Source organism: Undibacterium sp. FW305-107, assembly GCF_058788535.1.
Genome location: NZ_JBYTAV010000004.1, coordinates 375,898 through 433,568 on the forward strand (window position 1 = coordinate 375,898; position 57,671 = coordinate 433,568).

Consider the following 57,671-nt stretch of genomic DNA (forward strand, 5'->3'; position numbering starts at 1 on the left):
GCACCGTAGCGACGAAGACAGTACTTTAGTACACGGCTCCCAGGAGAGGAGCTACAACGCAGCTGGGGCGATTTTGTGGAAGTCCTATAAAAAAAAGCCTGCGCACACCTCGTTGCGCAGGCTGTCAAATTGCTGACCAGAGAACAATGGGTCTTATCAGCAAGAGGGAAACGTCTCTACTACAATTCTTTGCTATCTTGTCTCAGATTTCTCTGAGATATACCTCAGGCATTTTCAGCCTTGACATTCAATGCTGCATTCGATTTACGGTTTCGACCAGTGACGATACCAAAAAGTTTCATCAGCATGCGATAAATAAAACGCACAAACAGCAAGGTGAATAATGCTTCCAGCATGGTCATGCAAAAACCGACCAGGGGATTACGCACTTCCATGCGCATACGCATTTTCGCCATCATGCGGTCACGTGATATTTCTATGCTGTCATAGAAAGTAGGCACGACCAGCAAGGTCAGAATTGTCGAAGTGATGGTGCCACCAATAATCGCAATCGCCAGCGGACGGTAGAACTCGCCGCCTTCACCCAGGCCCAGCGCCACTGGCAACATACCTGCAATCAGCGCAAAGGTCGTCATCAGGATAGGGCGCAAACGCACACGGCCAGCGTGCATCAATGCCTCTTCACGGTCATAACCTTCGGCCTCTTGTTTGCGGGCAGCATCAAGCAAGAGAATCGCATTCTTTGCGACAAGACCCATGAGCATGATGATGCCGATAAAGCTCATCAGATTCAGGGTGCTTCCTGTTACCAGCAAGGACAGAACTACGCCTATCAGTGACAGCGGCAAGGACAGCATGACGCCCAGCGGTGCCGTGAAGGAGCCGAACTGTATCACAAGTATCAAATACATCAAACCTATGCCCGACAACAATGCGATCAGCATGGCACCAAATACTTCTTGCTGATCCTGGCCGGAACCACCAAGTGAAAGGCCGTAGCCAGGCGGATAGTCAAAGGACTTGGCCAGCTTCATGGCGTCATCAATCACTTCACCATTGGAGCGGCCCTGGGCATTGGCAGACACGGTAATGGTACGCTTGCCATTGGCATGCTCAATACCTGATGGCCCCTTGCCCATGGTAATGGTGGCAATCTGATCAAGCGGTACCATCTGGCTGGTGCCGGATACTGCGATAGGCAGACGTTCAATGTTTTCCTTGCTGACGCGGTCATCAGGATGCAGGCGTACTGCCACATCGCGGGTCTCACCTGTCGGATCTACCCAGTCACCCACCTCGATACCAGCAAAGGCAACCCGCAGGGCCTGTGCTGCATCATTGGAAGAAATACCCATGGAATTGGCGAGACCACGGTTCAGTTCTATCTTCAGTTCCTTTTTCGGATCCTGCTCAGACAAGCCGACATCGACTGCACCTGGAACCTGGCGCAATTTATCCATGTAGGCACTGGTAATTTCCAGCAACTTGCGTGAATCGGGGCCGGTAAATTCTATCTGCACCGGTTTTTGTGCGCCATTGTTGAGGTCATCCAGCACCACATATTCAGCGCCAACCAGGACACGTACTTTCTCACGTAATTCAGCAGCGATTTCCTTGGCACCGCGTTTGCGCTCTGTACGTTTGCCGATATCGACATAAATACGGCCACCGGCAGGCGTGATGTTGCTATTGGTGTCTTTGGTTTCTGGCAGGGTACGGGCAATTTCTGCGGCCCTTTCCATTTTCAGGCGTGCATATTCCAGTGAAGACGAAGCAGGAGTACGCACAGTGATCATCAGGTTGCCTGAATCAGAAGCAGGCAAGAAACTGGTACCACCCCATTTGACTTGTACACCCAGCGCAGCCACCAGGCTGAGCAAGGCAATCGCCCCCATGGAACGACGGTGATGCAGGGCCCAGGCAATCACATTACCGTAGCGGTCAGACTGATGATCAAACCAGTCATTGAAACGCGCCAGTACCTTGCTGATACCTTTTTTCGGTGCAGTATGATGATCAGGTGGGTCACCCCAGTATGCCGACAGCATAGGATCAAGCGTGAACGAGATACCCAGGCTGACCAGTACCGAGCAAGCTACTGTCAGCGCAAATGGGCGGAACCATTCACCCGGCATGCCAGGCATGAAGGCCACGGGAATAAATACCGCGATGATGGAAAAGGTAGTCGCTGCCACGGCCAGACCGATTTCTGCCGTACCTTCTAGTGCCGCAGTGCGGCGGTCAGAACCATTTTGCATATGGCGCACGATATTTTCCCGCACCACGATCGCATCATCAATCAGCACGCCAATCGCCAGCGACAGGCCCAGCAGAGTCATGAAGTTCAGTGTGAAACCGCACAGCCAGACGGCGATGAAAGCCGCAATGACCGAGGTTGGCAAGCTCAAGGCCGTGATCAGGGTAGAACGCCAGGAGTTCAGGAAGGCATACACCACGAAGATGGTCAGGCCAGCGCCGAGCACCAGGGATTCAATGACATTATTGAGGCTGCGCTGAGCGTCCTTGCCGCCGTCGCGGGTTATCTCAAGCTTGGTGCCTGGTTGTGTCTTTTCAAAATCCTTGTTGATTTCATCGACCTTGTCGCGCACGGCCTTGGCCACGCTGACAGTACTGGCATCGCGGGCACGGGTGACAAAGATACCGACATTCGGCTTGCCGCTGCGTATGCTGAGTCCATCCTTGTCTGCAAAACTGTCTTCTATGGTCGCTACTTGTGACAGACGTACGATCTGGTCGCCGGTGCGTTTCACGACGATGCCCTGGAATTCTTCTGGCGATTCTATGCGGCCAACCAGGCGTATGCTTTCTTCATCCAGCGTGCCGCGTATCTTGCCTACCGGGGCATTGGTATTCTGGTTGCGCAAGGCACTGACGACTTCGCCGACGGAAACATTAAATTCGCGCAGCTTTTCTGCACGCAGAAGCACAGACAATTCACGCTTCAGTGAGCCGCTGACTTCGACGGTTGCTACACCATTAATGCTGCGCAATTTGTCGGCCAACGTGTCTTCAGCCAGGCGGGAAATCTCGGCATGGGTCTGTTTGTTCGATGACAGGGCCATATTGACAATAGGCTGTGAACCCGGATCCCAGCGGCGTATCATGGGTTCGCGCATTTCTGTCGGCATTTTATAGCGCAGGCCGGAGATGACATTGCGGACTTCATCTGAAGCCTCGATCATGTTTTTCTTGAAACTGAAACGCATGTCGAAGCGACCGCTGTTTTCTGATGCCGTGGCCCAGACTTCTTGTACGCCCGCCACCGCTTGCAGGGATTTTTCCAGGCGGTTGATGATTTCGCGCTCTACCGTGTCTGGCGATGCGCCAGGGTAAGTAATCACTACAGATAAACCCGGCACTTCGACGTCAGGGTTCTGGTTGACCCTCAGTTTGCTGAGAGCCAGCAAACCCAAAGCCATGAGTGCGACGATCAAGACGATGGTCGCAGTCGGCTTTTTGATACTGAAGTCAGATAAGAACATGGTTATTTTCCTTGCGCTGGAGTCGCGTCAGCTACTGCCACCTTGGCGGCAGCCAGTTCTATGTTCTGACCATCCTTGAAGCTGGAGCTCGGGCTGCGCATGACGACATCACCTACCGCCAGACCACTGCGGATTTCATAATTGCCTGTGCGCTGGTCACGTTTGCCGATTTGCAAATCCACCTTGTTCAAGGTTTTGCCTGCAATTTTCCAGGCATAAGACTTGTCACCGGACTTGATGACAGCCGCTTCTGGCAGCATCAGGGCGCTGACAGTCGCCGCTTCAATATTCCCCTCGGCATACAGGCCAGAAACACTGGGTTGCTTGCTGTCAGCAAAGGCTACCAGCACTTCAACCTGGCGAGTAATGTCATTGGCCGCAGGATCAACCCGGGTGACCTTGCCACGGAACTCTTGCCCGGCATAACCATTGATGCGGAAACCTACAGGCTGGCCAACCTTGACCATGGCGATCTTGTCTGTCGATACACGGCCAGCAAAGCGCATACTGGTCGGGTCGATGACTTTAACCAGTTCCTTGCCTATGGCGGCAGTATCACCGGCAGATACCTTGCGTTCGCTGACGACGCCGTCAAACGGCGCACGCACGACCGTGCGTTGCAATTGCTGGCGCGCCACCACGGCGCGCGCTTTGGACGCTGATAATTCGCTTTGGGCAGTGTTACGGCGTACTTCAGCATCATCCAGTGCCTGCAAGGAAGTCATGCCAGAGGCACGCAGTGTTTTCAAGCGCTGCAAGGCACGCTCAGACTGGTCCAGCGCCAATGTGGCACTACGGGCGTTGTCTTCTGCGGAATTGAGGTTGTCGCGAATGGAGGTTTCATCCAGTTTGACCAAAATATCGCCACGTTTGACGACATCACCATTTTCTTTCAGCACTTGCAACACGACTGCGCTCACTTCTGCACGCAGATCAGCCTTGCGCTCTGGTTGTATGGAACCAGTCACAACAGGGCCGGATGCCATGGCATTGCTCTGTACCGTCATCACGTCTTCTGGTGCAATCACCAATTTGACAGGAGCTTTGTCTTTCTTGTCATTTACGCCACTTTTATCGGCAGCTGCACTGGCGCTGGAGCTTGCACTGGTACTTGAGCTTGCATCTGCTTTTTCCGCGGATTTGTCTTTGCTGCATGCTGCCAGAGCCGAGGCAATGGCAAGAACAAGTAGAGTTTTACGTAACATGATGGTCCCTGTCGCTATTAGTGTGGGGAAATTGGATGAGAAAGTATTCCCTGTAGTCTTGTCCAGTTCAATCGCCATGGTTTTAAAGTGCACTTTTTTATGGATGAAATGCTGATTTGGCGGATTGAAATGCAAACAGACTTGCTTGAATTACGGGGAATCAGACCCAAAGAGGAGTAATAAGTTCAGGAGAGTGCCAAAATTCCGGGCTCGGCCATGATGGATACGCGATGGATGCCCGACAGGTGTAATGTCATGCCTGACCCAGCATAAGCTGACGCAGGGTATCGACATAATTCTTGCTGACGGCTACTTCGGTACCGCTACGCAGCCTCAATTGATAACTGCCATTTCCAAGTACCTGCAAATGGGCGGGTTGATCTGCCCTGACGATGGCTCCCCGGTGAACACGGATGAACTGGCGGGGATCGAGGTATTCTTCCAGCTTGCTCAGAGGTACTCTGTGCAAGACCACACGCTTGTCCAGGTGTAGCTCTACATAATTACCTGCCGCACCGACCCAATAAACGTCAGAGAGCAGGATGTTCTCCATTTCACCGACAGACCTGACCGTGACCTGTTGCAGGTAAGCGGGTTTCTGTTCATCCAGGCCACGCTGGCTGGCAGCAAGCCAGGCTGATAGTGCACGGCTGTAAGCAGGTTGCCGGGTCAGGCTCAGCATTTCCCTGGTCCGCTCCAGGGTTTTAGAAAATCGGTCAGGACTGAAAGGCTTGAGCAGATAATCCAGCGCCTGCAATTCAAAAGCGTCAATCGCATGCACATTATAGGCAGTCACGAAGATGATCAAAGGTGGTCCTGGCTGTGCGGCCAGACTGCGCGCCAGTTCCAGGCCTGACTCTTTGGGCATTTGTATATCGAGAAAAACGACATCAACGGCATTTTCCGCCAGAAACTCGCGTGCTGTTGCTGCATTCTTCAATTCGGCCAGCACCTGCCATTCAGGATATTTGCTCAGGGCATAGCGCAGGGTAATACGCGCATGCTCCTCATCATCGACGATGATGCTGCGGATGGTGGCTATGGTGGCTGGATTAGCAGTAATGGCTGTCATTCTGATCTTGTTACCGGCATGCTGATCGTCACTACGAAACGGCCTGCAGCAGTCTCGGTCTGCAAAGACGCGGCATCGCCATAGGCCAGTTGCAGGCGTGCCAGTGTATTGCGCAAACCCAGGCCTACACCGGGATTGGCCGCAGCTTCGGCATGCACGGGGTTGCTGATGCGTATCAGCAGATTACCCTCACTGCAGTCAAAACGGCACAAGATATCGCTGGCTTCTTCATGACAATCCAGATCATGCCGCAAGGCATTTTCTATCAGGGGTTGCAATAACAAGGGTGGACAATCGCAGGCCAGTATCTGCTCATCCACCCCTTCTATGGCGATATGCAGGCGCTCCCCATAGCGCAGACGCTGCAGCGCCAGATAATCCTGCACAAAGGCAAACTCCTCTGCAAACCTGACCCAGTTTTTATCTCCGGCGGCCAGCGCATAGCGCAATAGTTCGCTCAAGCCATGTATGCCATTCAGGGCGACATCCTTATTATCTGAAATGACCAGGGCACTGATGGCATTAAGGGCATTGAACATGAAATGGGGTTCCAGCTGCGCCCGCAAGGCCAGAGATTTTTGCTGCTCCAGCTCCAGCCGCAAAGCCAGGGCATCTGCTCTTTCCAGTGCCCAGGCACGCCCCCTTTCCTGGCTTTGCTGCCAGATCTTGATGGCGACCACGGCAAAATATACGGCACTGATGGACGACAAACGCAGCAAGGCCGCCAGCTTGTCGAAGACCTGCAGCTCTGCCTCTATCTGCCCCCAGTTCATGTCATGCGGGCCATCCAGGGTAAACAGCTTGCCGACATACAGCAATTGCCCCGGCAAAACGACCAGCAATAGCAGTCCATACCCTACCGCAATATGTCGCGCACTGCTATATAACCAGGGCCAGCGTTTGAAACAATAAGCCAGGATATAGCCAAGTATCGCCAGCGCTATCGCACTCCTGCCCCAGCTTTGAAAGATCAGCCAGAAGTCGCCTTGATTGCCTTCGCGCAAATCATCATTGAGAGAAGTCAGCGCACCGATCAGGCTGAGCGTGCTCCAGATGAATACATTCAGCAGCAGTACCCTGGCCGCAGCCTGCCAGGTCTGTGGCGCTGGCTGCGGCACTGGGTTTGAAGAAGTATGAAAGCTGCTGGTATCCATACTTTGCAGTATAGCAGCGCAATCACACTGAAATTTTTGCTTGCCGGGTTTTCGTCACGGCAAGTATCGGTTTCATCACTCAGGACGGAAGTATTCAGGGCTTGTCTTCAGCAGGCTTTGCGTCTTTCTCTTTTTTCTTTTTTTCTGCATAACGCACAGGGATCAGATGCTTTTCCAGATCATGCAGGCTGGTGGACATTTCGCGCACATTGTCCCAGATACTATGGTCCAGGCGCATCTTGTGGTTCATGGCACTGATGATGGGCAACAAGGTTTGCTCATAACTTTCTGCCAGGCGTTTCAGGGTGGTTTGCAAGACTTCCTGATCGGGCATATTGATGTGCACATCACTTCTTGCCTTCTGCCCCAGGGCTGCAATCTGCTGGCTGATATCGGCCAGCAGATTGGCGACCTTGGTGGCACCATCGGCGTCTGCACCGCCCTGCTTGCGCAAACGGCTGAATTCATGCAACAGGTCTTGCCAGCGTGCCTGCTCTTCTGGCTGGGGCTGACCGAGCAGGTGTGCCAGTTTCAAGAGATTTTCTTCTGCGCCCATGGTCAGGGTCTGGGCCTCGCCGCGGTAGTGATCGCGCAATAAAAGATCCAGCTCATCATCATGCATCAATGCTGATATTTTTGGTGTCAGCTTGCTCATATTGCGGTAACTGCCTTGCAGCTTGAATGCAGGCTCGGTACGGAAATGATCGTCTTGTGAGGCAGAGGCGATGTAAGCCTGGTTCACTTTCAGCAAGGCATCACGCACTTTGAACAGGCGTTGCAAAAGCGCGCAGATTTCTGCAATTTCTTGCTGGCTGTAGACATGCTTCAAATCGCTGGCCGGTATGGGTTCACCCTGCGCCATCTGGATCAGTTGGTAGGTATCTTGCGGGTCGCGTGTACTCAACAAATGCAGGGCCGGGTGTGACACCAGGGCATTTTCTATATATGACAGGGCAAAGGCATCTTCCTTGCCACTCAGCACATCACCCAGGTTATAAATATCGGCACGGTTTGCCAACATGTCGGGAATCTTGAACATCTCACCCGATTCAGTATACGGGTTACCAGCCATGACGATGGCAAAGCGCTTGCCGCGCAAGTCATAACTCTGGCTGACACCGCGCCACACACCTTCTATGCGACGCGTACCGTCAGCCAGGGCAATGAATTTTTGCAGGAACTCAGGATGGGTATGCTGGATATCATCCAGATACAGCATCACATTATTGCCCATGGCCAGACCGAGATTGAGCTTTTCCAATTCCATGCGGGCGGCGCTGCTGCTGGCTTGTGCAGGATCAAGTGAAGTGACATTGTGGCCCAGCACCGGGCAGTTGATGCGGACAAAGATCATGCCCAACCTGTCGCCCAGGTATTCCATCAGCGTGGTCTTGCCATAACCCGGCGGTGAAATCAGCAAGAGCATGCCCATGGAGTCAGTACGTCTCTGCGCCCCGGCAGCACCTATCTGCTTGGCCAGGTTATCACCCACCATGGGCAGGTAGACTTCATCAATCAGGCGATTGCGGACAAAGCTGGACAAAGGCTTGGCCTGAAATTGCTCCAGATGCAGGCGGGTTTTTTCTTCCTGTACCAGTTGCAGGCGCAGGGTCTGCAATTCCTGATAGGCAGGAACGATGAGCTTCACATGGTGCGAGAGACGGCGCATGAAATCATTGAGTTGCAGATCGAGGGCCGGGCTCTTGTCTTGTGCATCTGCCGGCGTAGTGATACGTATATGTTCACCCAGCATACCGCTGACCTGAACCTGCAAATCCGCTGAATGTATGCGACGCGGCAAATTACACAGCAAGGCTGCACTGACCTCGGGCAAGAGATTCTGGTCGAGTTGCTGATGTGTGATATAGCCGAGCACCCATTCACTGGCGAGTTGCCAGCGCGCATACAAGGCCAGGGTTTGCTCTTGCCATGGCAGGGGGATGGCATTTCTGGCCAAATGTTGCAAGATGCCCTGCATGATGTCATTGGCAGCTCGGCTGCATATCCATTCATGCGCCGTTGCGCGTTTGACGCCACCGGCATCCTGACTGAGTTCATCGAGCAGGTAGCTGGCTGCTTCTTCCATCAGCAAGGACAGGGATTCCGTACCTGCTTCCATGCAGTGACTGAAATCCAGATGCTGTTGTTGCACGTACTTTTGCAAGGCTTGCTGCTGTTCACTTGCAATCTGGCGTAACAGGCGGCCATTGCCAAATTGCTTGCTCATCAGTTCAGCCTGCTCAGCCTGATGCTGCAAAGTCTGCGCTGCCACTTGCAGACTGGGGGTATTGCTCAGATGTTGCCAGTACAGCACAGCGACTGCCCTTGCCAGCGGGTTGTAACGCAATAGCCCGGCATTCTCCACCATGGGAACCAGATCACGCAGGATGGCGCTGGCATCATGATCATGCACACCTTTTTGATAGCCTTCCTGAAAACGTGCTGCAGCAAAGCGTCGCACCAGAGTATCGAGTGTTGCTGTATCAGTCTGCGCAGCAGCCTCCAGTAACTCTTGCCACTTGCCACTGCCTGCCTCTGCACGGGAACTCTGCACGATTTGATAAGCCAGGTACTCGGCACGATAAACCTGCGCGGATTCTGATAATATTTCCAACCCCCAGTAAGGGCGCAACGCTTCAAGGCGGGCATCTTCAACCGCACAGAAATAATCTGTGCCACTGATATGGTAAGACAGCTTGTCTTGTCTGGCGATAATGGTCAGGTCCAGCAATTGCTGGTTGACGGTAAATGCATGACGACCCAGGCGTATGGTATTGCCAGATACCAGCTCACTGCGGTCACGCAAGGAACGTTGTGCTTGCTCACGTATATTTTTAAGCTGACCAGCCAGGTCATCGGCAGCAACCTGGTTCCCCAGCTTGCGTAATTCTTCTATGCTGGCCCTGAGTTTATTGAGCAGGGAATCAGAGGCAAAATAAGCCTCCATTTGCGCCTGCTCCTGGAACTGTGTCAGGCGCTTGGGGATGCCGGTCAAGATGCGGCGCGCTGCTTCCATGATGGCCTGGGCGCGGCGTGAACGGGCATCGTTCAGGATTTGTTTCTTGCCCTCGAAGGTTTCGTACACCGATTCGCGCTTGTGGGCGATCTCTGTCAGGTATTCATCCTGTTCGGCAAAGCGGCCTTCCAGTTCTTCGAGCTGCGCCAGCAAGCGTGTCAGCAACTCATCACAACGTTCAGGCGTGGCGGCCTGTTCCAGTGCGCTGTCTACCGATTGAGCGAACAGTTTTAATTGCGCCGCAAATTCGGCAGCAGATTCACCTTGCGACAACTGCTTGCGACGCAAGCGTGCCTCTGCCCGCAGTATATTCAGTTCAGCATAAATACCGGATATCGTATCGAGTATCCGGGTGCGCAAGCTGGCATCACCTACCGCCAGTGTCCCCAGCAATTCTGTCAAGCCATCGAGATTGTGCGCGTGCTTGTCCAAAGCTTCGTAGACGGGTGACAGTTCTGCCGTGGTTTGCAGGCTGCCCAGCTGGCTGCTGAATTTGGCAACTTCTTCATGGATTTTTACAAAGGCATCGTCGCGTGACAAGAATTGCACGGTGCGCTCTGCTACTCGCCTTTCTTCAGTTGCCAGTTCATCGTCAAGTGCATGCAGGCGCGCCACATCCATATAACGTTGTTCTTTGAGCCCGGTCAACTGCCCGCGCAGCAAGCGTATCTGGTCCAACGCTGTAATGAAATCACCGGGTGCATGCCATAAGCGGCTGGCGGTTTCTGTCAACAGCTGCTTTTGTGCAAACTCAGTTTGCTGCAAGGTTTTTCTGGCCTGGCTTTGTATGGCGGCGACCTTGTCAAACTCATCCAGGGTGGCGCGTGCCACTTCTATCAGGCTCTGTACATCCTTGCCGATTTCCCTGGCTTGTTCTGCACTCAGCCAATAATAGGCATCGATCAGGTGCCGGGCTTGTTTGGCGATCGCCTCATAGACAAAGCGACTGGGCAATTGCGCATTGCTGCTATCGTCCTGCTCACGCACTGACTTGGCCAGCGAATACAGTTCAGACAAGCCGCGTACCAGCTCGCGGTTACCTATCTTGCCAAAGAAACTTTGACGCGGGGCCTGCCTGGCGGCATGATCATCACTAAGAAAAGGTGTCTGCCATAATTGCATCGCATGGTTGCGGGTAGGCTCGTCGCTCTCGGCAGTAAACAGCATCATGCGCCCGTCGCCATAACGGGCATAACCTTGCGCCAGCAAGGGCTGTTCCAGTGACTTGTTGATGAGGTTGTAAGTCAGCAAGACATAAATGCCCGGCTCTACGCCATAAAACACGTACAAGACATCTTCACCATTGGGTGACAGGACGCGGCGTTTGAATTGCAAGTCTGTCGGCAAGTCACTGAACAGGCGGTGTTCACCGCTTTGCAGTATGTAACCACCAGGAAAAACGATGCCGTGGTCTTCTGGCAACTGCACGCAAGACCTGCCTATCGCATCCACTCTCATCACTTGCTGGGTGCGGCGCACATACACCAGATAACGGCTCTGGGTTTCGCGGTAAGGCTTTACCCGCAGCAGTATCAACTCACCCACAGCAGCGTAGGCAATCTCTGCGTCATTCAGTGACTGGTTGGCATCTTCAACCGGCTCGGCATAAATGCCCAGCCCCGTATCGGTATTGTTTTCTATCTTGACCGTCAGGTCGCCGCCTATGGATTCGACAAACAGGGTATCAAGGATATTGACGTGGGAATGCTTGCCAATGACATGCTGTTCCCGGGTGGCCGACAGCCATTCAAAATCATGGGCAGGTGGCAGGGCGACATCTCTTTCACCCCGGTTATCGATATAGCTGACCGTGCCATCATCTTTTATCTGCCAGCGAAACACGCGAATATCCGACATGCGTTCGCCTATCTTGAAGGCGGCGAGCAATTTACCCTGGTGCACACGCAGTTGCACCAGCTGGGCATTTTTATAGTAACTGTAGAGTTCCCTGAACTCGTTGAGGAAACGGCTATCATTGAGGAAAGTATCCTCCAGCTTTACCGGTTCAAGCTCATGCTGCCCGCTGCTATTATCCAGGCGATACAGAGCAAACACATCTTCAACCCGGGTCTCTTGCCGCAGCCCTATAAAGACGTTGTAACCCAGCACCAGTATGTCGCCAACCAGGACCAGGTCGCGCGATACGCAATTGTTTTCAGTGCGCGCACGGGTACGTGCCAGCAGGCTCATCTCGTCACGGCCAAACTCTTCCAGCCTGGCACTATTGAGCAGGGCCGCCTTGTCGGATATCAGCTTGCCTTGATTATTGAGTCGCTGACGCAGCAGATCAAAACTGCCGGAATGTTCACCGGCAGCAGCTTGTGGATCTGAGTCATCAATTGCAGCATTGCTGCTTGTACTACTTTGTGTATTGCTGGACGCGGCTTGCTCAGGCATTGCATTCATTGCTGGGTTTTCCGTTTGTTTTTTCGTTTGCATATCAGGCAGTCATCAGCCACTGCATTGACGCGGAGAAAAGTGCAAGCCTGCACCTTTCTCCGGGAATCAGGTCATGCAAATCCGCCTTATGGCAAAACTTTCTCTACACCCTCTGCGCCCTTGCCCAGACTGTTGATCAGCGTGTGCAGGGCACTTTTCTGTTGTGCTGTACCCTGGGCATTCACTCTCGCCAAAAACGCAGACAAGGACAGGTTTTGCAATTCAGCAGATGAACCACCAAGTGCCCCCACCAGGTCACGCAAATCATGCACCATGTCGCGCTCACCACTCAGGTGATTTTTCAGACCCACCTGCAAGGTTTTACTCTTCTGTATCGTGCCATCTATACCCTTGCCTATCGCCAGGGCGTTGACAAAGCGGTCAAAGTAATCACCCTCGCCACCAACGATATCGATATTGGCATTTTGCAGTGCCTTGCCGAGTACGTCAGCCTGGTCTTTGGCAATATGTGTCTGCGCGTCCAGGCCTTTCATGATTTGCTGATTCGAGATTTCCAGTTGCATGCGGAACTCTTCATGTGCACGGGTTTCATCACTCATGGCAGCCATGGCTTCAAATTTCTGACGCAGGCCTTTGGACTCTGCTTCAAAGCGGGTTTGTATGACGTGAGCTTCCGCATCACCATGGGTGACTGTTGCACTGGCATCTGCCGTTTTGACATTGGCCGCAGCCAGGCCCATTTGCTCATGGCCCTGAGCCTCAGCCTGCATATGCAAGCGCAAAGATTCAGCATCTGCGGCCCCCTGTTTGGCAGTTGCTTCGGCACCGGCAATGCGGACATTGGCTTCTGCACGGCCCAGTTGTTCTTTACCCTTGGCTTCTGCTTCCATTTGCATGCGGGTTGATTCTGCCTGCGCGGCGCCCTGTTTCAGGATAGCTTCAGAAGCAGCGATCCTGACTTTGGCATCAGCCAGGCCAGGTGCTGCCAGTTCTGCTTCGCGTCCTTCAGCTTCGCGTTTTTTTGATTCAGCTCCTTTCTCGGCGACTTTCAATGCTGCATCTGCCAGTGTCAGATCTTGCGCTGCCCTGTGTTTGGCAGAGCGTTCTTCTGCTTCTGCTGCCTTGACTGTCAGCACCATTTTTTCTTCTGCACTGGCTTCTGCGATGATCACCACGCTCTTTCTCTGACGGTCAGCTTCAGCGACCACGCGTACTTCCTTGATAGCTTCTTCCTGTTCGGCGACTGTGCGTTCCACCACGATGCGTTCACGGATGACGTCTGCAATCGCTTTCTTCTGGATTTCTATGGCTTTTTCTTTTTCTATGGTTTGCAGTGCCACTTCTCTTTCCCTGTCGACGACTTCGAGTTGACGGGCTCTGGTGACGCGCTCTTCTTCAATCGCGACAGCACGTTTGCGATTGTTTTCTGCCACTTCTTTTTCACGCATGGTATTTTCTTGCTGTACCAATACCACCTGTTCAGATTGCAAACGTGCCAATTCAGATTTGGCATGTTCTTCGGCCTGGACTTTCTGGGTCTCGGCCTGTTCACGCGCACGTACCGAACCTATCTCACGCCCCTGACGCGATTCTGCATCGGATTGCTGACGTTCAAGTTCAAGTATGGCTTCACGGGTTTCCACATTCTTTTTCTTGATGCGCATTTCTTCATCGCGCTTCAATTCATTGGTGCGTATGCTTTCTATCGCGGTCAGCTCAGTGATTTTTTTGATACCCTGGGCATCGAGGATATTGTGGGCATCCATTTTATCCAGCGATGTTTGCTCGATATAATCAATCGCCGCATCTTCGAGTACATAACCAGACAGGTCATCACCAATCTGGCGAATGATTTCATCACGGAAGCGGTTGCGCGCCTGATACAGATCGACAAAGTCCATGGACTTGCCGACGGTCTTGAGTGCTTCTGCAAACTTGGCGGCGAACAGGCTTTCCAGCGTGTCCTGGTGCGAGGCGCGCGCGCAGCCTACCGCCTGCGCGACTTTCAGCACGTCTTGTGCAGTTTTGTTGACGCGGATAAAAAAGGTCACCTTGATGTCGGCGCGGATATTATCCATGCAGATCAGGCCATCCTTACCCATCCTGGCGATTTCTATGGTCTTCAGAGAAATCTCCATGAGTTCTTTTTTATGGATGATGGGATAGACAATGCCACCAGTGAAAGTGACATCGGGCTCTGCTCTGAGAGTATTGATAATCATCGCATGGCCCTGTTCCACCTTGTGGTAGAACTTGGCGAACATCGCCAGTGCACCGAGTAACACAATAACGCCGAAGCCAATTGCGAGCAGCATGATGTCCATGAAATTCCTTTGTTTGTCTTTTGGTAAATTTAATATTAAATCTGCTCGGTAAGAGCACTTACTTCGTACTGCTGATTGCTGTCGTTATAGGCAAGCACGACCGCTATTGAATTCTTTTTCAAGGTGTTGGGGCTAGCTGCCCATACCCGGATATTGATGGCGACACCATGATCTTCAATTTCAGCCCGGCCAAATTTCTCATCCACGCTTTCTGTCACGATGCGGCAGCTATGACCAATCAGGCTATGGTTGTCCCTGGCATAATGACGCACAAACAAACTGCGCATGGGTTTGATGAGGCTGGCGGAAATAGGAATCGACAAGGCCATGGCAACCAGCAGGGTGCCACTGCCTGCCATCAGTTGCAGCGTTGCCGTTGGTACAATGACCAGCAGGTATTGATGTGCCAATGCTGTGAATAGCCAGGTAAAGAAAATGATGAGGGTAGCAACGATGGAAAAAGGAACACCGCCCAGCCCCATTGCCACCAGATATCCAGCTACGGTATGCAGGTCGGCACTATCACCATCTGCATGCACATCGTGATGGCCGACATCATGGTGCCCCAGGTGCAGGTCGTGGCCACCGCCGGCATCAAGATGATGACCAAAATCAACCAGACCAAATATGGACAGCAGCCAGTACACTACAAGCACACCCATCAGCACACTGGGTATTGAGGTTGGAAAACTGCTCAGCAACTGCCAGATATTCATGAATTTTCCCTGTCTATTATTTTTGTTGATATAAGCCGCATCGGTCAGTTCTTAAGTAAACACCGGGGTGATCGTAACAGGCTCCATCATGTCAGGATTATTTTTTTGTAAAATTGATCAACTCCTGATTCAAGCGCTCTTTAATCGCACGTTTATCTTCCAGATCTATGCCAAAGCGTTCAGCCAGCATGACGTAATCGGCGTCACTCAAAGTGACCGTCAGGCGCGGCCTGACAGGTTTGCTGTTGTAAGGCAAACCCAGTATCAGGCGTATCTGGTCAGAGGGAGATAACTGATTGTCGAAGGCGGCGCGGCGTACGGCTTCTATCACCTGTTTTTCAACATCAAACGCCACCTGCACCGCACGCAAGGCGGCATCAGAACTTGTCCAGCTTGACGATGTTTTGACCATGTGATTCTCAAGCATCTGTCTCGTTTAATTAGCGCCATCACTGGTCGCTGGCTTCATCATTGCCGCTTGCCGCGCACTGAATTTTGCCTGCAACCTGGCCAGGACCAGTGCCTTCTGGTCAGGTACCTGCCCTATGCCTGCGGCTGCCAGTTTCTGGTCGAGTGCTTTACCACCCAGTTCATTTTCCAGTGTATCTGCTGCATGCATCTGATCTGCCATGTCTTGATGGCGCTGCTTGATACGTTCCAGCGATTCTTTTGCACTCATGAGTTTGGAACCACTGGCACCCATGGTCTGGGAAATGGTAGCAGTCGCCTGATACACGCTCTCCGTGGTCTTCGCCATGGCGAGCTGGCGCTCATGCTCGCGCAAGCTGGTTTCGGCATTGCGTATCATGTCCTTGAGCTTGTTGATGTTTTCTGCGAACTCATTACGCGAGGCATTTTGTTCGCTAATCGCAATTTCCAGGTGGGCGAGCTTGCCTGCGACTTCTTCAGCCAGCACCAGCTCATTTTTTTGCATGGCCTGCAAAGCCAGTTCTTCATAGCGTGCCAACTCTGCTTGCAGGCTTTCAATTTCCCGCACTGCCTGCATTTCTTTTGCCATCACGGCAGTCAGGTTTTGCTTGGCCCTGGCGACATGCGCCTTCGCTTCGACAATCTCTTGCTCATAAATGCTACTGGCATTCTGGTCAACCACACTTTGCCCGATTTCGCGCAAATTGCCCCTGAGCATAGTCAAAATTTTAGAAAAGACAGCCATGGTAGTCCCCTTATTTCAGATATTCAGTGAATACATCTAAAGCTTCAATCGCGTTATCGGCCACCATGGCGACATCGATGGCGATATCTTCCACCGATGCATCATGTGCCAGCGACCCATAAATGACATAGTGCTGTCCTATGCGACCAAAATTGGAAAGCGGGATAGAGATATTCAAATCCATCATGGCTTCCAGCATTTCTGCGCGGCGCTCTGGCTTGATTTCTTCTTCTGTCCACAGATAACAAATGCAGAGTACCTGGCTGGGGGATACTGTGACAAAGACGGGCAACTCGGCCTGGCTTTCTATGCTGATGCGCATGACCGGCACACCTTCGGGCTCGGTGACAGGCAATAAGCTGGCACTGACATCCGCCAGCCCCATGCGCCGGGACAGTATATTTTCTATACCTGCCAAGCGCTTCATCAGCTCTTCCATACAACTCCCTCAGTTCTTTAAGCAATTACAAAAAGGATACATGACATATTATGTCGCATTTTAGGCGTACGACATAAAATGTCAAGAGAGGAAAGTGAAAATATTTTTATGCTTTTTGCACAACCATTTAAGCATGAGTCAATATCAGTGAGATTTGTACCCGCACTCAGCGCAGTGAGATTTCAAGAAGCTGACAGGCAGCGTATAACCGCATCGTCCACTGGCTTGCCGCCTGGCAGGCATTCGCGCAGGGTCTTCCTGGCTTTGGTTTTGCTGGCGCTCACAGTTTGAGTGTCAGGTATCAACCAGCTTTGATAACGCGGCGTGAATACGCCATCGTGAGAATTACGAAAACGGAATGGCAGGGAAATGATGGTGCCGTTCTGGTTCACCTGTACATGAAAATGCAGGTGTGGCGTAGCGGAGTAACCACTGTTACCGGACAAAGCCAGGACATGCCCGGCTTCCACGCGCATACCTGCTTGCACCTGACTGGAGTTTTGCTTGAGATGGAAGTAATCAGCCCAGGTGCCGTCATCATGCAGGATGCGGACATAATTGGCCTTGTCAAAGAATTCGGCCTCAGTCCTGCCGTTGTCGGCAAACTGGCTGACCACTTCCACCACATAACCGGCACGCGCCGCCACTACTGTCGTACCCATCGGCATATCAATATCGACGGCATAACGGGTGGCAACGCTCTGATGGGTAAACTGCGGGCCATCGGCGGCTTGCACAATCTGGAAACCCTGACCAGCAGCAAAAGGAATTTGATAACTGACATTCGCATCATGCCGGGCATTAGGGTCGCCCTGCACGAACTGACTACTGTAATCGATGGTATACCCAAATTGGGTGTTGGCAGCAGATATCTGCACCAATTCCATGCTTTGGCCACCCGTCAGTTGTGCCTGTATGGGCCACCTTTTGTTCGACGTCAGATTACTGAAACTACCAAGCTGCAAGGTCACTGTGACTGGCATACGGCTGTTATTGGTCGCCAGCAAGGCATTTGAATAGGCACCTTTGACAGTCTCGATTTTCACCAGCTCATTGCGGGCATATGCTGACAAGGTAAAGCCGAGGAAAATCCCCAGGCTGAGCATGCTGTGAAAAAATATTCTATGTGACATGGATAAAGTTACGGCAACTGTTGACGCCCGGCACGCCGCCACATTGTGCGACTAGCCGCCTTTATGCTCTCCACTAAACCGGCATCGCGCAAGCTTTCAAGTGCCTGCACCACCATGGATACCGGGAGAGCTTCATCTGGCCAGTCTATCCAAAATGTGGTAATACCTTCTGCAGTATCAGCACTGTCAGGGTGCCTTTGCAGATACTCGCGTATGGAGTTCATGATAAATTCGAGATCTCGTGCCTGCATTATGCTTCCCCCTCTTTTGACATTTTCCTCTTGCTGTATCACGCGAACCAGGCCAGCACTGGCATCTTCAATATAATCCAGCACCAGGTCAAAACCGTCAGCGCCACCATAGTAGGGATCAGGCACAATCTCGCTGTCACTCTGGCCTGCATATTCCATCATCAGTTTCAACTTGTGCTGATGCTTTGCCGGGCAAGCAGACTTCATTCTCGCCAGGTTTTCTTTGTCCATGGCCAGCAATAAATCGAACTTTTCAAAGTCACTGGTGATCAGCTTGCGCGCCCTTTGCTGTGACAAGTCTATGCCACGGCGTGCAGCAAATTCCTGCGAGCGCGGATCAGGCGCCTCGCCTATGTGATAAGCATGGGTACCGGCAGAGTCTATGTGCAAATCCAGTCCGGCTGCTTCAGCATGGCTGCGGAATACCCCTTCTGCACTGGGTGAACGGCAAATATTGCCCATGCAGACAAACAGTATTGCCCTGGTAGCGGAGTTTTTCATTAGGAAAACAAAAATTATTAATATAAAGACAAAACATCTTATCGATCCTGCCATGCTAACACGCAGTTTTCACGCCAGTAAAGCCAGATTCTGGTGTGGATAAGACGCATGTTATTATTTCAGGTCAAAGCAAGCCTGAACCCTCTTTTCACATAAACGCGTATGACAGAAAACATCTCAAGCAATACAACAACCATCAGTTTTCGCCCTGCAGTTGATGCTGATGCTGAAACTATCGCTGCGCTGGTCAATAGCGCCTACCGTGGCGACAGCAGCCGCCAGGGCTGGACTACAGAAGCAGATCTATTGCAGGGTTCACGCATATTTCCGCCTGAAGTGCGCGAACTGATCGCGAATCCCAATTCTGTCATCCTGCTATGCCTGCAGAATGAAGACATCATAGGTTGCGTGAATCTGGAAAAGACCGAAGGCGCGGCCTATCTGGGCATGTTTGTCGTGCGCCCGGTCTTGCAGGGAAATGGCATAGGCAAGCATTTCATGCAAACGGCAGAAAAACATGCGCAAGACTTATGGGGAATAAACAAAATCTGGATGACCGTCATCAGTGTCAGGAAAGAACTGATTGCTTACTATGAGCGCCGTGGCTACGTACGCACAGGCCGCTTCAAGCCCTTCCCTTCGGACAATGGCAAGGAACAGATGCTGGTTGAAAACCTGCAGTTTGAAGAGATGGAAAAAATCCTGGGCTAAGTTGGCCAAGTTGGTTACATCAATTACTTTGGCTCTTGAGGATAATAAATGCTGACGGCGATGGCAATGCAAAAAGCGATGCCTACGCCGTACAGCAAGCGTATGTCACTACCAATGAAGTAGGGATAAAACATCAGCCCCACGGCCAGCCATTTGACACGCTTGTTGCTTTTTTTCCTGCCATAGTAAAACGCCGCCATGCCCAGCAAGCCAAAAGCAAAGGCAGCAATCAGGTAAGCTGGTGTAGGTAACAGACTCCACAGCAGCGCCCACAGTTCCTGTTCATCCATATAGCATGCATCCTTAATAGAATAGTCAAGATAGTACAGGAAATTGAACAGTATCATGAGCGCACAGATCAGCAATATATTGCAACAGGCAATCACACTTCACCAGCAGGGCAAGCTAGCCGCGGCGGAAGCACTCTACCTGCAAGTCTTGCAAACCCAGCCTGAGCATTTTGATGCCATGCAATTACTGGGGGTGATTGCCAAGCAACGCGGCGATGCGGAGCTGGCAGTGACACGCCTGCGCCAGGCAATCGCTATTGATGCACAACAAGCCATTGCACATGTCAATCTGGGCGCAGCCTTGCAAGACCTCGGATTATCGCAAGAAGCACTGGCCAGTTATGACATGGCCCTGCAATTGAAACCTGACTACGCCATGGCCTGGAATAACCGTGGCAACGCCTTGCGCAGCATGGGGAAGTTGCCTGCAGCCCTGCATAACTATGATAAAGCCCTGCGCCTCAATCCCCGCTATACAGAGGCTCTGTTAAACCGCGGTATCGCCCAGCAAGAAATGGATGAGCATCAGCAAGCCTTGCAGGATTTTGATGAAGCCCGGCAATTAAAACCACAAGATGCTGCCATCCATTTTGCCCGCGCCTTCAGTCTGCAATGTTTGCGGCTATATGAAGGTGCTATCGCTGGATATGAAGATGTCTTGCACTTGCAGCCCGGGCACATACAGGCCTGGTGCAATCGCGGTATCTGTCTGCAAAAATTGCAGCAGTTTGCAGCCGCTGTGGAGAGCTTTACACAGGCGATAAAAATCAAGCCGGATTATGTCAAGGCGCATCTGCAATATGGCAATACATTGCGCCAGATGGGGCAGGACGATGTTGCTATTGCGGTTTATCAAGTGGCAGCCAGTCATTGCAAGGATGATGTGGAGCTGGCGCAAATCAATTATGCGCTGGCAGCACTGGGCGTAATCGATACGCCGGCAATGTCTCCCCCCACCTATATTGCTGATTTGTTTGACCAGTACGCTACCCATTTTGACGAGCATTTGCTGAAAGTCTTGCATTATCAAATACCGGCCCTGCTCAGCAAGGCAGTCAGCAAGCATGTCAAAGCTGAGCCCGGCAATTATCTGGATCTGGGTTGCGGTACGGGCTTGTGCGCAGCTTATCTGCGGGCAAAAGCCAGCAAGCTGACGGGCATAGATTTGTCAGAAAAGATGCTGAACCAGGCCAGGAAAACAAGTCTGTATGATGAACTGCATTGCGCAGAAATAAGCGACTGGTTGCAACTGCAAGACCAGGATTTTGACCTCATCATTGCAGCAGACGTGTTTGTATATATCGGCGAGCTGGATCAGGTATTTGCTGCTGCCAGTCGTGTCATGCAAACGAAGTCAGTGCTTGGATTTTCAGTCGAAGTGGCGGATGAAAGCGTAGACTACATTTTGCGCCCGTCCCAGCGCTATGCACACAGCTATGCTTATCTGCAGCGGCTGGCACAATTGCATGGCTTCAAGATCGTTGAAGCCAGCCAGGAAATTGCACGTCAGGACAAGGGCGAGGATGTTCACGCCCACATCCTGGTCATGATAAAAATCTAGGCCATCAGCAAGATGGCGATGCTGGTAGCCACACCACCAGACCAGACCAGGGTACGCAAAGTGCCCTGATTCATCAGATAGGTAATGATGTAGACGATACGGATGGCAATGAACAAGACTGCCAATTGATCTATACGCACTTGGTCGGCCTGGGCTTGCTGGGCAAGAACAACCGCAGCAATAAACAAGGGCAGGGCTTCAAAACCGTTTTGCTGCGCCGCATTGGCACGCTGCTGCCAGCCACTCAGGTCCTTGGCCCATTCCCTGGGATTGTTATTGTCATACCTGCCTGCTTCACGCGGCATTTTGGCTGAGCCACCCTTGGCCAGACCAACTGTCACTATCGGCAACAGGCAAGCCGCCAGTACGCACCAGTTTGCTATCGTCATTTTTATCTCCTGGAATAGTGTGAATTCAGATTTGAGAATTGCACGATACCAGCAGTCACAACAAGCTGCAGTAAATATTTTACGCCACCAGCGTCCATCCTGCCTGTGTCAAAGGGAGGCGCGTAACAGGCTTACCACTCGCTGCCAGCAAGGCATTGGCAATGGCCGGGCCTATCGACGGCGGGCCTTCTTCACCCACGCCTTCCGGCTTGTCACCAGTACTCATGACCATGACGTCCAGTACTGGTGTCTGTGCCAGCGTGACCAGTGGATAACTATCAAAATTACCCTGATCCACCTGGCCATCTTTGAAACTGATTTCGCCAAACAGGGCAGCAGACAGACCAAACAAGGTACCACCCATCATCTGTGCCTCAACTGCTTTGGGGTTGCCGACGACTCCCGGGTTGATGCCAGCAGTAATTTTTACCAGACGGAATTGCCCCGGTTTGCTGACCGCAATTTCGACAATATGAGCACTGAACAGAAAGCTATTGCCATTCATGGCAAAACCACGGTAATGGCCCTTGGGCAAGGGCGTGTTCCAGCCAGCACGATCTGCCAGCGCATTGACGAAAGCAAGGGCTTTAGGATTATGCTGCAACAGGCGGCGACGGTATTCCAGGCTATCCATGCCCGCCTTGCGTGCGGCCTGCTCCAGCGTGTGTTCAAGAAAAAAACAGTTTTGCGAATTGCCTACCGAGCGCCAGTAAGAGCAGGGAACGCCAAAGTCAACGCATGTCCAGCGTGTATCGAATAAAGGGAATTTATAACTGTTACCGAACCAGCCCATGATATAGGTCCAGTCAAGACCATCCCTGGCCGGGCTATTCGTGACCCGCGTATATTCCAGTAGTGAGGGACCCGCAGTATCGAGCCGTAAAACCATGGGCAGATGATCTTTATCCAGCGCCAGTTGCACACGGGCAGCGGTGATGGGGCGGTAATAGCCAGCCCGCATATCGTTCTCACGCGACCAGATGGTTTTTACGGTGGCACCGGCCGCCCTGGCGATCAGGGCAGCCTCGATGGCAAAATCATGTTCCAGCCTGCGGCCAAAACCGCCACCCACGTGCTGGGTGTGCACCTGTACTTGCTCAGGCTGCAAACCCAGGGTCTTGGCGACGCCATTTTGCGTATCCGTCTGGCTTTGGGTGGAGAGCCAGACTCGCGCACCTGTTGCAGTCACTTCAACAGTGGCGTTCAGGGGTTCCATCGCTGCATGCGCCAGGAAGGGGACATCAAAGCTGGTGTCGATAATGCTGCTTGCCTCTTTCATTGCTGTCTCTGCAGCACCTTCTTTTTGTTTTTTTGGACGAGGGAAGAGCTTGCCCTCGCCAGTAGCAACTGTCCTCAGCAAGCTGTCGCGCATATCTGCGGTGTTGATGCTCGCATGCGCGCCATCCTGCCATACTGGTTTTAGTAGTTGCACTGCCTTGTGAGCGATCCAGTAACGCTCAGCTACTACCGCCACGGCATTTGGCAGATGCACTACCTGACGCACACCTTTTATTGCCAGCGCAGGGCCATCATCCACACTTTGCAAGCTGCTGCCAAAGCGCGGCGCATGCAGGACAGCTGCCATCAGCATGCCTGGCCTTTGCACATCAATGCCAAACACGGCGCTGCCGTCTACCCTTGCCGGAATGTCAGGGCGTGGCATTGACTGCCCCAGCACCTTCCAGTCTTTGGGTGATTTGATCAGCAGTTTTTCTGGTGGCGACAGCAATGCTGCTGCCTTGATCAAGGAGGTATAGGGCAGGCTGCGGCTTGTAGCGGCATGATTTATTTGCGCGTTGCCTGCGGTGCAATCTTTCACCTCGACTTGCCATTGCAAGGCAGCTGCCTGCAGCAACATCTGCCTGGCCGCAGCACAGGCCGGTGCTATCGTTTCCAGCGCAGAATTAAAACCTGCACTGCCAAAAGTGGTGATACCGGGCGGCCATTCCCTGTGGAATTTCTTGATGACTGGCGCATGTTCTATGCGCACATTGGCGATAGGCATCTCCAGCTCTTCAGCGACGATCTGGGCAATCGCCGCATGCGTGCCCTGCCCCAGATTGGTGACCGTGGTGTAGGCAGTCACCACACCTGTGCCATCCATGCTGAGCCAGAAATCAAAGGGCGAATTAAAGGGCGACCCTGCCTTGCTTTTTTCATCCGCCGCCAGACTATCAAGCATGGGTATTGCGCTGCTGCCCAGTACCCATGCACCGGCCATCAGAGAAGACTTAAGAAAATTCCTGCGTGCAGGCGAAGCCAGGGGAGTCATACTTTTATCCCTTTCTTGCCTGCCAATGGTTTGAGTTTTGCAGCAGCCGTGTGTATCGCGGCCCTGACACGCGGATAAGTACCGCAACGACACAGATTGGTCATTGCCGCATCGATTTGCTTGTCGCTGGGATGTGGTGTAGTGTTCAGCAAGGCAGCAGCGGCCATCAGCATGCCTGACTGGCAATAACCGCATTGCGGCACCTGATGCTCTATCCATGCTTGTTGCAGGACATGGCTGCGGTCGGGCGACAAACCTTCTATCGTCGTGATGCTGCGCCCGTTCAGGCTTTCTACCGGCATGACGCAACTGCGCAAAGCCTGTCCATCCAGATGCACGGTACAGGCACCGCATTGCCCGGCACCGCAACCAAACTTGGTGCCAGTCAGGCCCAGGTCTTCGCGCAGTATCCACAGCAGCGGCGTGTCACCATCTGCCTGGCATGTACGTACTTGCCCATTTACTTTGAGTTTCACATCCATGTGTTCCCTTTGCGTTTGCAATTCAACAGCAGAAATTGATTATCTGGCAGCGATACACTGTCATGGCAGAGCTTGTGACGAAACCCCGAAACGCTGTCGCTACTCCCTTTCTGCGCAGGCAAATATGGCTATGCAGACTGCTATACTGCTGCCATGGAAAATGCCCGCCCAGATACTGCCGCCCTGAACCAGATGCCACAGCTCACAGCGATCACCGTCTTCAAACTCTTGCTGAGCAATATCCTGGTGTGGACCAGTCTGTGTGCCATTGGTGCTCTCGGCAATTATGGTGACCTGATCAAGTACGGAACTACCCAGCGCAGCTTTAGCGAGATACTGTGGTTCTGGGTCAGCAGCCATTTGCTGATGATGGTCTTCAGCACCTGCCTCTACCTGATTTTCATGCGGTACGAGCGATTCCTCAGCAAGGCGAAGGGCATAGCACTGGCGTATGTGATCATGCTGCTGGGCTTTCTGCCACTGGAAGTGATGTATATCGCTATCCTTGACCTGCTCAAGGACAAACCCGGCTTTGGTTTGCAAGACATCCTGACCACGGCCTTCAATATGCGGAACTTTACTATCTTCCTCGAATATGCCTGGTCCACCGGCACCTTCATTGCCGTGCTGGCGATCTGCACCTGGCGACAGGCGCGTGTGCGTGAGCAAGCCCTGCAACAATCGATGAACGATGTTTTGCATCTCAGACTGGACCTGGAGCAGCAAAGGCTGGATGCCTTGCGCGGACAACTGGAACCTCATTTTATCTTCAACTGCCTTAACGCCATCAGCGCCCTGGTTAGGGCAGACGACAAACGCATCGCCCTGACTGGCCTGAACCGCCTCAGTGATTTGCTGCGCTATGCGCTGACGGCCAGCAACAAGGACTGGGTGAGGCTGGAAGACGAGATGACTTTCATACGTGATTATCTGGAATTGCAAAGGCTGCGTTATGGCGCGCGCCTGCAAATCAGTATCGCTGGTGATACCACGAACGTACTGGCAGGTGACTGCCCGCCTCTGTTGCTGCAACCCTTGCTGGAAAATGCCTTGCGCCATGATCTGGATTGCCACGAGGGCAGCAGCGACATACGCATGCAGTTCAAACTGGATGGTGAAGAACTCAGTATCAGCGTCAGCAATACCGTCACCGATGGCATTGCTGCCAACCCCGGGCTGGGACTGGGCTTGCCGCAAACCCGCGCCAGGCTGGAATTGATTTACGCAGGACGCGCCAGCATGCAAAGCGGACGTACGCAAGATGGTGGTCAGTATCGCTATGAAGTGAAAATCCGCATGCCGCTACATATGCCTGAGAGCGCCACAACATGAACACTATCCGCGCACTGATCGTCGATGATGAGGAACCGGGGCGGGCGAACTTGCGCTATGCCTTGAAAGATCATCCGGACTGGAGCATAGTCGCTGAATGTGCCAGCGTGGCCACAGCACGGGAAGCAATGGACACCTATGTGGTTGATGTTATTTTCCTCGATATACAAATGCCACGCGAAACCGGGCTGACACTGGCACGTGAACTGGGTACGCAAGTTGCGCCACCGTTGGTAATTTTTGTTACGGCCTTCAATGCCCATGCGATAGAAGCCTTTGACCTGCATGCGCTGGATTACCTGCTCAAGCCTTTTGATGATCAGCGCCTGGCCTTATCGCTGGAACGCGCTACCGCCATGCTCAAACAGCGTCAGCAAGCCAGCTATGCGCAAGCGATGAGTCAGTATGTCAAGGCGGAAGATGAGGCAAAAAAAGACCAGCCAGCTTATTGGCAACAAATCAGCGTACGATCGGTAGGCCGCATAGAATGCATACAACTGGCCGATGTTTTATGGATAGAAGCGGCTGGAAATTACATGCAATTGCATCTGGGACAGAGACAGGTATTGCACAGGGTTGCTCTGAGCCAGCTGGAAAAACATCTCGATCCTGCAAGCTTCATGCGCGTACATCGCAGCGCTATCGTGCGCTGTGACCAGCTCAGCCAGCTTGAAGTTCTCGGTGATGGTGTGTATCAACTGGTGCTCGCCAACCAGGACAAAGTCCCCGTCAGCGAGCGCTATGTTGCTGAAGTCAGGCGGCGCATGCATGATGGCTTGCGACCGGTCTGACATCTTCTTTCCTTAAAACCCGTTTACGATCTGTAGCGAGCGTGCGTCAGTGGGGACGGGGTAACACTCAGTGCAACATAAACGCAGCGCAAAAAGCGGAATGTACTCTATTACATGAACATTTTGAGCAACGCAAGAGCCCCGCATTAACTCCGATGCGCTCGCGCTTAAGATCGTAAGCAGGTTTTTTACCAGACCTTGACCCTGTCCTTCGGTGCCAGATAAAGTTTTTGACCAGGCTGCACGGCAAAGGCATCGTACCAGGCATCCAGATTACGCACGGTCAGGACGCGGTATTGTCCTGGCGCGTGTTCATTGGTAATGATGGCTGTACGCAGGGTTTCATCACGCATCTTGCCGCGCCAGCTACGGGCGTAAGCCAAAAAGAATTCCTGTTCATCTTCTTTGCTAATGGCCTGGCCTTTTTGCTTCATCGAGGTACGATAGGCATCGTAGGCAGCCATCAAGCCGGCCAGATCGGCAATGTTTTCACCCAGGGTCTGCGCACCATTCACGGACAGGTCAGGGAAGGCCTTATATTGATTGAACTGGGCAATCAGGGCTTTGGAAGAAGTCTTGAAATGCGCCAGGTCAGCCTTGCTCCACCAGTTGCGCAACTCACCTTTTGCGTCAAACATGGCACCGGAATTATCAAAGCTGTGGCTGATTTCATGGCCTATGGTGGCACCGAGAGCACCGTAATTGGTGGCGTCACTGGCGGCCAGGTCAAAGTTCGGCGATTGCAAATACGCAGCCGGGAAGTTGATGGCGTTTTGCAGCGGCATGTTGACGGCATTCACCAGTTGCGCATTCATGCACCATTCTGTGACATCGACAGGCTGGCCAAATTTTGCAAGGGCGCGACTATATTCAAACTCCTGCGAACGTTCACGGTTGCCATAGGCATCATTTGCATCGACCACCAGACCAGAATAATCGCGCCATTTATCCGGGTAACCAACACCGACATAAGTCGACTTGATTTTGGCCAGTGCTTCTTGCTTGGTAGCAGGCGTCATCCACTTCAAGGCCTGCACGCGTTCGCCAAAGGCGGCCAGGATATTGCTGACCATTCCATTAATACGCGTTTTGGATTCTGGTGAAAAATTCTCGGCCACATACAACTTACCGACTTCTTCACCGACTGCATTATTGGTTGCTGCCACTGCATATTTCCAGCGTGGCTGCGGTGCTTTGGCGCCGCTGAGTGCGCTGTAAAACTTGAAGCGCTGGTCAAAGAAGGCCTGCGGTAATACTGTTGAGCGCTGGTTGATGGCATGGAAGCGCAAATAATCTTGCCAGCTTGTCAGTGGCGTTTTCGCTACCAGTGCCGATGATGCCTTCAATGCAGTGGGATGCCAGATAATGAATTTGTTTTGCCCATCCAGACCTGCTGCCTTGAAGTACGCTGCCCAATCCAGGCCAGCAGCTTTTTTATTGAAGTCAGCCAGGGTCCAGGTATTATCGGCCTTCAAGACATCAGAGGTGGCTTCACGGTTGGCATGGCCCTTGGCGATCTGTATTTCCAGATCAAAGACGCGCCTGGCAGCTTGCTCAGCATCAGGCACATTTGCCAGCTTGAATGTCGCGGCTATATGGGCCAGGTAGTTTTTCCTGATCTCTGCCATTCTGGGACTGGCTGACAAATAATATTCGCGGTCAGGCAAACCCAGGCCACCTTGCAAGAGGTAGGGCATGTACTTCGTATGGTCATGGAAGCCTTGCGATACCCACAGGCCAAACAGGTTTTCAGTAAATACATTGGTGGCATTGATAGGGTCAACGTCGGCACGCAAATGCTTGCCCAGGTAAGTCGCCAGCGCAGTCTTGTCTTTGAGGTCAGCTATGCTTTGCATCTCGCCTTGCAAAGGTGCCAGACCACGCTGGTTGATGACATCGGTATTCAAGTAAGAGGTGTAGAAATCACCTATCTTGCGCACCGCACTGCCTGCTTCTGCTCTGGTCGCCTGCTCTATGATTTTCAAGACCTTGGCATCAGACTCTTCTACCAGTACATCAAAAATACCGACTGCGACTTTGTCGTCGGGAATGACAGCGGTTTTTTCCCAGCCACCGTTGGCATAGCGGTTAAAGTCGTCACCTGGTGTGACTGAAATATCCATGCCGTTTTCTTTTTTTATCGGCGCTGCGGTTTTGGTAACAGGTGCATCGGCGGCACGTACCATGCCATGCATCAAAGGCATAGCCAACATGACCTGCAGGCAAACGCTGGCGATGGGCTTTAATTTAAATATTGTCTGGTTCATTATTTTCTTTCTTGTGAAATCTTGCAGAGATTTTGTCTATCGATAGGCAGCATAGACTTGGAAATCATTTTCCGTGACAAGTTCCACTATCTTCTTCTATTTTTATTTATTTCCTTACTTTCGCAAAAGCATCATTTTCTTTCCAGGCAGGCATTTTTGCTGCATTAGCAATTTCCCGACCAAGATTCAGAGTGAACTGTGCCTGCTCAGTCATGCCAGATAAATCCCAGTTGGCATCATATTCATCGCTCACCTGGTGATAACGTTTGCCATAGCCGCGCGCTTTTTCTTGCGAGGCTTGCGGGTCATTAATATAGTCGCGGCCACTGCCTATCGAAAAAGCCGGTACGCCCGCCTTGGCAAAACTAAAATGGTCGCTGCGGAAATAACCACCCGCCACGTCCACGCGTGGCGGGGCGACTGTCATGTTCATGCCTTGCGCGACTTTGCTGGCAGCCACGATAAGGTCACTACGGTCGGCACCAAAGGCACTGATGTCTTTGGTACGGCCCACAAAATTGAGCGTATCCAGATTCAGCGCAGCAGCCGTTTTATTCAGGGCCCATAAGGGATGCGCAGCATACCAGGCGCTACCGAGCAAACCCTGCTCTTCTGCTGCCACCCACAAGAACATCTGGCTGCGCTTGGCCGGTTGCGCGACTGCGGCTTTTGCCATCGCCAGCAAGGCTGCTGTGCCAGAGCCATTATCGACTGCACCATTGTAAATCTGGTCGCCTGTACCTTCTTGCTTGCCCAGGTGATCCCAGTGTGCGCTGTAGATCACCAGTTCATTCTTAAGCTGCGGATCTGTACCGGGTACGATACCGGCAATATTGAATTGTTCCAGCTGCCGTATTTGCGATTTTGCTTCACCCTTGAGCCTGGCCTTGATGACGACTGGTTTGAAATCCTTGCCTTCAGCAGCCTGGCGCAGCGCATTCAAATCCAGGCCTGATGCCGCAAACAGGGTGTTTGCTGCGCCATCAGTGATCCAGCCTTGTATCGCCAGGCCCTTGGCATCTTTATTCGCCAACTGGAATTGCTCACCCGTGCCACCATTTTTCAAGACATCCCAGCCTATGTTTGCAGACGCATCGGTGTGTATCAACAAAACCCCAGCCGCGCCACGGCGCAGGGCTTCTTCCGTCTTGTAACTGCGGCGGCCATAATAAGTCAGGGCTTTGCCACCAAAGCGGTCTGGCTGTTCTGCGGTGGGTTGCGGATCATTCACCATGACGACGAGGATCTTGCCTTTGCAATCAACACCCTTGAAGTCATCCCATTGTTCTTCCGGCGCGTTGATGCCATAACCGACGAACAGCAATTCATGATCAAACTGATGTGAGCTCACGGCATCACCCGCACTCCAGATCCAGTCTTCACCAAAAGTCAGGTTAAGCGACCTGGCAAGACGTATATTGACAGAGCTTTCCAGTGGCAAAGACTTGATACCGTTGATGCTGACTGCCTGCCTGTAGCTCTTGCCATTGGCAGGTAACAGACCAGCTACAGCAGCCTGGGTTTCCAGATAGGCCACTGTCAGGTCACCACCGTGCTGCCCCGTACCACGGCCTTCAAACAAATCGGAAGACAAGAGTGCCAAATGGGCGCGCAAAGCAGCTTCATCAACTTTTGCAGGGTTTGTCTGTGCAAAACTATACGCTGGAATTGTCAGGGCAAAGCCCAGTAGCGCAGTAGATAAATAGTGTGCAGAATTTTTTTTCATATCATTTTTATTCAAAACAAGGCAATAAAAAAACCGGCCTGTCAAAAAAACAGGCCGGCTTCGTCAGTCAATATTTCAAGCCAGGTGACGCAATTCGCGCAGGGCCACCGATACAGGTGCCAGGTCCGGCCCCTGTGCGCTGATGGTGGTCAGCAAGGCAGTCAGTCTGTCTATGGCCGGTGCATGCTGCGCATGCCAGTTGCTGACATCTTCCTGGCGTGACAACAGGCCACGGGTGATCTGACTGGCGATGGAATACACATCATCGCGTGCGCTGCCGCGTGCCTGGGTCTGCCACAAGGTGTCTGTCGGCAGGCGGTTGATCTGATTGCGCCAACCGGTCAGGCCCAGTTCATCATCAATACCGAAGTAAGCACGCGCTGCCAGTTCCAGCGTGCTGCTGGTGCTTTGTGCCAGGTCAACCAGGTCGAGTGCCGGGAAGATGTATTCCAGCGCCGTCAGGTTTTGTGCCAGCGTGGCTTCTACCCCGGCTTGCGTCAGCGCCTCGGCTTCTTTTTGCCAGTTGGCGTGGGCATTGGCTGGCAGCCAGTCATCTAGCTGCCAGCGCAGTTCACGTGCTGCCGGTTGATAACGTTGTATCAGCGTAGGCAGATCAGTGCTTTGTGAACGTATGCGCAACATCCAGCGTGAAGCCCTTTGGGCGATCGCGATCAGTTTGGACAAGAGATCGAGCTGCAGTTTTGAATCGACGACATAATCAAGCGCATCGATCTGGTCCCACAGCGCTTCCAGATCAAATATCTCACGGGCCAGCGTAAAGGCGCGTATCACGTCTGCCGCGGTCGCCCCTGCTTCAGAAGCAATGAAGTTGACGAAGGTGGCGCCGGCACGATTGACCACCGTATTGGTGATGAAGGTGGCAATGATTTCGCGTTTCAACGGGTGATTGGAAATCGCTTCAGCAAAACGCTCTGACAAGACTTGCGGGAAGTAAGCCTTGAGCGCGCGGCTGAAGAAAGGATCGTCCGGCAAATTGCTGGCAACCAGTTCATCAAACACTGACATCTTGGCATAGGCAAGCACGACCGCACCTTCTGGTGCAGTCAGGCCTTGCTTCAATGCCTTGCGATGGAAGATTTCATCATCACTGGGCAGGTATTCTATGGCACGGTTCAGACGGCCCTGTTTTTCCAGCGACTGCATCAGCCTTTGCTGACCATCAAGCACATACAGTGGGCGATGGGCAGCAATATCCAGTGCCTGGCTTTGATAATAATTATCGGTCAGGACCAGGTGGCCGACTTCATCTGTCATCGACGCCAGCAAGTCATTACGTTGCTTCAGTGTCAGGTCACCCGCTTCGACGATGCTGCCCAACAGAATCTTGATATTCACTTCATGGTCAGAGCAATCGACACCGGCAGAATTGTCTATCGCATCGGTATAGATACGACCACCTTTTTGCGCGAATTCTATACGGCCATTCTGGGTACAACCCAGGTTACCGCCTTCGGCCAGGACCTTGCAGCGCAAGTCATTGCCATTGACCCGGAAGGCATCACCAGCCTTGTCACCGACCTGGGCATGGGTTTCATACTTGGCCTTGACATAGGTGCCTATGCCGCCGTTGTACAGCAAATCTACAGGAGCTTGCAAAATGGCACGCAGCAATTCCACTGGTGCCAGTTCGGCAGTTTCTATGCCCAATACGGCACAGGCTTCCGGACTCAGACTGATGGATTTTGCAGTGCGTGGGAACACGCCGCCACCAGCAGAAATCAAGCTCTTGTCGTAATCATCCCAACTCGAACGCGGCAGGTTGAACAGACGCTGGCGCTCGGCAAATGAGATCGCCACATCAGGTGAAGGATCAATAAAGATGTGACGATGATCAAATGCCGCCACCAGTTTGATATGCCCGGACAACAGCATGCCATTACCGAATACGTCGCCGGACATGTCACCAATACCGGCCACGGTAAATGCCGTGTCCTGCGTATTCACACCCTGTGAGCGGAAATGGCGCTTGACCGATTCCCATGCACCGCGGGCAGTGATACCCATTTTCTTGTGGTCGTAACCGACCGAGCCGCCGGAGGCAAACGCATCACCGAGCCAAAAGCCATAATCAGCCGATACACCGTTGGCGATATCCGAGAAGGTTGCCGTACCCTTGTCAGCCGCAACCACCAGGTAAGGGTCATCGGCATCATGACGTATGACTTTTTGTGGTGGTACGACAGTGCCTTTGACGATATTGTCAGTCACATCCAGCAGGCCGGACAGGAAGATTTTGTAGCAAGCCACGCCTTCAGCCTGATAGGCTTCGCGGTCGCTTGCTGGTGGCGCATTCTTGAGGACAAAACCACCTTTGGAACCAACAGGTACGATGACGGTATTCTTGACTTGCTGGGCTTTTACCAGACCAAGGATTTCGGTACGGAAGTCTTCACGCCTGTCCGACCAGCGCAGGCCACCACGGGCCACTTTGCCCCCGCGCAAATGCACGCCTTCAACCCGTGGAGAGTAGACCCAGATTTCAAACAGGGGTTTGGGTTCCGGCACGCCGGGTACTTCACGCGGGTTGAGCTTGAAGCTCATGTAAGGCTTGAATGCACCGCTGGCGGTGGTTTGCCACAGATTGGTACGCAGGGTTGCAACAATAGTCGCGATGAACTGGCGCAAGATGCGGTCTTCATCCAGGCTGGCGACATTGCTCATCTGGGCTTCAAGCTGTTCGCGTATATGCTTTTGTGCCTGTTCGCGGTCACCGACATAGTCAGGCTTGAAGCGGGCACCAAACAACTCGGCAATCAGTTGGGTGATAGGCGCATTCTTGTTGAGTGCTGCTTCGATATAGTTCTGGCTATAGGCAAAACCCAGTTGCTTGAAGTAACGCGAGCAGGCACGCAAGACAGCAATAGATCGTGCATCCAGCGTGGTATTCAAGACCAGGCGGTTCAGGTCATCGCTTTCAACCTCACCACCCCAGGCTTGTGAAAACAGGTTTTCAAAACGCAGTTTGACTGATGATAAGTCTGTATTGGCAGGTAATTGCAAGCCAAGGTCATGTATCCACAAAGTCTCGGCGCCGCTGACAATCGCGTAAGGATGTTCATCCAGTACCCTGGCCCCCATGTGCTCCAGCACCGGCAGCGAATCAGACAAGGCCACCTTGGCAGTGTTATAAATCTTGAAGCGCAAATTGCCGGGGCCTGCATCGAGTGGCCGGTAGAGCTTGACCATCATCGGTGCACCGGCGTTCAGACTGGCCAGCATGTCTGCATCTTCTGCACCAACCAGAGCAGAAAAATCTTCACGGTAAGCTGTCGGGAAAGCATGGGCAAAGCGGTTTGCCAGGCTCAGGCCATTGCCTTCACCATGCGAGCGCAGCAACTCTGCCGTGCAGTCATCTTCCCAGCGTTGCGCGAGTTTGGCAATGCGCGCTTCCAGCATGGCCAGATTGACATTTTGAGGTGCGACATCCTTGGCCCTGACCAGGTAATGGATGCGCGCCAATGGGCTGTCGGTCAGCATGGGCGTGAATTCTATGGACTGACCATTCAGTGCCATCATCAACTCATTACCTATCTTGACGCGCAACTCAGTGTTATAGCGGTCACGCGGCACAAACACCTGGGCCGAAGTGAAACGACCAAAGGGGTCACGGCGCAAGAACAAGCGGGTGCGCTGACGTTCTTGCAGGCGCAGGATACCTATTGCATGATCTGCCAGGGTGTTGCCATCAATCTGGAACAGTTCATCACGCGGATAATCATCAAGGATGGCTTGCAGGGATTTGGCTGCATGGCTCTCAGGCACGACACCGGAGGTATTCATGACATTCGTCACGCGCTGACGTACCAGCGGGATATTGCCCACCGGTTCAGAATACGCCGTGGATGTGTACAAACCCAGGAAGCGCGATTCACCGATGACATTACCGGCATCATCAAAACGCTTGACGGCGATATAGTCCAGCCAGGCTGGCCTGTGCACAGTGGCACGTGTCATGGCCTTGGTGACCATCACCATTTCTGTGGAATCCATCAGGGCCACTACTTCTGGCGGCAAACGGGTTTCCGGGGTCTTGACAGGGCCACGCAAGATGCCCAGACCAGAATCGGCTATCGCTACCAGGCTGACATTGTCGCCATCGCGCTTCAAATCATAGTCGCGTACACCGAGGAAGGTGAAATGCCGGTCTTCCAGCCAGGCCAGAAAGGCAAGGGCTTCATCACGTTTTTCTGGGGATTGGGTAGATTTCTCACAAGCTGCACGTACTTCGCGTACACGGGCCAGCATGGGTTGCCAGTCAACCACGGCACCACGTACATCGGACAAGACACTTTTCAGATCTTCCACCAACGCCTGCTGTGCCGCCTGGTCAACGATGCGGTCACATTCAACCAGGATCAGGGATTCTACTGGGTCGCTACGGCCCGCCGCCTTCGCCGCTGCCACTGTGCTGACTGCAGTCACACTGCCATTCGCATCACGCGCCACACTCATCAGTGGGTGCACTATCCAGTGTGCAGTACGACCACTGCGGTTGATTGCCATCGTCACCGAATCCACCAGGAAAGGCATATTGTCATTCACAATCTGCACGACCGTATGGTCGCTGACAAAACCATCTTCTGCCAGAGTGGGGTTGAAAACCCTTATCTTGGGTGTCTGGGCGGTACGCGGTGCATCCAGCAAACGCCAGTGGGCATTGGCCTGGGCGAACAGGGTAGCTGGGCCACGGCTGATGATTTCATCCGGGTCAGTGTTTTCAAAATAGGTGGTAATAAAAGAACCCTGGCGTTCAGATGCCGGGCCAGTGTGCGCTTGCGCATAAGCAATCAGCTCAGCGAAGTGGGAAGAGGTCATACGTTCTCCTTCTATTGGAAGATAACGAGAGATAAAGATGCAAGGCTACCTGTGCACCATATTGTGCAAGTATCCTCCATTATGCGGATGGAAACAAACGGCATTTCCCTTACGAGCGTACGGAAAATTGATCGCCAGACCACACAACTGGTATTGAGTGCAGGCAGTTCTGAGCAAGTGTTGCTTACTTACACAAAAATGCCGACAAAATGCGAGAACATCGAGCCCAGGCTAAATGCAGCTTTTTTGCTTTTTCTCAAGCCTGACAAAATAGGAAAATACAAAATTGTGGGTAATCATGACCATGTGCAGTGCAGCATGAGGACAAGAGCAGGTCGTCTCTCATGAGTCTAATGATTGAAACGGATAGGTTGCATAAACCAGCCCACGATACTGGCGATCAGCATGATGGCCGCAAGCCACACCAGCTTGCGCCACGTCTGACCACTGCTTGTGAGTATCTCGAAACTATCGACAAAGATGGTTTCGCAAGCGCCGTTGCCAGTATCGGTGCGGACGATGCTGGTGCCGCGCTTGAAAGCGAAACCATGGTTATGTGAATATTCAGAGAGGCGGCCACGCAGATGAATCTGGTCGCCGATCTCGACCTTTTGCATGATCTTTGCGAGGCCGGGCTGGTCGGTCAGCAAATGGTTGTTCGAAATAGCCGTCTGGTCAAAAGCAGCAAATGCTTCACCCGTCGAAGCCTGGAAATTGCAGGTGAACTGGCCGCTGGAAAAACTGATGTCGCTATAGGAACCGTTGCGCGCATTATTACCCCAGATGACGCATATATCCATGACATTCAGATGGTCATTCCATTCACGGTGCAAATAATCCCAACCGGTACTGGTGTCATGCCTGCTGACGACCAGGCCAACCAGATCATAGTCATACAAGGGTTGCACCTTGTAATCGACACCGCCTCTGCTGACTTCGAATGCGGTTTGCTCTATCTTGTTTTGTACTGGTTCATTCAATAGCACATTGTTCAATTCGGCCGGAGGTGGCAATACGTCACGCCTCCATATCGCGTATAGCAAGAGGCAAAGGCTGAATGTCATCAGCCATTTCAAAAAAGTGCGCAGTGTCAACGTGCTTAATCCAGCTTCAACAAGCTGACATCATGTAATGAGCAAGCCTGTACTTTTGCGCCAAAGAAATCGGCTTGTAGCTGAAATGCTCGCAGAATTCTTTGACGCCCAGGTTCATCATCCGGCAAAGTAAAAATCACTTTCAGTACATTCGCTGTATTGGTAGCTTGTTGCGTGTTGATGGCTTGGGCCAGTGTTGTGGAGGCTGTCGTTGAAGTGACAGTTGCTGCCTGCGGCAGCATTTTATGCATTTCAGCAAGGACTTCTGCTTCGGTGATGATGACGGTATCGTGCGCGCCATGAAATTTTCGTGCGCCAGGACTGACATCAGCGACACCGCCAGTAATTTCAAATTCCGTGGCGGAAATACGCTCGTAATGGAAGGCTTGCCAGTCACTATTTTGCAGTTCCACTGGCTGAGCAGCCAGGTATTTGCGGTTTGCCACTGCTGCCATTGCAACGGCAGCAATCCCGCCACCGGCAATCATGCCAATTGGCAACATCTCTGCCAGGTTATCGGGAATATCTTCCGCACCGTTCAGACTCACTTCACTCATTTGCTGCCTCAATCAAAAAAAGCTGTTTGCGCATTGTATTCCTGTTAGGGATTATCAGGCACAAACAGCTTAGAACTCCTTTCATAAATATGAATGAGATGCGTTCCAGTCGAAGAGAATTGATGAGGATAAATGAGAGAAAACTTATTTGGCAGTGGCTTCTTCGCTGGCCTTGTCTTCTTTCTTCTCGTCTGGCGGTGGGTCTTTCGGCATGGGTTTGCGCGGCAGCATCTCATTGCGGTTGGCAGCATGGGCAACGAAGCTGGCCAGTATCATCGAAGCCTGGGTCAGGTCGCTCTTTTGTACTTTGTCATATACATCCATGCTGGAGTGATGAGTGCGGCTGAAGTAATCCATATCGTCCTGGACGAACTGGAAGCCGGGCACGCCAACGCGGTCGAAACTCACATGGTCGGTGCTGCCAGTATTACGCAGCGTCGTCGTGGTTGCACCAACATCATTGAACGGCGCCAGCCAGGCATCGAAAATCGGTTTTAAGGTCGCATTGTTTTCTGCGTAGATGCCACGGATTTTGCCGCCGCCATTGTCGAGATTGAAGTAGGCAGAAATCTTGCTGTGCATGGGTTTGATGCTCAAAGGCCCGGTCTGTTTGCGTGCAAAAGTCGGCAGTTCAAGTTCCTTGGGGTCAGTTGGTTCAGGGCGGGAAGCGATCCATTTATTGACATAGGCACGCGACCCCAGTAAACCCTGTTCTTCACCACCCCACAGGGCGATGCGTATGGTGCGGCGCGGCTTGAAGCCAGTCGCCTTCAACAGACGCACAGCCTCCATGGCCATGGCAACACCGGCGGCATTGTCGGTTGCGCCTGTGCCACCGTGCCAGGAATCCAGGTGGGCACCGAGCATGACGATTTCATCTTTTTTATCTGTGCCGGGGATTTCAGCCAGTACATTGATGGCAGCTTCCGGGTCTTCGTCGCTAAAGCTGGCTTTGACATCAATTTCCAGTTCCACGTCTTTTTTCTTTTCCACCAGGCGATACAGGCGGTTGTAGGTTTCACTGGCGACGACCAGGGTTGGCGGGCCGGTCAGTTCATCTTTCTTGTATGAACCACCTTCCTGTACAAAAATGGTGCCATCTTCGCCACGGGTGACATTCAGCGCAGCCAGGACTTTTTCTTCCGTCAGGAAGGTACGCAGTTTTTTAGCAAACGTAAAACGCTTCAGATAAGCCGGTATGTCACCACGGCGCGAGGCTGCCGGGTCAAAATCGATTTTACTGAGTTCACTCAGTTCTTCATGCGAATACCTGTGTGCATCTGCCTTGACATGTGGCTTGATGGGCAGAGGCTCGTCCAGCAACACGATGGCTCCTGCCAGCTTGCCCTTCCATTTCGGCAGGTCTTCATCTGCCGTCATTTTTGCAATCATCAGCTTGCCGCGCTGCAGCCCGTCTGTGCCTGGGGTCCATGCCTTGGGAATGGCATACAGATCGACTTGCGAGGGCGCAACCATGCGCAAAGTGGTTTTTTCTAGTGTCCAGCCTCGGCCAAAGGGAGCAAAGCTTTCGCTATGGATATTTTGCAGGCCCCATTCACCGAATTTGCTGCGGGTCCAGTCACCAGCCTTGCGCAAGGCTGGCGAACCGGTCAGGCGCGGGCCGATTTCATCTGTGAGCGTGCCCAGTATTTCTTGCGCCTTGGAGCGGTTCATGGCCTCGTCACGCAATTTGGTAATCAGGTCGAGGTCGATTTTTTCTTCGCCGGCGGCAAACGCGAGCTGGCCGCTAAAGCTGGTGGCGATGAGGACGGTACCGCATACAAGCTGCAAAATACGCATTAATTGTCTCCTGTTTGGATTGACCTATGTAAGTCTCTGGCCGGATTGGCCTGAGCTTCAGTGCAATGTTTTTATGCTAGCTGGAATTGCTTGTTATTCTTATACCGGATTATGTTGCACTGCTTGGAGTGGATAAGTCCTTATTTGTTCCGCAACTTCCATGCTTTTAAGAAATATTCCTTATTTTTAACGGGAATACCCGAAAAATTTACTGGAATTTAATTTGACATGGTGAGAAATTTATCTTATTTTACCAAGTAGTTAAATAAGGAAAAACCGCCACCATGCAGCAAGATGCCCTCAGCATGACCTTCTCCGCACTGGCCGACCCTACACGGCGCGCCATCCTGGCGCGGCTGGCGACGGGGGAAACTTCAGTCAGCGAACTGGCAGAACCATTCGACATGAGCCTGCCGGCCATCACCAAACATTTAAAGGTACTGGAGCGGGCAGGCCTGATCACACGCAGCCGCAGCGCCCAGTGGCGTCCTTGCCAACTACAGGCAAGCCCACTCAAAGAAGCATCCAGTTGGGTTGATCAATATCGCCAGTTCTGGGAGCAAAATCTGGACAGGCTGGAAATCTATCTGCAAGACCTGCAAACAGCCGCACAATCGACAACAACAGGGGAACAGCATGAATGAAAATAAACCGGATTTTGTCATCACCCGTATCCTGAAAGCACCGCGTGAACTGGTATTTGCCGCCTTTAGCGAAGCTGACCACCTGGCGAAATGGTGGGGGCCAACAGGTTTTAGCGTAGTCCAGTCCAGCATGGATTTGCGCGTCGGTGGCAGCTATCACTTTGGCATGCGTGGCCCGGATGGCAGCATGATGTGGGCCAAATTTGTCTACAAGGAAATAATCCGCCCTGAAAAACTGGTGTATCACCATAGCTTTTCTGATGAAGCAGGCAATCTGGCGCATCACCCCATGAGCCCGACCTGGCCGCTGGAGGTTTTATCGACCATCAGTTTTGATGAGCATACTGATGGCACCTTGCTGACAATACGCTGGGCCTTGCTCAACAATGCCACCGAGGAAGAAAGAAGCGTCTTCCACGCCACCTTTGCCAGCATGGATCAGGGTTTTGGCGCTCTGCTGGATCAATTGCAGGCTTACCTCGCCAGTCTCTGATATTTCAAACTGTTTCAGACAGGCTGAGGCTGTCTCTGATACAGGCGATAGAGAGCCAGGGCGAGCCATTTTTTACTGAAATTTAGTAAGTAAAAGTGAATAACTAGCATGACAGGTAAAATCACGAGTAGAATTCAGCGTCATTTTTTAAATCGTCGTATGCCAACAGGCATGATATCTGCTGCAAAGTCAGCTCAATATTGAAGGAATGTGTATGTCAATTAAGTCCCGTGTAGTCCTGGGTAGTGCGCTTGCCCTGCTGGTACTCAGCGCCTGTAATGATAAAAATGCAGATAAGGCCGCATCGGCTTCTGCTTCTGCCTCGGCTTCCACAACTGCCAGCAGCAGCGAAGTCGCTGCCACTGTCGATGGCACGCCTATCAGCAAAAAACAATTGGATCAGATCATGCAGCAGCAAGCTGCTCAAGGCATGCCTGATACACCAGAAACACGCAAAATGGTCATCGACAATCTGGCCATGCAACTGCTGGTTGCCAAAGAAGCGGTCACCAAAGGCCTGGATAAAACACCTGACGTCGCTGACCAACTGGAAATGTCCCGTCAATCCATCCTGGCAAATGCCTATGTCAAGGATTACATCAAGACAGCGGCAGTAACGGATGATGCACTGAAAGCAGAATACGAAGACTTCAAAACCAAGAATGGCGGCAATGAATTCAAAGCGCGTCATATCCTGGTAAAAACAGAAGATGAAGCCAAAGACATTATCGCCAAAATCAAAAAAGACATCAAAGCTTTTGAAGGCCTGGCAAAATCCAAATCACAAGACCCTGGTTCCAAAGCCAGTGGTGGCGACCTGGGCTGGTTCAACCCACGTGGCATGGTCCCTGAATTTGGCGCAGCCGTTGCCAAACTGGAAAAAGGTAAATTCACTGAAGAGCCAGTCAAATCCCAATTTGGTTACCATGTCATCGTATTGGATGATTCCCGTCCTGTGACTATCCCCCCGCTGGAAGAAGTCAAAGCTGGCCTCAGTCAGCAGTTGCAACAAAAAAATCTGAAGAAAATGCTGGATGACATGAAGGCAAAAGCCAAGATTGAAATCAAAGCAGCGCCAGCAGCAGCTTCTGCGCCTGCTGCAACAGGTGCACCTTTGACAGTGACACCAACCGTAGTACCGGCAGCAGCGGCATCCGCTTCTGCTGAAGCACCGAAAAAATAAGCTTTAGCAATTTCTGGCAAAGGTTGGAAAAGAAGGTCGTCAAGCTTGTCTTGGCGGCCTTTTTCTTTGCCTGCAGGCTTGATGCGAGTAGGTATTAAATCATTGAACTATTGCCAAGTTAACTAAATCCTGAGACACTATTATTGCCAATATTTCAAGCAATGATATAAACAAAAAGCACCTAGAAGTTCAGCCATTTCCACTCAGGAGGCATGATGCCAGCCCAGACCATACCTTTCAACGGCAGCGAACTGGCGCTGGATGCACGGCCTGATCGCCTTGATATCCGCGACCGCATGTACACGCCCAGAGTGATGAACCTGCCAGTGTCTTTTCCAGACGCTGGCTTTATCAAAACCCAGCTCGCCAAATACATCAAGGCAGGCATGATTTTGAATCAGGGTTCTGACGGTGCCTGTACCGGTTTTGGCCTGGCCGCCGTCATCAATTACCTGTTCTGGCTGCGCGATGCGGGCAATAAGGAAAGCAGCCCGCGCATGATTTACCACCTGGCGCAACTGTATGATGAATGGGCAGGTGAAGATTATCTGGGCTCCAGCTGCCGGGGTGCACTCAAAGGCTGGCACAAGCATGGCGTCTGCAGTCGTGAGTTGTGGCCCTATACGGTAGACAAGAATGACCAGGTACCCGCCTTTGAAGCCCCCAAGCCAGGCTGGGAGAAAGATGCACTTAAACGTGCCCTGGGCGTGTATTACCGCATAGATAAAGCATCCATCACCGACATGCAGGCTGCCATCGTCGAGATTGGTGCCATCTATGTTTCGTGCAAGCTACATCAAGGCTGGGCAGAAGTCCCTCCACCCAAGGCAAGCAGTTTCAGCAAACTGGATCAACTGCCTGTGGTTAACTTCAGTGACATCAAGGCCGGGGGCCATGCCTTTGCCTTGCTCGGTTACACCGACCAGGGCTTTGTCGTGCAAAACTCCTGGGGCGAAGATTGGGGCTTGCAGGGCTTTGCCATCATGACCTATGACGACTGGCTGGTGAATGGCAGCGACGCCTGGACTGTGTCACTCGGTGTACCTGTGCGCTATGTCGATGCAGTGAACCGTACCCGTGCAGAAAACCAACTGGCACCCCAGGCCAATATCCCGCCCGCCGCGGCCTTCAAGGCCAGCGGTTCTGCGTTGATACCAGGTGCAGCATGTGCATCCAGCAAGGCAGGGCAGCCCAATCTCAGCATGGACCAGGCTTACAGTCTGACTGTCGTCATGGGAAACGATGGCGGCCTGATACAACGGTTACTGGAAGTCGCCGATGCTGCAGCAACGGTAGAAAAAGTTCTGGTGCAGGCACCACAAGCCTGGTTCAGACAGCAGAGTAAAAACGAGGCTAAGGGCAAGACATTGAAACTTGCCCTGTATGCCCATGGCGGCCTCAACACTGAAGATGATTCACTCAAACGCATCGCTGCCATGGCACCGTATTTTCTGGCGAACGGCATTTACCCGGTATTCATTACCTGGAAGACCGGACTCACAGAAACCATGGGAGATGTGCTCAAGGATAAATTGCAGGACTACCTGACTGGCTCAGTCCTGTCCAGCGACTGGCTGGACCACCTCAAGCATACCGCCGTTGATGTCATGGACCGTACAGTAGAAAACCTGGCAGCAAGCATAGGCGGCAAGTCGCAATGGATGCAGATGAAACAGAATGCGGCACTGGCCACTGAAGATGATGACCCGCCACGTGGCTTGCTCGCGATTGCTGAACGTCTTAAGGAATTAAGCAAAGCCCTGGGCAAGGGCAAACTGGAAATCCATCTGATCGGCCATTCTGCCGGCTCGATTGTGCAGGGGCATTTGCTGAACCTGCTGGCCGCACGCAAGCTGACTGTCAGCACATGCAGTCTGTATGCGCCGGCCTGCAGCCTGGAATTTGCAGAAAGCACTTACCGCCCTGCCATAGAAAACGGTGTGCTGGCGCGGGAGAATTTCCACATTCATTTGATGTCAGATGCACGTGAGCGTGACGATAATGTCTACCAGATTTATCGCAAATCCCTGCTCTACCTGGTAGCTCGCGCTTTTGAAAACCGCCATAAAACACCCTTGCTGGGTATGGCGGCCAGCCTGGATGCAGCTTATTTTAATGGTGACAAAGCATCAGAAGGGCAATGGAATGACGCCAGCATCGCGACATTAAAGAGCTGGAATAAATTTTACTGGAGTAAAAAACTGCCCAGCGATTTCGCCGAAACCGGTGAAGGTCTGACGGCGGAGCAAAAAGCCAGTTTGCATATCATCCATGATACGCATGTCAATTGCGGCAAGCGCCTGATCCCGGTTGCCCACGGCAGTTTCGACAATGATGTCAACGTTGTCTCGCAAACCCTGGCACGTATTCTTGGCCTGAAAACAGGCGATGCTTTGCCTGTGCCTGTTCAAGATCTGGATTATTGAGTCCTCTTAATTGAGTCCTCTTAATTGAGTCCTCTTAATTGAGCAATATTAAGTTGCGGCCAACTTGAGCAAAAGCCTGATGTATTCCCAGGGCCTTCGTTCCAGGTCCCAAAAATCATGGAAGGTCAGAAATAACACCCCATGCATAAGTAAATACCCCCGCATGCGCGGGGGTATTCATACTATCGCATCACATCTGATGAGACAGGCATACTCAGGCTTTAGGCCCCTTGCGATGTGGCTTGGCTGCTGCTGGCTTGCCTGATCCATAGCCTTTGGCTTTTTCTGTCACGCGACGATCACCGCCGGCTTTTTTTGGGCCGAAAGGTGATGGCTGGTTGACGGGCAGAGGCTTGCGCACATGGTCTTCACCAACCGGGCTGATCTGGATTTGCTTGCCTGCGACCCAGACGCCTTTCAGCTGCTTCAGCAATTCCTTGGGCATGCCATCTGGCAGGTCCAACGTGCTGTAGTCGTCGAAAATATCGATGCGGCCTATGTGCTTGGCTTCCAGACCGGCTTCATTGGCAATCGCGCCGACGATATTGCTGGGCGTTACTGCATCTGCCTTGCCGACTTCGATACGGTAAGTCAGCATGGGGATGCTGACCTTGCCTTTGCCGTCAGCCTTGTCTTTCTTAGGCTTGGCTGGACGCTCTTCATCAAGGGGAGCACGGGCTGCACGGTCTACTACCTGATTCAGCTTGCTGCCAGGTGCAGCATCCGCAATACGTGGAGCACGTTCGCGAGGCGCTTCTTCACGCGCTGCACGTGGTGCCGGGCGGGATGCTGGCGCGCTGCTGCCTTGCGCTTTTTCTGCACTGATACGCAGAGCCTGGCCAGCAACACGTACTGAACTCAGGTGCTCCATCATGTCACCAGGCAGATTGTCTGGCAAATCAAGGATGGTGTAGTCATCATAGATATCGATACGACCGATGAACTTGGATTCTATATTGGCTTCATTGGCAATCGCGCCAACGATATTGCCGGGTTTGACGCCATGATCATGACCCACCGCGATACGGAAAGTCTGCATGCCTGGCTCCGGCGTGCGCGGGCTGTGTTCACGGCGTGCGCCACGGTCTTCACGAGGTGCACGCTCAAAACGGTCACCCCTGTCACCACGATCGCGGTCGCCACGTTCAGCGCGGGCAGGACGCTCATCGCGCCAGCTATCATCGTTTTTCGTTTCTTTACGGTTTTTATCCAGCAGCAAAGGTTCATCACCACGCGCCATTTTGGCCAGCGCCGCAGCAATTTCCACTGCCGGGATATTTTGCTCACGTTCAAAATCTTCAATCAGGGAGGTGAATTCTTCCAGGCCACCCTGTGCCAGCGTGGCAGAAATCTGGTCCTTGAAACGGGCGATACGGACATTATTGACTGTCTGTATGGTTGGCAATTCCAGCGGTGACACTGGCTGGCGGGTTGCCCGTTCTATCGCTTTCAAGAGATTTTTTTCACGTGGCGTGATAAACAGGATGGCTTCACCACTGCGACCGGCACGACCAGTACGGCCTATGCGGTGGGTGTAGCTTTCTGGATCGTACGGTACATCATAGTTGATGACGTGGCTGATACGCTCTACGTCCAGACCACGCGCAGCAACGTCAGTGGCGACCAGGATATCGATCTTGCCGTCTTTCAGCTGCTGGATGGTGCGCTCACGCTGTTGCTGGTTGATGTCGCCATTGATGGCGGCAACCGAGAAGCCTCTTGCATCGAGCCTGGCTGCCAGTTCTTCGGTACCCAGTTTGGTACGGGCAAAAATGATCATGCCGTCGAAAGTCTCGGCTTCCAGTATGCGTGTCAGGGCATCAAGCTTGTGCATGCCGCTGACCAGCCAGTAACGCTGGCGGATATTGTCGGCAGTGCCGGTCTTGGCCGCAACCGTGACTTCTGCCGGTTTATTCAGATAAGTCTGGGCAATGCGCTTGATGGCTGAAGGCATGGTGGCCGAGAACAAGGCAGTCTGGCGGCCTTCCGGTGTTTCTTGCAGGATGCGCTCGACATCATCAATAAAGCCCATGCGCAGCATTTCATCAGCTTCATCCAGCACCAGGGTTTTCAGGGCGGATAAATCCAGTGTGCCCTTGTCCAGATGGTCAATCACGCGACCTGGCGTACCCACGACCACATGCACACCACGGCGCAGGGCCGAGAGTTGCGGGCCATAGCTTTGGCCACCGTAGATAGGCAAAACATGGAAACCGGGGATGTGGCGTGCGTAAGTCTGGAAGGCTTCTGCCACCTGTATTGCCAGTTCACGCGTTGGAGCCAGCACCAATGCCTGCGGCGTAGTCTGGCGGATATCGATACGCGACAAAATAGGCAATGCAAAGGCAGCGGTCTTGCCAGTACCTGTCTGAGCCTGGCCCAGCACATCGCGGTTGGACAGCAAAATCGGGATGGTGGCCGCCTGTATCGGCGACGGTGTTTCATAGCCTACATCCTGCAAGGCGCGCATGATGGGCGCACTCAGTTGCAGGTCTTCAAAAGTAATCGGGGGTTTGTTTTCTGACATGGCGATGCTCGCTCGTTCGCTCGTATCGCAGGATGCGACAAGATGGTTATCCCTACAGTTTACTCTTCTACGTCAATCTCAGGGAATTTTCCTGCCCTGAGGCAGAGTTGGCTTAGCTTAAATACATCAGATATAAATTATATTTTTAGCATCATACAATCTGTTTTTAAGGTGATAGCGACAACATTCAGGGAAGGGAATTTTTGCAGCTTACTTCATAAAATCAATGAAAGCCCGCAAAGCCGCTGACTGATGGCGGCGGCTGGGATAGTATAAATAAGTGCGCTCAGGCGCTGGCCACCAGTCTTCCAGCACATATTGCAATTGCCCCTGCTGCACCAGTTCATCTGCATAGCCGCGGTAGGTATAGCAAACCCCTGCACCATCGCAGGCAGCCCGCGTCGCTACGTAGAAATCATCCACCACCAGCGCACCGGTGGTAGCAACTTCCATCTTTTCTTGCCTGCGCTGGAATTCCCAGCGATATCTTTGTCCGCTAGGGAAACGAAATTGTATGCATTGATGCTGCAATAAATCATGGGGCGTTGCAGGAATCCCATGCTTTTGCAAATAGTCCGGTGAAGCGCAGACAACGAAGCGGACTTCCGGCCCTACCGGGATAGCAACCATGTCTTGCTGCAAGCTTTCACCAAAACGCAGGCCTGCATCAAAACCCTGTTCAACGATATCGATGAGTGCATCACTGCTGACAACTTCCAGCTCCACCTCGGGATAAGCTGCGTGCCAGGCTGCCATCAACGGGGCTAGCGTCAGTTGCGCCGCCGGGCGCGGCACATTCAGGCGCAGGTGTCCTACCGGTTTATCGCGTAGTTCATTCAAACCTTCCAGCGCCCCCTGGATTTCTTGCAGCGCCGGTCGCAGGCTCTGTAACAAGCGTTCCCCAGCTGGCGTCATGCTGACGCTGCGGGTCGTGCGGTGCAACAAGCGCATACCCAGTTTTTTCTCCATCTTCGTCACAGTGTGGCTCAGCGCTGAAGCAGTGAGCTGCAATTCCTGCGCCGCCTGGCGAAAGCTGCGACATTCTGCAACACGGGCGAAAGCCAATAAATCATTCAAGTCTGGTGACATAGCAGGAAACTCCAGTTAATGGAGTGCATTATATCGACGCGGGGGAAACATAAAGCTTATATAAACTTGGATAGAGCCCCTTATTGCATCGTACTAACAGCCTGACTTTGCTGCGTCAATACCAAGTTTTGTCAGGTTTAAAAACTTAAGCAAAAAATATTGATCCCTGATTTATAATTCTGACGCCCTGACTGAAATTGGTCAGCCCGACCAATACTTTTTTTAAATCAAATCAGGACCTACATGGATCTTGCTTCCAGTAAATATCCTTGCCACGCCTTCCATGCATCCCTGCCAGGTGGCCGCGATGTGGGCGAACTGAGCCTGTCGCAATTGGGGGTCAGTTATCAGGTGGCATCTTTGCTGGGTACCCTGCCATTTGCGCAAATGGAACTGACCCTCGGTGGGGCGGCCAATAAACTGGTCTTCATCAAGCATGCACACAAACCAGATCTGGTGCTGTACACCAGTGACTTGAGCATATTGAAAAATCCTGTCTTGCTGACCCATCCTGAATGCTCACGCCAGATATCTGCACTGGGCCGCAAGCGCGCTTATGGCTGGGGTGTGCTGATAGGCTTTAGCCTGTTGCTACTGGCTGTGCCAGTGGGGCTGATGTGGCAAATGGATACCATGTCCGCCTATGCCGCCAAACAAGTACCAGTGGAATGGGAAGAAAAACTCGGTGCCAGCGTCGCCGCCCAGGATGACCTGAAAAACAGGCGCATGGCCAAGGCCGAAGCTGATGTCGTGCTCAAGCCACTGACCGCTCCTCTGCTGCAAGCCCTGCCCAATTCGCCGTACCGTTACTCTATCTCCATCGTCAATGACAGCAGCACCAATGCCTACGCCCTGCCGGGTGGTTATGTCGCCATCCATTCAGGCCTGATCCTCAAGGCGGGTAGTGCAGAAGAATTGCTGGGCGTACTGGCGCATGAAATCAGCCACGTTGAAGAACGTCATGGCACACGCAATGTCATCGGCAATGCCGGTATTTATCTGGTCGCCAGTGCCGTGTTTGGCGACGTCAGCGGCTTGCTGGCAGTCTTCACCAATGCGGCACCTATGCTGTTGAGTCAGCAGTATTCACGTCGTTTTGAAACCGATGCAGATGAAAAAGGCGTGCTGCTGTTAAAGCGCGCCAAAATCAATCCGGCAGGCTTGCCAGTCTTCTTTGAGCGCATGATTGCGGAAGAAAAAGCCGCGCTGGAAAAAATCGACAACAAGCAGGCACGCGAAGCCTACAAGCAAGCCATGGGCTTGCTCAGCACCCACCCCACCAGCGAAAAACGCATGGCGCATTTACGTGAGCTGATCGGTAAACCTGAGGGACCGGGGACGTATATCAATCAGGAAGCGGCCTTCAAGGATTTGCAGGAAGCTGTCAAAAAATTTGTCGCCAAGTCTCCCGTAACTGAACCCAAAGTACCTGCACCAGCATCACAAGAAAAACCACCAGCAACGCAGTCCTGAAAATTAAATAAGAATTTCACAAAATTGCCTCAGCCATGAACTGCAACGCAGTCAGGGCGATTTTGAGAAATTCCACACAAAGAGGAGTTAGTAGTGAAAGCAAATATCAAAGGAGGCCATGCCTTCTCCTACGTCGAGGTAGAACTCGCACCCGGTGAAAGCATCATGACAGAACCGGATGCCATGTCGAGCATGGATGCCAGTCTCGACCTGACAGCCCATTTCAATGGCGGCCTGATCAAGGGTTTGCTGCGCAAATACCTGGGTGGTGAATCCTTGTTCATCAGCCGCTTTAACAATGCTACTTCTGCGCCACGCAGCATGACCATCGTGCAGCCCACGCCTGGTGAAATCCTGTGCAAGGAACTCAATGATGAAGTGTATTACATGCAGCCTGGTGCTTTTCTCGCGTGCGAAGAAAGCGTCAAGATAGGCCTGGGTTTTGCCGGTTTTGCGTCCTGGATAGCGCGCGAAGGCCTGTTCCGTATCAAGGTAAGCGGTCACGGCAAGGTCTGGTTTGGTGCCTATGGTGCACTGCTGGAAAAAGAAGTGAATGGTGAATACATCGTCGATACCAGCCATCTGGTGGCCTACGACCCATCGCTGCGCCTGAATTTGCAACTGGCGGGTGGCCTGTTTTCCAGCTTCTTTGGTGGCGAAGGCCTGGTGACGCGTGTCAGCGGCCAGGGCAAGATCGTCATCCAGACACGCAGCATTTCCAGCCTGGCTGGCTGGCTCAATCCAAAATTGTAAGGACGCATCATGCACGTAGAATTAGTCAATCAGCCTGGCAATACCGCTGCCAAAGTCAGCCTGCGTCCAGGTGAAGTCTGTACTGCCGAATCTGGTGCCATGCTGGCCATGAGCAGCAACATGCAAATCACCACGACCACCCATAAAAAACAGGGCGGCTCTTTATTGAAAGCAGCAAAACGCCTGATAGGTGGTGAGTCCCTGTTCCTGAATCACTTTGAACCACAGAATACACCGGGCGAAGTCTGGCTGGGTACTGACCTGGCAGGCGATATGCTGGTACTGCCGCTGGACAACGATAACCTCATCGTCCAGGGTGGTTCTTTCCTGGCTTGCGATGAAGGCATAGAAGTTGACCTGGGCTGGCAGGGTTTCAAATCCATCCTGTCTGGCGAAAGCATTTTCTGGCTCAAGTTGAAGGGCAAGGGTACTGCAGTCTTGTCTTCATTTGGTGCCATCTATCCCATAGAAGTGGATGGTGATCACATCGTCGATACCGGTCACATTGTCGCCTTCAGCGAAACCCTGCAATTCTCCATCACCAAGGCAGGCAAGAGCTGGCTGCAATCCATACTCGGTGGCGAAGGCATGGTCTGTAAATTTTCTGGCCGTGGCACAGTCTGGTGCCAGTCGCATAATGAAAGCAGCTTTGGCAGCCTGCTCGGCCCTGAACTCAAAGCCCGCGGATAAGGACAATAAGAAATGAATAACACGATGATAGATATCGTCCTCACCGGCGAACTGGCTGAAGGCATCAGTTTTGAACAAGCTTGCAGTACAGTCGAAAAACTGTTCAAGCTCTCCACGGAACAAGCCAGGCAATTACTGGAAACCGCACCGAGAGTCATCAAGCGTGGACTCGATAGCGAGACTGCAGAAAAATACCGGCTGACCATAGAAAAAAATGGCCTGAAGGTACTCTTGCAAAGTGATGCTGACGTTGCTGTAAAAAACGAAATTGTCGCCCCGGAAGTGACAACGACAGCGCCTGTACCCGCAACTGCGGTTGTGACCCAGGCCGCCGTTGAAGCAGTGCCGCCAGCGATAGCCAGACAAGAGCTTACGACCAATACAGCCGCTACCACCAGCACCGCCATCACTCCAGCACAGCCAACTGCAGCAACCGAGTTCGCCGGCCTGAAATTCAAGATCGATGGCAGCCCGGACTTCGGCTTTGTCACGGTCCAGTTACCAAGCGGCCAGACCTTGAAAGTGGAAGCCAGTGCCATGGCCACGATGGACACCAACCTGGTCATGAAGACCAAGATGAAAGGTGGCATATCACGCATGCTGTCAGGTGAAAACCTCTTCCTTAATGAATTCACAGCAGAAAACGGCCCAGGTGAAATCGGTATCGCCCCTGCCACCCCCGGCGACCTGATTCACCGCTACATGCGTGGCGAAACCCTGTACCTGCAAAGCGGTGCCTTTGTCGCCAGCACCACTGGCATCAACATAGAAACCAAATGGCAGGGTTTCACCAAAGGCTTCTTTTCCGGCGAAAGCCTGTTCCTGATCCGCGCCACTGGCGAAGGTGACCTGTGGCTCAACAGCTACGGCGCGATCATAGAAATCGATGTCAAGGACGGCTACGTCGTCGACACCGGCAACATCGTCGCCTTTACCGAAGGCCTGGAATACAGCATCAGCAAAGTCGGCGGCTACAAGTCCCTGTTCTTCTCCGGCGAAGGCTTTGTCTGCCGCTTCAAGGGTGAAGGTAAATTGTGGATACAAACACGTAGCGTTGGCGCGTTTGCGGGCTGGGCTGGGAAGTATCGTCCGACGAAGGATTAAGCAGTCAATAGTTGATTCATCAAGATTGAAGAAATTTGACAGTTGGTCGTGTTGACGTTGCTTTTGCAGTTGTTTTTTCAGTTGTTTTTTCAGTTGTTTTTTCAGTTGTTTTTGACTTTTGCAGTTCCCATGTGTAGCCGCCGTTTGTGCTGTACAGAAAATGGATTAAGAAGAGCCGCTGTCTGAGGTGTAGCAGGGGTTTCGTGCAGCATGCTGCACGCCTGCGTAACGACAATCGCTTGCAAGCGATTGTGCGCCCTGCAAGGGAAGCGAGTTTCGGATCTTCCCATTTTTTGTACTGCATAAATGGGAACCCCGAAGGGGCGGCTACGCCTGGGTCGCCTTCTTTGGCATACCTTTCTTGGCGACGCAAGAAAGGTATGTAGCTGTCGGGCTACCCCCGACCGACAATCGTGAATGACGTGTGTGGGTATCTTGAAATCTAACTCGTGAGTCTGCGAATTTGAATTTAGCGCATTGCGCGGCACGCTAAAAACGTCATTAGATTCCAGCCAAGAGCACGCTGGAGCGCCAGTCCGGTGGAATGACGTCAATAAAATATTCCAAGTTCAAAGTCTAATCAGCTAGGTTAGATGTCGGAACATGGTACTTGGCGCAAAAATATAATTACCAATTACTGAAATTAAATCATCAATATCATGAACAAAACAGGGATTGTTTCACCAATCCCTACCCATCATACTGCCATTTCCAACCTCCTCACAGGAAAACCGAAATGTCAGCAATCACAAATGAATTCCAGGACCAGATCATCGTCATCACTGGCGGCTCCTCAGGCATAGGCCTTGCCAGCGCCAAGGCATTTATCAATGCTGGTGCCAAACGCATCTACATCACTGGCCGTTCAAAAACCAAATTAGAACAAGCCCGAGAAATTCTCGGCAATAAAGTAATCCCGTTTACAGCAAATGTCGCTAGCATCAGCGACCTGCAAGCACTGCATGACAAGATAGCTCAACAAGGCGACAAAATAGATGTCCTGTTCGCCAATGCCGGCATCGCCAACCACAACCAGTTTGGCAGCACCACGGCAGTGGAATTCGACAATATCTTTGGAACAAATGTCAAAGGCCTGTTCTTCACTGTGCAAAGCCTGCTGCCATTGATGAACCCGGCGTCTGCCATTGTGCTGAATGCCTCCATCGCCGCTAGCATGGGCATGCCAAATCTGAGCCTCTACAATGCATCCAAGGCGGCTGTACGCTCGTTTGCACGCAGCTGGTCGAATGATCTTAAGGACAGGCAGATACGCGTCAACACCATCAGCCCCGGCGTCACCAGAACCCCCATCATGGAAAATGGCCTGGGCATGAAAGAAGAAGATATCACCAATTTTTCAGCCTACCTGGCTGGTGCAGCACCGGCTGGCCGCATGGGCAAGCCAGAAGAAATCGCCGCTGCTGTCTTGTTCCTGGCATCCAGGGCCGCCAGTTATGTGAATGGTGTGGAGTTGTGTGCAGATGGTGGATTAAGCCAGGTTTGATGCCAGAACCCGGATACAGGTAAGATAGCTGCTCTTAAACTTCCAGTTCAACATCATGGTTACTTGCTATCTGCGCTACATCATCGATCCCGCCAAACTGAAAGAGTTTGAACATTACGGCAAACTCTGGATACCGCTGGTGAACAAGTTTGGCGGCCAGCATCACGGTTATTTCCTGCCTTCTGAGGGCGCGAATAATGTGGCGCTGGCATTGTTCAGCTTTCCCAGTCTGGCTGCGTATGAACAATACCGCCTGCAGATGATGGATGATGCCGAATGTCAGGCAGCATTCCAATATGCAGAAGAACACAAGTGCATCATCAGCTATGAAAGAAGTTTTTTCAGGCCGGTGATGAGTTAATTCGGGCCGCCCATGACGCTAGCCATGAAAACCACAAGAACGATGGGCAGCCAGGCAAGCAGCATTAACACCGCTGCGCTTACCGCAGTAAATATACCGCGTTTTTCTCGTGGCACTTCAAGCAACACAGGTGAGCCCAGATAGAGCAGATAAATGCTGTAGATACTGGCAAGAAAATTGATCACGACCATCGCGATCAGATTTTCGTTGACTCTTTCATTGCGAAAGAAAGGCAGTATGTGCAGCGATCTGACTATCAACAATGGCACTATGCTATAGATGCTCAGCTTCAAAGCCTGCGGCAGGCTATACGAGCCGCCAAACCTGCGGCTCAGGCCCTGCATGACACGGGCAATGATATAGATAAATACCAGGCCCATGCCATAGGCACGCACAGAGTTCACCAATATCATGCGCAGGTAATCGCGTGACAGGGTTTCAATCTCTGTTGCCGGACCAAAATGCCTCAGCAGCAAAGCAGATACCAGGCCCAGCAAAAGAAAGAAAGCCGTGAGGGGTACGATAGTCAGCACGAATACATGCTGACTGCTGCGGCTGTCTTGAGCAATTCTTTGCCACTCACGCCTGGGTTCGGTCAATACATAGTACACACTGCGTACCAGATCCATTTTTTATCCTGATCAAGTCCGGGAAAAATGCTTACTTGGTTTTTTCGACATCCAGGAAGCGCCAGTCACCGCGCAAGATGGGATGTGTTTTATAGCCCTTGACCCAGGGCTGTATCAGCCAGTTGCGCACACGCCAGAGTTCCATGCTGTGCACGGTGTCGGCTTCAAGGATTCTTTCCATAGTGTTGAATAATTTCAGGCGTTCTGGTCCGTTGGGCATAAGGCGCGCCTTGTCATAGGTTGCATCGAACGCCTCAGACTTATAGCAGCCATGATTGCCCCGGTAAGCGTTCTTGCCATAATACAGTTCCATGAAATCCATGCCATCCGGGATGTCGGCGATATAACCCATGCCAAACATCATGAGCTTGCACTGGTAAGCTGATTTCAGGTTATCAGCAAAACCAGCAACCGGGAATTCTGCCCGTATGCCTATCTTGTCGAGCGAACGCTTCCAGACTTCCATGCGGGCATAGTCCTTGGTCTTGGGAGCGGAATGGATGCGCAGTTTCAATGGTGAACCATCAGGCATGCTGCGGAAACCATCTTCACCGCGTTTGTAGCCAAACTTGTCGAGCAGTTTGTTGGCCAGTTTGGGGTCGTAGCCGTTGCTGTTGCGGTAGCTGGCATCATGCCCAGCTACATCCGGCGGCACCATGGATTGGGCCTTGATGGCTTGTCCGAACCAGACCTGGTCAATTTCTTCCTGGTGATTGAAAGACAGGGCAATCGCCCGGCGCAGGGCAATTTTATCCTTGCTGTAACCGCCAACCGTCGGGTCCTGGAAATTGAAAAAAGTGCGGGTGACACCTGGGTCTATGGTACGGTAGAGTTTCAGACCCTTGGTTGCGAATTCTGGCTTGAGCTTGCCCTGGTCCAGCAACTTGACTGAGGCTGCCGGTACCAACATTTCAAAATCCAGCTGGCCAGAATCAAAGGCCAGCCAGCGTGACTGCTCTTCTTCTATGATGGCAATCTCGACACGCCCGACCTGGGGCATCTGTTTGCCCTTCATGTCCTTGATGATCTGCTTGTCCCAGTCCGTGCCAGTGCCCTGGAAGTCCCAGACAAAACCACGGTATTCAGGATTGGCTTCGAGGATGATTTTACTGCGTGGTACATATTGCTTGAGCATATACGCACCGGTACCAACCGGATGCTGGTTGACAGCCTCGCCGTAATGCTCAACTACTTCACGCGCTACCGCACCACCCAGGGGTTTGGCGAGGTAATAAATCAGGCCAGGATGTTGCGCCTTCATGCGCAAGATCAGGGTATAGGGGTCTGGTGTTTCCAGTCCGGCAATTGGCTTGTCATAGTCAAACTTGCCGGTTTTTTTGGCGGCGGCAATCAGTTCATCCAGACCGACTATCTTGCCTTCCAATATGCTGGCCTGCACTGAACGGTTGTTTGGATCAACCAGGCGCTTGAACGTATAGGCATAGTCGCTGGACTGCAATTCCCTGCGCTGGCCCTTGAATGCCGGGTCGGGGGAAAAATAAATCCCCTTTCTGAGACGGAAGGTCAGAGTCTTGCCGTCATCACTGATGACAGGCATGGCTTCTATGGTATTGGGCACGAGTTTGGCCGGGCGGGCCAGGTAATCGTAAGTGACCAGGCCTTCAAAAATCGCATCTGACACCCAGTTGGAATAGGCGCTATTGGTGCGCATGGCATCAAAACCATCATCGGCAGCTTCAAAGGACAGATGCAAGACTTTGTTCGGATCAGCTGCAGCCATCACGGGCAGGCTCAGGCTGCAGAGCAATGCCGTCAGCACAGCAGTCAGGGAAGATTTCATCTGAAAAAAAGGAAGAAGAATAAAGCCAGCAGGATAGCAGTTAACAGCGCCGTTTAACGCATGGATAAACCATATTTGCGCATGATCCTGTCCATCTCGCCGGTTTCTTGCAAAAACTGTATCGCGCTATTGATTTGTTCCAGCTTCCACATCGATTTATGCGACAGGGCGCACTGAGTCTGCACGACAGAGAAGGGGGTTTTGGACACTTTGTAGAGGCTGCGTTTTTCCGGGAAGTTTTTGAAATAGCCCTCTATCTCACCATCAGAACTGACCATGGCATCACCACCACCAAGAGCAAGCAAACGGAACATGCCAGGCACATCAGTCAGATCAACGCGTTTGATTTTGCCTTCGCTTAACTGACTTGAGATTTGCGGATAGTGGTAACCAAGTTGCAGAATCACTTTCTTGCCTTCGAGTTGCTGAGGCACCATCTCTATACTGGTTTTGTCAGCCATGACTACTACTCTCTCCACCTGCGGGAAAGTGGCCACGGTCCAACTGACTTCCTTGGGTAAATCAAACCAGGCCGGGCTGGAATAACACATGATATCGGCGTCACCCTGTATCACCACGCTTTCTATGCGTCTGCGTGAATAAGGGGCATAGCTGGCTTGTGCCGAGAGTTTTTTTGCCAGCTGGTCAGTAAAATCTTTTTGCAAGCCACCAATCAACTGGTGGTTCTTGTCAAAAATATTGAGGGGGTAATCAAGGTTTTCATAGACTGCAACCCGCAGTTGCGGCTCCGCAGCCAGTGTCACTGAAGGGTAAGCCCAACACAAAACCAGACCTGCCAGCCCGCTCAAAGCGGTGCCAAAACATGTGCGCTGTCTTTTCATATTTGCACCCAGCTCTATTATTACGACTACAACACATGACTACCTGCGGACAAACCCACGTGCCCCCTGCAAACCACCAGTATGCACCGCCACTACCCTGGCATTTTGTGCGAGATATCCATCATGCCACAACTGGCGCAAGGCAAACATCATTTTGCCCGTATATACGGGTTCAAGAGGAATCGCTGTCTCTTGTTGAAATTCATGGCAAAAGCCTGTCAGGGCAGGCGATATCTTGCCATAACCACCATGATGATAATCGGTCAACAATTCATAGTTCTGGTAGTCAGGATAGCCTGCCTGGCTCAGCAAACGGCTGACTTCTGTGCGCAGGTATTCACCTTTGCTGATTGCCGCAATGGCGATGACTTTGGAGCGCCCCTCCAAGCCGGCCAGCAAACCAGCCAGCGTCGCCCCCGTACCACAGGCAAGCACCAGATAATCAGGAATGAAGGCTAACTCGGCCACCAGCTCTGCCACACCCCGCAAAGCCAGTGGCGTGCTACCGCCCTCGGGCAGCCAGAGTGTACTGTCATCTGGCGCATCTACATGACTGCGCCAGGCAGAGTTATCCAGTCTCAATTCACGATAAGCCTCACGATTCACAAACTGTACCTGCATGCCCAGAGCCCTGACATCGTCCAGCATGGCACTGTGCATGCCCACCGCCCCTCTGATCAGGGCAGTAGTGGGCAGCCCCAGTATATGGGCCGCATGGGCCAGGGCATGAATGTGGTTAGACCAGATACCCCCCATGGAAACCACATGCGTGCTGCGCCCCTGCAAGGCTTGCAAGGGGTATTTCAATTTACGGAACTTGTTGCCAGACACTTGGGGATGCAGCATATCGTCGCGTTTCATCCACAAATCCATGCCAGGAAAAAGTTGGCTGATCACTTGTTGGCAAGGAGAAATCTGGTCAGTGAATAACATGCTTGGCAGAAATGCAGGTGACAATGGTAAAGTACCATTGTAGCGCCTGGTGCCAGACCCTGGGCCAGACCTAGCCCGTAGCCGGAGAGTACATGCCCCCAGAATTTAATCAACCTTTGTTAGAAGCAAGACAACAAATTGATCAGTTGATCAAGCAAATCAAGAACGAAGGTCATCAGGATAATCTCTTGCCAGCACTGGAAACCGTGCTGACCCAACTCGACAGCATGGCCAGGACCGATCACCTGACCGGCGCCCTGAA

General features: G+C 52.4%; 42 protein-coding genes and 1 pseudogene (1 of these 43 running past the window's edge). 15 read left to right on the plus strand and 28 right to left on the minus strand.

All coding sequences use genetic code 11. From position 1 onward, the window contains the following. Positions 1 to 224: 224 nt before the first annotated feature. From AC3WQT_RS11270 to AC3WQT_RS11325, 12 genes and pseudogenes are all read right to left on the minus strand, one after another. Positions 225 to 3,464, minus strand: coding sequence for an efflux RND transporter permease subunit (locus tag AC3WQT_RS11270; RefSeq protein ID WP_492703955.1), 3,240 nt, complete (start codon positions 3,462 to 3,464; stop codon positions 225 to 227). A 2-nt stretch (positions 3,465 to 3,466) separates the two neighbouring features. After that, positions 3,467 to 4,669, minus strand: a complete 1,203-nt coding sequence (locus tag AC3WQT_RS11275; RefSeq protein WP_492703956.1) for an efflux RND transporter periplasmic adaptor subunit — start codon at positions 4,667 to 4,669, stop codon at positions 3,467 to 3,469. A gap of 253 nt (positions 4,670 to 4,922) precedes the next feature. Next, entirely contained in the window at positions 4,923 to 5,741 is an 819-nt protein-coding gene (locus AC3WQT_RS11280; RefSeq protein ID WP_492703957.1) for a LytR/AlgR family response regulator transcription factor, read from the minus strand. Further along, entirely contained in the window at positions 5,738 to 6,895 is a 1,158-nt protein-coding gene (locus AC3WQT_RS11285) for a sensor histidine kinase (protein WP_492703958.1), read from the minus strand. The genes AC3WQT_RS11280 and AC3WQT_RS11285 overlap by 4 nt, the downstream gene beginning before the upstream one ends. Positions 6,896 to 6,989: 94 nt before the next feature. Next, the gene (locus AC3WQT_RS11290) at positions 6,990 to 12,317 is read right to left on the minus strand and encodes a DNA repair ATPase (protein WP_492703959.1); all 5,328 of its coding nucleotides are present in this window, start codon (positions 12,315 to 12,317) and stop codon (positions 6,990 to 6,992) included. Positions 12,318 to 12,436: 119 nt separating this feature from the next. Then, the gene (locus AC3WQT_RS11295) at positions 12,437 to 14,635 is read right to left on the minus strand and encodes a flotillin family protein (protein ID WP_492703960.1); all 2,199 of its coding nucleotides are present in this window, start codon (positions 14,633 to 14,635) and stop codon (positions 12,437 to 12,439) included. A 35-nt stretch (positions 14,636 to 14,670) separates the two neighbouring features. Next, a complete protein-coding gene (locus AC3WQT_RS11300; protein ID WP_492703961.1) occupies positions 14,671 to 15,351 on the minus strand; it encodes a ubiquinone biosynthesis protein in 681 nt (226 codons plus the stop codon). A 97-nt stretch (positions 15,352 to 15,448) separates the two neighbouring features. Further along, positions 15,449 to 15,763 carry a hypothetical protein gene (locus AC3WQT_RS11305; RefSeq protein ID WP_162044841.1) on the minus strand — a complete coding sequence of 105 codons (315 nt, stop codon included), beginning with the start codon at positions 15,761 to 15,763 and terminating at the stop codon, positions 15,449 to 15,451. A gap of 24 nt (positions 15,764 to 15,787) precedes the next feature. After that, a complete protein-coding gene (locus AC3WQT_RS11310; RefSeq protein WP_492703962.1) occupies positions 15,788 to 16,525 on the minus strand; it encodes a PspA/IM30 family protein in 738 nt (245 codons plus the stop codon). Between the two features lie 10 nt (positions 16,526 to 16,535). Beyond that, the gene (locus AC3WQT_RS11315) at positions 16,536 to 16,952 is read right to left on the minus strand and encodes a DUF2170 family protein (RefSeq protein WP_492703963.1); all 417 of its coding nucleotides are present in this window, start codon (positions 16,950 to 16,952) and stop codon (positions 16,536 to 16,538) included. 194 nt (positions 16,953 to 17,146) lie between these two features. Further along, positions 17,147 to 18,097 carry a M23 family metallopeptidase gene (locus tag AC3WQT_RS11320; protein ID WP_492703964.1) on the minus strand — a complete coding sequence of 317 codons (951 nt, stop codon included), beginning with the start codon at positions 18,095 to 18,097 and terminating at the stop codon, positions 17,147 to 17,149. 281 nt (positions 18,098 to 18,378) lie between these two features. Then, positions 18,379 to 18,849 (minus strand): annotated as a pseudogene (locus AC3WQT_RS11325) (low molecular weight protein-tyrosine-phosphatase); the annotation flags it as partial. Between the two features lie 162 nt (positions 18,850 to 19,011). Here AC3WQT_RS11325 and AC3WQT_RS11330 point away from each other — a divergent pair. Then, positions 19,012 to 19,560, plus strand: a complete 549-nt coding sequence (locus AC3WQT_RS11330) for a GNAT family N-acetyltransferase (protein WP_492703965.1) — start codon at positions 19,012 to 19,014, stop codon at positions 19,558 to 19,560. Between the two features lie 23 nt (positions 19,561 to 19,583). On the opposite strand, the gene AC3WQT_RS11335 is transcribed toward AC3WQT_RS11330, so the two are convergent. Next, positions 19,584 to 19,850 (minus strand): hypothetical protein, encoded by a 267-nt coding sequence (locus tag AC3WQT_RS11335; RefSeq protein WP_492703966.1) that lies wholly within the window; start codon positions 19,848 to 19,850, stop codon positions 19,584 to 19,586. Between the two features lie 55 nt (positions 19,851 to 19,905). On the opposite strand from AC3WQT_RS11335, the gene AC3WQT_RS11340 reads away from it, so the two are divergent. Beyond that, positions 19,906 to 21,411, plus strand: coding sequence for a tetratricopeptide repeat protein (locus AC3WQT_RS11340; RefSeq protein ID WP_492703967.1), 1,506 nt, complete (start codon positions 19,906 to 19,908; stop codon positions 21,409 to 21,411). Here AC3WQT_RS11340 and AC3WQT_RS11345 read toward each other — a convergent pair. The 3 genes from AC3WQT_RS11345 to AC3WQT_RS11355 form a co-directional block, all read right to left on the minus strand. Then, positions 21,408 to 21,800: an MAPEG family protein gene (locus AC3WQT_RS11345; RefSeq protein WP_492703968.1), complete on the minus strand. Its 393-nt coding sequence runs from the start codon at positions 21,798 to 21,800 to the stop codon at positions 21,408 to 21,410. The genes AC3WQT_RS11340 and AC3WQT_RS11345 overlap by 4 nt on opposite strands. A gap of 79 nt (positions 21,801 to 21,879) precedes the next feature. Continuing rightward, positions 21,880 to 24,072: a xanthine dehydrogenase family protein molybdopterin-binding subunit gene (locus AC3WQT_RS11350; RefSeq protein WP_492703969.1), complete on the minus strand. Its 2,193-nt coding sequence runs from the start codon at positions 24,070 to 24,072 to the stop codon at positions 21,880 to 21,882. After that, positions 24,069 to 24,548 carry a (2Fe-2S)-binding protein gene (locus AC3WQT_RS11355; RefSeq protein WP_492704156.1) on the minus strand — a complete coding sequence of 160 codons (480 nt, stop codon included), beginning with the start codon at positions 24,546 to 24,548 and terminating at the stop codon, positions 24,069 to 24,071. The genes AC3WQT_RS11350 and AC3WQT_RS11355 overlap by 4 nt, the downstream gene beginning before the upstream one ends. Before the next feature lie 159 nt (positions 24,549 to 24,707). Here AC3WQT_RS11355 and AC3WQT_RS11360 point away from each other — a divergent pair, with 159 nt between their 5' ends. After that, positions 24,708 to 25,886 carry a sensor histidine kinase gene (locus tag AC3WQT_RS11360; protein WP_492703970.1) on the plus strand — a complete coding sequence of 393 codons (1,179 nt, stop codon included), beginning with the start codon at positions 24,708 to 24,710 and terminating at the stop codon, positions 25,884 to 25,886. Further along, entirely contained in the window at positions 25,883 to 26,677 is a 795-nt protein-coding gene (locus AC3WQT_RS11365; RefSeq protein WP_492703971.1) for a LytR/AlgR family response regulator transcription factor, read from the plus strand. Before AC3WQT_RS11360 ends, AC3WQT_RS11365 begins: the two co-directional genes overlap by 4 nt. 188 nt (positions 26,678 to 26,865) lie before the next feature. On the opposite strand, the gene AC3WQT_RS11370 is transcribed toward AC3WQT_RS11365, so the two are convergent. From AC3WQT_RS11370 to AC3WQT_RS11395, 6 genes are all read right to left on the minus strand, one after another. Then, positions 26,866 to 28,944: a M13 family metallopeptidase gene (locus tag AC3WQT_RS11370; RefSeq protein WP_492703972.1), complete on the minus strand. Its 2,079-nt coding sequence runs from the start codon at positions 28,942 to 28,944 to the stop codon at positions 26,866 to 26,868. A gap of 106 nt (positions 28,945 to 29,050) precedes the next feature. Then, positions 29,051 to 30,670 (minus strand): M28 family peptidase, encoded by a 1,620-nt coding sequence (locus AC3WQT_RS11375; protein WP_492703973.1) that lies wholly within the window; start codon positions 30,668 to 30,670, stop codon positions 29,051 to 29,053. 75 nt (positions 30,671 to 30,745) lie between these two features. Continuing rightward, positions 30,746 to 35,506, minus strand: coding sequence for an NAD-glutamate dehydrogenase (locus tag AC3WQT_RS11380; protein WP_492703974.1), 4,761 nt, complete (start codon positions 35,504 to 35,506; stop codon positions 30,746 to 30,748). Between the two features lie 350 nt (positions 35,507 to 35,856). Then, the gene (locus AC3WQT_RS11385; protein WP_492703975.1) at positions 35,857 to 36,570 is read right to left on the minus strand and encodes a hypothetical protein; all 714 of its coding nucleotides are present in this window, start codon (positions 36,568 to 36,570) and stop codon (positions 35,857 to 35,859) included. 35 nt (positions 36,571 to 36,605) lie between these two features. Beyond that, a complete protein-coding gene (locus AC3WQT_RS11390) occupies positions 36,606 to 37,157 on the minus strand; it encodes a hypothetical protein (protein WP_492703976.1) in 552 nt (183 codons plus the stop codon). A gap of 144 nt (positions 37,158 to 37,301) precedes the next feature. Next, positions 37,302 to 38,957, minus strand: a complete 1,656-nt coding sequence (locus AC3WQT_RS11395) for a M20/M25/M40 family metallo-hydrolase (RefSeq protein ID WP_492703977.1) — start codon at positions 38,955 to 38,957, stop codon at positions 37,302 to 37,304. A gap of 284 nt (positions 38,958 to 39,241) precedes the next feature. Between AC3WQT_RS11395 and AC3WQT_RS11400 the strand changes: the two genes are divergently transcribed. The 4 genes from AC3WQT_RS11400 (at position 39,242) to AC3WQT_RS11415 (ending at position 43,703) form a co-directional block, all read left to right on the plus strand. After that, positions 39,242 to 39,601, plus strand: coding sequence for an ArsR/SmtB family transcription factor (locus AC3WQT_RS11400; protein WP_492703978.1), 360 nt, complete (start codon positions 39,242 to 39,244; stop codon positions 39,599 to 39,601). Then, on the plus strand, positions 39,594 to 40,094 hold the full coding sequence (locus tag AC3WQT_RS11405; protein WP_492703979.1) for an SRPBCC family protein: 501 nt from the start codon (positions 39,594 to 39,596) through the stop codon (positions 40,092 to 40,094). The genes AC3WQT_RS11400 and AC3WQT_RS11405 overlap by 8 nt, the downstream gene beginning before the upstream one ends. 214 nt (positions 40,095 to 40,308) lie before the next feature. Continuing rightward, on the plus strand, positions 40,309 to 41,277 hold the full coding sequence (locus AC3WQT_RS11410) for a peptidylprolyl isomerase (RefSeq protein ID WP_492703980.1): 969 nt from the start codon (positions 40,309 to 40,311) through the stop codon (positions 41,275 to 41,277). A gap of 212 nt (positions 41,278 to 41,489) precedes the next feature. Further along, positions 41,490 to 43,703, plus strand: a complete 2,214-nt coding sequence (locus AC3WQT_RS11415; protein ID WP_492703981.1) for a C1 family peptidase — start codon at positions 41,490 to 41,492, stop codon at positions 43,701 to 43,703. Between the two features lie 214 nt (positions 43,704 to 43,917). Here the strand turns inward: AC3WQT_RS11415 and AC3WQT_RS11420 are convergent, their stop codons facing one another. After that, positions 43,918 to 46,230: a DEAD/DEAH box helicase gene (locus AC3WQT_RS11420; protein ID WP_492703982.1), complete on the minus strand. Its 2,313-nt coding sequence runs from the start codon at positions 46,228 to 46,230 to the stop codon at positions 43,918 to 43,920. Between the two features lie 210 nt (positions 46,231 to 46,440). Further along, positions 46,441 to 47,319 (minus strand): LysR family transcriptional regulator, encoded by an 879-nt coding sequence (locus tag AC3WQT_RS11425; protein WP_492703983.1) that lies wholly within the window; start codon positions 47,317 to 47,319, stop codon positions 46,441 to 46,443. Between the two features lie 243 nt (positions 47,320 to 47,562). Between AC3WQT_RS11425 and AC3WQT_RS11430 the strand changes: the two genes are divergently transcribed. The 6 genes from AC3WQT_RS11430 (at position 47,563) to AC3WQT_RS11455 (ending at position 53,204) form a co-directional block, all read left to right on the plus strand. Then, positions 47,563 to 48,792, plus strand: coding sequence for a M48 family metallopeptidase (locus AC3WQT_RS11430; protein WP_492703984.1), 1,230 nt, complete (start codon positions 47,563 to 47,565; stop codon positions 48,790 to 48,792). Positions 48,793 to 48,885: 93 nt separating this feature from the next. Beyond that, the gene (locus tag AC3WQT_RS11435) at positions 48,886 to 49,545 is read left to right on the plus strand and encodes a TIGR00266 family protein (RefSeq protein ID WP_492703986.1); all 660 of its coding nucleotides are present in this window, start codon (positions 48,886 to 48,888) and stop codon (positions 49,543 to 49,545) included. 9 nt (positions 49,546 to 49,554) lie between these two features. Further along, entirely contained in the window at positions 49,555 to 50,235 is a 681-nt protein-coding gene (locus AC3WQT_RS11440; protein ID WP_492703987.1) for a TIGR00266 family protein, read from the plus strand. A 12-nt stretch (positions 50,236 to 50,247) separates the two neighbouring features. Then, complete coding sequence (locus tag AC3WQT_RS11445; protein WP_492703989.1) at positions 50,248 to 51,339, plus strand: TIGR00266 family protein; 1,092 nt, start codon at positions 50,248 to 50,250, stop codon at positions 51,337 to 51,339. Between the two features lie 736 nt (positions 51,340 to 52,075). Beyond that, positions 52,076 to 52,843 (plus strand): SDR family oxidoreductase, encoded by a 768-nt coding sequence (locus AC3WQT_RS11450; protein ID WP_492703990.1) that lies wholly within the window; start codon positions 52,076 to 52,078, stop codon positions 52,841 to 52,843. 55 nt (positions 52,844 to 52,898) lie between these two features. Further along, entirely contained in the window at positions 52,899 to 53,204 is a 306-nt protein-coding gene (locus AC3WQT_RS11455) for an NIPSNAP family protein (RefSeq protein WP_492703992.1), read from the plus strand. Here the strand turns inward: AC3WQT_RS11455 and AC3WQT_RS11460 are convergent. From AC3WQT_RS11460 to AC3WQT_RS11475, 4 genes are read right to left on the minus strand one after another with little or no spacing between them, the layout of a single operon-like run. Then, positions 53,201 to 53,833, minus strand: coding sequence for a Yip1 family protein (locus AC3WQT_RS11460; protein WP_492703993.1), 633 nt, complete (start codon positions 53,831 to 53,833; stop codon positions 53,201 to 53,203). The two genes, AC3WQT_RS11455 and AC3WQT_RS11460, sit on opposite strands and share 4 nt — an antisense overlap. A gap of 31 nt (positions 53,834 to 53,864) precedes the next feature. After that, entirely contained in the window at positions 53,865 to 55,634 is a 1,770-nt protein-coding gene (locus tag AC3WQT_RS11465) for an ABC transporter substrate-binding protein (protein WP_492703994.1), read from the minus strand. A 53-nt stretch (positions 55,635 to 55,687) separates the two neighbouring features. Then, on the minus strand, positions 55,688 to 56,476 hold the full coding sequence (locus tag AC3WQT_RS11470; protein ID WP_492703996.1) for a substrate-binding periplasmic protein: 789 nt from the start codon (positions 56,474 to 56,476) through the stop codon (positions 55,688 to 55,690). Between the two features lie 39 nt (positions 56,477 to 56,515). Continuing rightward, a complete protein-coding gene (locus AC3WQT_RS11475; protein WP_492703997.1) occupies positions 56,516 to 57,409 on the minus strand; it encodes a 1-aminocyclopropane-1-carboxylate deaminase/D-cysteine desulfhydrase in 894 nt (297 codons plus the stop codon). 92 nt (positions 57,410 to 57,501) lie between these two features. On the opposite strand from AC3WQT_RS11475, the gene AC3WQT_RS11480 reads away from it, so the two are divergent. Beyond that, a protein-coding gene (locus AC3WQT_RS11480) for a GGDEF domain-containing protein (RefSeq protein WP_492703999.1) crosses the window boundary here: on the plus strand, positions 57,502 to 57,671 show its 5' portion. The gene runs 493 nt beyond the window's last position; 170 of the gene's 663 nt are visible here — the first part of the coding sequence; the start codon lies at positions 57,502 to 57,504; its stop codon lies off the right edge, out of view.

What these genes read in the sequence shown, in the direction of transcription:
- AC3WQT_RS11270 (WP_492703955.1), bottom strand. Translation starts at nt 3,464, where the DNA reads ATGTTCTTATCTGACTTCAGTATCAAAAAGCCGACTGCGACCATCGTC.
- AC3WQT_RS11275 (WP_492703956.1), bottom strand. Translation starts at nt 4,669, where the DNA reads ATGTTACGTAAAACTCTACTTGTTCTTGCCATTGCCTCGGCTCTGGCA.
- AC3WQT_RS11280 (WP_492703957.1), bottom strand. Translation starts at nt 5,741, where the DNA reads ATGACAGCCATTACTGCTAATCCAGCCACCATAGCCACCATCCGCAGC.
- AC3WQT_RS11285 (WP_492703958.1), bottom strand. Translation starts at nt 6,895, where the DNA reads ATGGATACCAGCAGCTTTCATACTTCTTCAAACCCAGTGCCGCAGCCA.
- AC3WQT_RS11290 (WP_492703959.1), bottom strand. Translation starts at nt 12,317, where the DNA reads ATGAATGCAATGCCTGAGCAAGCCGCGTCCAGCAATACACAAAGTAGT.
- AC3WQT_RS11295 (WP_492703960.1), bottom strand. Translation starts at nt 14,635, where the DNA reads ATGGACATCATGCTGCTCGCAATTGGCTTCGGCGTTATTGTGTTACTC.
- AC3WQT_RS11300 (WP_492703961.1), bottom strand. Translation starts at nt 15,351, where the DNA reads ATGAATATCTGGCAGTTGCTGAGCAGTTTTCCAACCTCAATACCCAGT.
- AC3WQT_RS11305 (WP_162044841.1), bottom strand. Translation starts at nt 15,763, where the DNA reads ATGGTCAAAACATCGTCAAGCTGGACAAGTTCTGATGCCGCCTTGCGT.
- AC3WQT_RS11310 (WP_492703962.1), bottom strand. Translation starts at nt 16,525, where the DNA reads ATGGCTGTCTTTTCTAAAATTTTGACTATGCTCAGGGGCAATTTGCGC.
- AC3WQT_RS11315 (WP_492703963.1), bottom strand. Translation starts at nt 16,952, where the DNA reads ATGAAGCGCTTGGCAGGTATAGAAAATATACTGTCCCGGCGCATGGGG.
- AC3WQT_RS11320 (WP_492703964.1), bottom strand. Translation starts at nt 18,097, where the DNA reads ATGTCACATAGAATATTTTTTCACAGCATGCTCAGCCTGGGGATTTTC.
- AC3WQT_RS11330 (WP_492703965.1), top strand. Translation starts at nt 19,012, where the DNA reads ATGACAGAAAACATCTCAAGCAATACAACAACCATCAGTTTTCGCCCT.
- AC3WQT_RS11335 (WP_492703966.1), bottom strand. Translation starts at nt 19,850, where the DNA reads ATGGATGAACAGGAACTGTGGGCGCTGCTGTGGAGTCTGTTACCTACA.
- AC3WQT_RS11340 (WP_492703967.1), top strand. Translation starts at nt 19,906, where the DNA reads ATGAGCGCACAGATCAGCAATATATTGCAACAGGCAATCACACTTCAC.
- AC3WQT_RS11345 (WP_492703968.1), bottom strand. Translation starts at nt 21,800, where the DNA reads ATGACGATAGCAAACTGGTGCGTACTGGCGGCTTGCCTGTTGCCGATA.
- AC3WQT_RS11350 (WP_492703969.1), bottom strand. Translation starts at nt 24,072, where the DNA reads ATGACTCCCCTGGCTTCGCCTGCACGCAGGAATTTTCTTAAGTCTTCT.
- AC3WQT_RS11360 (WP_492703970.1), top strand. Translation starts at nt 24,708, where the DNA reads ATGGAAAATGCCCGCCCAGATACTGCCGCCCTGAACCAGATGCCACAG.
- AC3WQT_RS11365 (WP_492703971.1), top strand. Translation starts at nt 25,883, where the DNA reads ATGAACACTATCCGCGCACTGATCGTCGATGATGAGGAACCGGGGCGG.
- AC3WQT_RS11370 (WP_492703972.1), bottom strand. Translation starts at nt 28,944, where the DNA reads ATGAACCAGACAATATTTAAATTAAAGCCCATCGCCAGCGTTTGCCTG.
- AC3WQT_RS11375 (WP_492703973.1), bottom strand. Translation starts at nt 30,670, where the DNA reads ATGAAAAAAAATTCTGCACACTATTTATCTACTGCGCTACTGGGCTTT.
- AC3WQT_RS11380 (WP_492703974.1), bottom strand. Translation starts at nt 35,506, where the DNA reads ATGACCTCTTCCCACTTCGCTGAGCTGATTGCTTATGCGCAAGCGCAC.
- AC3WQT_RS11385 (WP_492703975.1), bottom strand. Translation starts at nt 36,570, where the DNA reads ATGACATTCAGCCTTTGCCTCTTGCTATACGCGATATGGAGGCGTGAC.
- AC3WQT_RS11390 (WP_492703976.1), bottom strand. Translation starts at nt 37,157, where the DNA reads ATGAGTGAAGTGAGTCTGAACGGTGCGGAAGATATTCCCGATAACCTG.
- AC3WQT_RS11395 (WP_492703977.1), bottom strand. Translation starts at nt 38,957, where the DNA reads ATGCGTATTTTGCAGCTTGTATGCGGTACCGTCCTCATCGCCACCAGC.
- AC3WQT_RS11400 (WP_492703978.1), top strand. Translation starts at nt 39,242, where the DNA reads ATGCAGCAAGATGCCCTCAGCATGACCTTCTCCGCACTGGCCGACCCT.
- AC3WQT_RS11405 (WP_492703979.1), top strand. Translation starts at nt 39,594, where the DNA reads ATGAATGAAAATAAACCGGATTTTGTCATCACCCGTATCCTGAAAGCA.
- AC3WQT_RS11410 (WP_492703980.1), top strand. Translation starts at nt 40,309, where the DNA reads ATGTCAATTAAGTCCCGTGTAGTCCTGGGTAGTGCGCTTGCCCTGCTG.
- AC3WQT_RS11415 (WP_492703981.1), top strand. Translation starts at nt 41,490, where the DNA reads ATGATGCCAGCCCAGACCATACCTTTCAACGGCAGCGAACTGGCGCTG.
- AC3WQT_RS11420 (WP_492703982.1), bottom strand. Translation starts at nt 46,230, where the DNA reads ATGTCAGAAAACAAACCCCCGATTACTTTTGAAGACCTGCAACTGAGT.
- AC3WQT_RS11425 (WP_492703983.1), bottom strand. Translation starts at nt 47,319, where the DNA reads ATGTCACCAGACTTGAATGATTTATTGGCTTTCGCCCGTGTTGCAGAA.
- AC3WQT_RS11430 (WP_492703984.1), top strand. Translation starts at nt 47,563, where the DNA reads ATGGATCTTGCTTCCAGTAAATATCCTTGCCACGCCTTCCATGCATCC.
- AC3WQT_RS11440 (WP_492703987.1), top strand. Translation starts at nt 49,555, where the DNA reads ATGCACGTAGAATTAGTCAATCAGCCTGGCAATACCGCTGCCAAAGTC.
- AC3WQT_RS11445 (WP_492703989.1), top strand. Translation starts at nt 50,248, where the DNA reads ATGAATAACACGATGATAGATATCGTCCTCACCGGCGAACTGGCTGAA.
- AC3WQT_RS11450 (WP_492703990.1), top strand. Translation starts at nt 52,076, where the DNA reads ATGTCAGCAATCACAAATGAATTCCAGGACCAGATCATCGTCATCACT.
- AC3WQT_RS11455 (WP_492703992.1), top strand. Translation starts at nt 52,899, where the DNA reads ATGGTTACTTGCTATCTGCGCTACATCATCGATCCCGCCAAACTGAAA.
- AC3WQT_RS11460 (WP_492703993.1), bottom strand. Translation starts at nt 53,833, where the DNA reads ATGGATCTGGTACGCAGTGTGTACTATGTATTGACCGAACCCAGGCGT.
- AC3WQT_RS11465 (WP_492703994.1), bottom strand. Translation starts at nt 55,634, where the DNA reads ATGAAATCTTCCCTGACTGCTGTGCTGACGGCATTGCTCTGCAGCCTG.
- AC3WQT_RS11470 (WP_492703996.1), bottom strand. Translation starts at nt 56,476, where the DNA reads ATGAAAAGACAGCGCACATGTTTTGGCACCGCTTTGAGCGGGCTGGCA.
- AC3WQT_RS11475 (WP_492703997.1), bottom strand. Translation starts at nt 57,409, where the DNA reads ATGTTATTCACTGACCAGATTTCTCCTTGCCAACAAGTGATCAGCCAA.